This window comes from Duganella sp. P38 (genome assembly GCF_050859475.1).
Taxonomy (GTDB): domain Bacteria; phylum Pseudomonadota; class Gammaproteobacteria; order Burkholderiales; family Burkholderiaceae_D; genus Rugamonas.
Map to the genome: position 1 here is coordinate 3512966 of NZ_CP193936.1, position 57671 is coordinate 3570636.

Here is a 57671-nt window from a genome sequence, read left to right on the forward strand (position 1 = left end):
GACACGCTGCTGGAACAGGCGGCGGAAGGAATTGCTGTCTTCGTAGCCGACCTTGAAGGTGATGCTGTCGAGGCTCATGCGCGTCGATTCCAGCAGCTGCTTGGCTTTCTCCAGGCGCAGCGTTTGCAGATAGGCCAACGGCGTATAGCCCGTCGCCTCCTTGAAGCGGCGCATGAAGTTGCGCACGCCGAAACCAAAGCGCGGCGCCAGTTCCTCGATGCACAGCGGCTGGGCATAGTGATCCTCCAGCCAGTTCTGCACGCGCAGGATATCGGCGTCGCCATGACTCTTGGGCATCGACCACATTACGTACACGGACTGCTCGCTGCCGGCGTTATCGATCAGCAGATAGCGGCTGCACTTCTGCGCCAGTTCCAGCGAGCCGTAACGGCGGATCAGATGCAGCAGCAGGTCCATCGCCGCGCTGGCGCCGCCGCTGGTCATCAGGCGGTTGTCTTCGCACAGGTTCTGGCGCGCGTCCATGCGCACGTCCGGATAGCGCTTTTGGAACAGCTCAGCGAACGCCCAATGCGTGGTGGCGCGAACGCCCGACAGCAAGCCGCTTTCAGCCAGCATGAAGGTCGCGGTGCACATCGTTGCCAGCACTGCACCCTGTGCGTGCTGGCTGCGCAGCCATGCGCCGTATCGGCCGAAGCCCGGCAAGGCTTCGCGCAGCGTGAACAGAAAGCCGGGGATCAGCACCAGGTCCGTGCGCGCGATGTCCGCCAGCGCCGTCTCCGGCTGCAGGGTCTGGCCGCGCAGCGTCACAACCGGCCGGCCGTGGAGCGACGCCGTGACGACGTCGAACAGCGGCTCGCCGGCGAACAGGTTGGCGGCGGTCAGCATCTCCAGCGCGGTCGTGGCGCTGGCGGCCGAGCACTGCTCGGCAAACAGTAAGGTGATGTGCATGGCGGATTTCGCATGAAAAAAGTCGTTTCCGCACCTACCTTAACAGAATCGCATCGTCTATAGTGGTGGCGATCCTCTACTCACCTATACACCATGAATCTCTGGTTCCGACTGATCTGGATGCTGCTCAAGCGTCCGTGGCGCAAGCCCGCCGACCCGTTTTCCACCACGGTGATACGCCTGCGCGTATGGCCGCTGGACCTGGACCTCAACCGCCACGTCACCAATGGCCGCTACTTCACGCTGGCCGACATTGGCCGCATGGATTACGTGCTGCGCACCGGCGCCTTCCGCACGGCGCTGCGTCGCAAGGCCGTGCCCATCGTCGGCGATGCCTGGGGCAAGTTCCGCCGCGAGCTGAAACTGTTTGAGACATTTGAAATCCACACCCGCATGCTGGGCTGGGATGAGAAGTGGAGCTTCCTCGAACACCGTTTCGTCAAGGATGGCCGTGTCGCCGGCACCGTGGTGATGCGCGGCGTGTTCCGCTCGGCCGCCGGCACGGTGCCGCCGGCCGATATCGTGCGCGACCTTGGCCTGCCGGAGCAGTCTCCGGCCATGCCATCATGGCTGACGGCATGGTCGGAGAGCTGCGACGGCATGAGCACGCAGTTGCGTGAAGAGGAAGGTTCTACTTCACGCTGATTTTGCCGGTGCCGGCATTGTTCAGCACCGATGCCTTGACGGCGCCCGCATCCAGCGCCTTCACGGCGTACGGCACGGTCCAGCCGACGGCGTTGCTGAAGCTGCACTTGCCCGCCACGTCCAGCGGCGCACCGTTCAGCAGCGAGCCACTGTCCACGATGGCGCCCTTTTTGCTCGACGAGCCGGGATTGGTGACGATCTGCGTGCAGCTGCTGGCGCCAGCCACATCGAAAGCATTGTTCTGCGAGATGATCTTGGCCAGGTAGCCGACCCCGATGCTGTAATGGTGCGGATACACGGCGTGCGAGCGGCTGCCCTCGAAGTAGTTGTTGTAGATGTGGACCTTGCCGAAGCGGACACGCGGGGCGCGCTCACTGACGTTGAGGAAGTGGTTGCCGACGAAGGTGACGGTCAGATGGCCATCGTCCGTGGTGCGCGAGTCCGAGGAGCCGATCAGGTTATTTTTCTGATGCAGCTCGAAGCGGTTGTTGGAGATGGTGACGTAGTCCGATCCGTTCTTTACATCCAGCGCGCCATCGTGGCATTGCTTCAGGCGGCCGTTCGCGGTTGGCAGTTTGTCGTCGGTCATCGGCGCGTCGGTAAAGGCGTTGTGGTCGATCCAGACGTTCTTTGACGCCAGCACCGTGATGCCGTCGTATTCCGAGTTCCAGTTGCCGGCACTGCCGTCGTCCGGGTCCCATACCGGCGCGATGTCGCATGGCGCCTGAATGTTCAGGTTACGCACGATGACGTTCTCCACGCCGTTGATGACGATGTTGGCGTTGACCAGCTTTGTGTCGCTGCCCATGCCGATCAGCGTGGTGTTGCTGCCCAATTTGATCTGCAAGCGCGCCGCCTGGTCGGTGGTGTTCTTGTATGGGCCGCCGTTGTCGGCTGCCGTCTGGTCGATGGTGCCGTACAGTTTGATGATTTTCGGCTTGTCGCCCTGCGCCTTGATCGCGGCGACCAGTTGTGCGGCGGAGCTGACTTTGTAGATTGCCGTCGACGCAGCCGCCGCGCCGCCGCTGGTGCCGCCGTTCTGCCCCGCCCAGCCGGCCGCCGGCGCGGCTTCGTAGGTGGCGTCGCCGCCCGGCGCAGGCGTCGGCGTCGGCGTCGGCGTCGGCGTTGGCGTTGGCGCCGGTGTCGGTGTCGGTGTCGGGGTCGGTGTCGGGGTCGGTGTCGGGGTAGCGCTCAGCGGCCCGACTGCGCACTTCTTGTCCTTGCCCGGATATGGGTCAGAACCAAAAGCGGCAACCGTGCAGGCGACATCGCCGGACAAGGTCTGAACCACCCATTTATCCTTGATGCCAAACGAAACCTGCCGCGCGCTGGCGCCAACCTTGCAGGTATCACCCTGCGCCGCACACTTGGAAAAGCCGCTCGGCCAATCGGCCGCATGCGCGCCGCCTGCGAACAGCACAGCCAAGGCCGCGCCCATTATCGTTTTATTCATAGTTCCCCTTTAAAAAACCCGCAACAATATCAGAATTGAAATTCAACTCTAACACAATTGCCAATGGGCAACATATGAAAAATGAAACTGCTTATATAACAATCAGATCTAGCTCGCGCATAAAGCCAGCCGCCTGCCCGTGCGAAATAACCGCGCCCTTGAACAAACCGGCCTCACTCAGTTTCACGCCTTCGATATTGGCCGAACGCAGATCGGCTCCCTGGAATTTCGCCAGCTTGAGCACCGCATTCCGCAGGCTGCCGCCCTCGAACACCGCGTCCCGGAAATCGCAGCCGGAGAGATAGGCCTCTGAAAAATCCAGCTCCTTCAGCACCGCCTTGCGGAACGAGAAGCCGCGCATGTCCGCCCCCACCAGCAGGCATTCGTCGAAGTGGATCCCCAGGTGAGCCACCTCTTCGAACGAAGCACCGGTCAGCTTGCAGCCATGGAAAGCGGCTGACGCCAGTTTGGCGCGGCGCCACTTGGCGTTATTCAGGTCGCAGCCATCGAAGCGTGCATCGACGGCATCGACCGATTCCAGATCGGCGCCGCCGGCGCGGCAGCGCAGCCAACGCGAACGCGCCAGCTTGCAGGCGAACAGCGTGGCGCCGGTGAACGTGCAGCGTTCAAAAACCACGCCTTGCAAATCAAGGCGCGACAAGTCCTCATCATCGAAAGCGCAATTCTCGAAACGGCGCACGCCTTGCGCCAGATGGTCTTCCAGTTCGGCGCGCGTCAGCGCCACGCCGGAAACGGCGTCGGTATTCACATCACTCATCACTTCAGATTCATTGTTTGTACAGACAGCAGCTTGCATTGTCCCGCCACACTCACATACGTGCGCATGAACTGATAACGGTTGCTGCGAAAGGTGGCGCCATCGGGATTCCACTGCTCGGTGGTGCTCACGCCGCGCACCACCGAGGTGTCGTCCTGAACATGCACATGCACATCGCTGGTGGCGCGCGATTTATATATCACCGGCCTGGCCAGCCGCGCCAACAAAATGTCGCGCGTTTCGATTTGCGTGCCCAGCGTATGCACCCACACGTAGTCGTCGGCCAGCAGCGAGCGCAGGAAGGCCACATCGCCCACCCGCAACGCCTCCTCATATTGCGTATCAAGTTTGACCAGCGCCTCGGGCGGCAGGCACGGCGCGGCGGACACCAGCAGAGGCAGCGCGGCCAGCACGGAAAGCAGTATTTTCTTCATGGTGCCACGGAGTATAACCGCTACACGGTGCCCTATCCCACAGACTTCGTCACGAATCGCCAGTAACCTTTCACCATGATGAGAAAATACCGCAAGCAGCCCTTTGATGTGGCCAATGTCCGCCGCCTGCTGGAACCTGGGCCGGTGGTGCTGGTCAGTTCTGCGTGGCAGGGCAAGACGAATATCATGACGATGGGATGGCATATGATGATCGGCTTCGAGCCGGCGCTCTTCGGTTGCTATATCGACGAGAGCAACCATAGCTATGACATGGTCGTCAATAGCGGCGAATGCGTCATCAACCTGCCCACCGCAGACCTGCTGGAACAGGTCATCGGCATCGGCAATTGCAGCGGCGCCGACACCGAAAAATTCGCCCTCTTCGGCCTGACTGCCGTAGCGGGCGAGGAAGTGGCGGCGCCGCTGATCGCCGAATGCTACGCCAGCTTCGAGTGCCGGCTGGCCAACGCGCAGCCCAATCCCAACCATCCGCTGTTCGTATGGCAGGTGGTGCGCGCGCATGCCGCCTCGTCGCCCCGGCTGCCCAAGACGCTGCACTATCGCGGCGACGGCGAATTCATGGTGTCCGGCCGCGAGATCGCCACGCTGGACCGCTATCCCAACCAGCGCCGCTAATGCCGCGCCGGCGGCACAGGAGACGCGATGAGTCCCAACCAATGGTTTTTGCTGATTGGCCTGCTGATGCTGGCGCGCGGCCTGGCGGCGACGACGATCTCGCGCTCGCCGTTCACCTCGGCCATCGTCTACCTTGGCGTCGGCCTGCTGCTTGGTCCCAGCTGCCTTAACCTGTTCAACTTCGATCCCGCCAAGGAATCCGAACTGCTGGAGATGCTGGCCGAAGTGGCGCTGCTGATTTCCCTGTTCTCGGCCGGGATCAAGATGCCGGTGCCGTTCAACCTGTCGCGCTGGAACGCGCCGCTGCGGCTGGCATGGGTGTCGATGACGCTGACGGTAGGACTGGTGGCGCTGTTCGGCTACTACGTGCTGCACCTGCCGCCCGGTGCGGCCGTTCTGCTGGGCGGCATACTGGCGCCGACCGACCCGGTGCTGGCCACCGACGTGCAAGTGCGCCATCCGGGCGACAAGGACGAGCTGCGCTTCAACCTCACCTGCGAGGCCGGCATGAACGACGGCAGCGCCTTCCCGTTTGTGCTGCTGGGCCTTGGCATGCTGCACATGGGCGAAGCCGGCGACCATCTGGTGCAATGGCTGCTGGTCGATGTGCTGTGGGCCACCGGCGCCGCCATCGCGGTCGGCATCGCCGCCGGCGCGGGACTGGCGCGCCTGGGCTGGCGCCTGCGCGTGCTGGAGCCGCGCCACGAAATCATGGACGATCTGGTCGGCCTCGGACTGATTGCGATCGTGTTCAGCGTGGCGAGCCTGATCAAGGCCTCCGGCTTCCTGGCCGTGTTCTTCGCCGCCGTGGCGCTGCGCCAGACGGAGCTGAAGCTGGCCGGCGCCCCCAAGGACGACCATGGCCTGCGCGAGCCGGAACTGGCCAAGTCGGAAGTGGCGCAGGCTAGCGAAAACAAGAACGTGCCGCTGGTGGTCAGCGCCGAAGCACTGGTGTTCAAGGAACATCTCGAACGCCTGTCCGAGCTGACGCTGGTGCTGCTGTTGGGCGGCATGATCTCGCTGAGCGACCTGCCCTACGAAACCATCGGCGTCGCCGCCTTCCTTTTCGTGGTGGCGCGGCCGCTGGCGGTGTACATTGGCCTGATGGGCAGCGGCACCGGCAAGCGCATGCGCGCCCTGATCGGCTGGTTCGGCGTGCGCGGCATCGGTTCCATCTTCTACCTGGTCTACGCCATCGAGGCCGGGCTGCCGGCCAACATCTCCAGCCAGCTCACCGGCATTGCCCTGGGCGTAATCATGCTGTCGATCCTGATCCACGGCTTCAGCGTGAAGCCGCTGATCGATACTAAATGAGCGACGCGATCGCGCTGCCCACTTCGGTGGTGCTGGCGCCGCCGCCCATGTCCGGCGTGCGCGGTCCCTCGACCAGGCAGCGCTCGACGGCTGCGACGATGGCGTCGTGCGCATCGCTGTGGCCGAGGAAGTCCAGCATCATCGCGCCGCACCAGATCATGGCGATCGGATTGGCGATATTCCGCCCGTAGATGTCCGGCGCCGAGCCATGCACCGGCTCGAACAACGACGGGAAGGTGCGCTCCGGATTCAGGTTGGCCGAGGGCGCGATGCCGATGGTGCCCGCGCATGCGGGACCAAGGTCGGACAGGATGTCGCCGAACAGGTTGGACGCCACCACCACGTCGAAACGCTCCGGCGACAGCACGAAGCGCGCCGTCAGGATATCGATGTGGTACTTGTCGTGCCTGACGTCCGGGTAGCCGCGGCCCAGCGCATCCACACGCTCGTCCCAGTACGGCATGCTGATCGAGATGCCGTTCGACTTGGTGGCCGAGGTCAGATGCTTCTTCGGCCGCTTTTGCGCCAGTTCAAACGCAAACTTCACCACGCGGTCCACGCCGGTGCGGGTGAAGACGGCTTCCTGCAGCACGAACTCGCGCTCGGTGCCCTCGAACATGCGGCCGCCGACGCTCGAATATTCGCCCTCGGTGTTCTCGCGCACGATGTACATATCGATATCGCCGGGCTGCTTGTTCGCCAGCGGGCAAGGCACGCCGGGCAGCAGGCGCACCGGCCGCAGGTTGACGTACTGGTCGAACTGGCGGCGGAACTTGATCAGCGATCCCCACAGCGACACGTGGTCCGGCACCGTGTCCGGCCAGCCCACCGCGCCGAAGAACAACGCGTCGAAGCCCTTCAGCTGCGCCATCCAGTCGTCCGGCATCATCTTGCCGTGCTTCAGATAGTAGTCGCAGCTCGGCCACTCAAAGCTGGTCCACTCGATGCCGAAATTGAAACGGCGCGCAGCCGCTTCCACCGCGCGCATCCCTTCGGGCATGACTTCCTTGCCGATGCCGTCGCCGGCCAGCACCGCGATTTTGTGTACTTTCATGGATTCCCCCTCATGCAAAGCCACAGCATAAACCCATCCTCGTCGTTTATAATCGCCGGATATGTAAATCCATAGAACACGAATCGTGGTCAAACGCATCGATAACGAAGATCTTCGCGTATTCGCGACCGCCGCGCGCAAGGCCAGCTTTGCGGCGGCCGCCGAGGAACTCGGCATGTCGCCCGCCTATGTCAGCAAGCGTATCGGCGTGCTGGAACGAATGCTGGGCGTGCGCCTGTTCCACCGCACCACGCGCCGGGTCATCATCAGCGAGGATGGCGAAAAGGTCTATGCCCACGCCATGACCATCCTGGAAAACCTCGACAGCCTGCTGCACGAAGTGGCGGAGCGCCGCGAGCTGCCGCGCGGCCAGCTGCGCATTTGCAGCAGCTTCGGTTTCGGCCGCAACGTGGTGGCGCCGGTGGTGGCGCGGCTGGTGGCGGCGCATCCCGCGTTGCAGGTGCGCTTTGAAGTGTTCGACCGGCTGGTCGATATCGTCTCCGAGGGCTTTGACCTCGACGTGCGCATCGGCGACGAGATCGCGCCGAATATGATCGCCCGCAAGCTAATGCCCAATCACCGCATCCTGTGCGCCGCGCCGGCCTATCTGCGCCAGCATGGCGCGCCGCGCAGCTTGCAGGACCTGGCCAGCCATAACTGCCTGCCTATCAAGGAGCGCGACATGCCGTTCGGAGTGTGGTCGTTGCGGAATACCGGCGGGCCGGAGGAAACCGTGAAGGTCACCGGCTCGCTGTCAGCCAACCATGGCGAGATAGCGCTGCAATGGGCGGTTGCCGGCGCGGGTATCGTGCTGCGTTCGCACTGGGACGCCGCGCCGCACCTGCGCAGCGGCGAACTGGTACAGGTACTGCCCCAGTACGCGCAGAGCGCCAACGTGTGGGCGGTCTATCCGCAACGCCTGGCAGGATCGGCCAAGGTGCGGGTATGCGTCGAATTTCTGGAGCAGCAGCTGGCCCGGGACTAGCGCCGCGCAAGCGCGCTTACAGTTTGTACTCGACCTTCAGCGTTACGCGGCGGTCTTCGCCCGGCGCCACCCACGTTTGCTGATACGAGCTTGGGTAGTAGACCTTGTCGAAGAGATTATCGATATCCAGCGAAATGCGCAGCTTCTTCGACGGCGAATACGACGACACCAGCTTGGCCGTGGTATAAGCCGGCAGCTTGAACGTGCTGCTGATGGCGACATCGCCATTGCGCTCGCCGACATAATTGGCGCCGCCGCCGAACGAAGCGCGCGCGCCGCCGCCCAGGCTGAAGTCGCGCACCAGCATTACATTCGCCGCCTGTTTCGGCACGTTCGCCAGGCGGCCGCCGACCGCCAGCACGTTATCGCGCAGTACCTTGGCGTCGGTGTAGGCATACGACAAGGACAATTGCAGCTGGCGGGCGATCTCGCCCGCCACGTCCAGCTCCACGCCCTTGCTGCCGACTTCACCGGCGGCCAGCGAGAAGTTGGTGTCGAGCGGATTCACCGTCAGCACATTGTCCTTCCTGATCGAGTACAGCGCCAGCGTGCTGCTGATTTTCGCATCGGCGGTGTCGAACTTCACGCCCGCCTCGTAGGCGCGACTGGTCTCGGCCGGGAAGGACTCGTTATTGATGCCGATGCCGCTATTCGGCCGGAACGACTTGCCGGCCGACGCGTACAGCGACACCTGCCGGTCCGGCTGGTAGACGATGCCGGCGCGCGGACTGGTGGTTTCCAGCGACTGGTGGTTTTGCAGGCCGGCGCGGTTATGGTTGGTGATGGTCTGGCGATACGAGTCGCGGCGCACGCCGATCAGCGCCTTCCACTGTGTGCTCAGGTCGATCTGGTCCTGCGCGTAAATCGCGGTCTGCCACTGCTGCTCGCGGGTGTTGATCGAAGGTCCGAGCGCGGTCGGCTGCGCGCCGCCGTACACCGGCGCATAAATATCGATGGCGTAAGGCGCGCCGGCGTTGGGGCTCTTGCGCAGTTGCAGGCGGTCGTCGATGAAGCGGTAGCCGTCCACGCCGACCAGCACATGGTGCATGCCTACCTTGCCCAGCAACTCGACGCGCCCCGACCAGTCCTGCGCCGAGAAATCGCGGTAACGGCGCTGGCGCCAGAGCGTGCGGCCGTCCGCCTGCAAGGCCGACGCCTCGCTCGAAAAACCGACCATTTCGCTGCTGCGGTAGGACAGGCCGCTTTGCAGCGACCAGCCGTTATTGAAGTCATGCTGAACGAACAGCTGGTGGCCGGTGGACTTGACGGTCATCGGGCCGTCGGACTTCTCGCCGAGGAAGCGCGAATTCGGGATCAGTCCCAGCACGCCCTTCACCGCCACCACGCCGCGGTCAAAATAGGCCTGCTGTTCAAAGGCCTCAAGCTCATACGACAGCGTGGTGTTGTCGGACAGGCGCCAGATCACCGATGGCGACACCATATGGCGTTTCGACGACAAGGTGTCTCGATAGCTATCGCCCTTTTCGTAGACGCCATTCAGCCGGTACGCCACGCGCTCGCTCAAAGGCCCGGTGAGGTCCACCGCTGTGCGCCAGGTATCGTGCGTGGACAGCGACTGGCTCAAGGTGTAGGACGGCTGAAACAAGGGCTTCTTGGTGGTGATATTGACAATTCCGCCCGGCTCGCCGCGCCCGTACAGCGCCGCTGCCGGGCCTTTCAGGATCTCGATGCTGCTGACATTGGCGCTGTCGCGCATGCCGTTATAGCCCCGGCTGGAGCTGAAGCCGTTCACCAGAAAATCGGAGCCATAGCTTGGATCGCCGGTGAAGCCGCGCACCGCATAGCTGTCCCACACGCCGCCGAAATTGCTCTGGCGTGAAATGCCGCTGCCCAGGTCCAAAGCATCGGCGAAACGGCTAACGCCCGCATCGCGTAGCATGTCGGCGGTCAGCACGCGGGCGCTCTGCGGCAGGTCTTTCAGGTCGGTTTCGGTCTTGGTGGCCCCGGTGGCGGACAGGCTGCGATAGGGCTGGCGCGCGCCGACAATCTCCACAACGTCATCCGCCAGGGCGAAAAATGGATAGGCGGCGGCAAGACACGCCGCCAGGCGCGAGAAACGTACAACCGACATGAAAACTCCGTTAGCAAATGCAAGTCGGCTGCATTATACACAAATGCAATTCTATTGCATTACTTTTTCGGGTGTCATCGGTGTACTGCGGACCCGGCGCCCGGTGGCGTGATAGATGGCATTGCTGATCGCGGCGGAAACGCCCACCAGCCCGATCTCCCCCACTCCCTTGGCGCCGATGCGGCTGACGATGCGGTCGTCCTCCTGCACGAAGATGACATCGATCTCGTGAATGTCCGCGTTCACCGACACGTGATACTCGGCCAGGTTATGATTCATAAAACGTCCGAGTCCGTGATCGCAATGGGTTTCCTCGTGCAGCGCCTGGCCAATGCCCCAAACCACGCCGCCGATGATCTGACTGCGCGCTGTCTTGGCGCTGATGATGCGGCCGGCCGCGATGGCGCTGACAACGCGCGTCACCCGCACCGTGCCGAACTCCGGATCGACACGCACCTCGACGAACACCGCCGAATGGGTGGAGCGCTGGTACTTCATCTGCTTCAGCATATTCGGCAGCATCAGGTACTTTTCCTCGATCTTCGCGGTTTCGCTGGCGGCCATAACGCCTACCAGCGAAATCGCGGTGTCGGGACGCCCCGCCAGCCGTATCTGGCCTGATGCGAACTCGATGTCGGCAAAGCGCGCCTTGGCCAGCGGCGACGACGGCAGCTGCTTCGCCAGCTTGAACAGCGTCTTTTGCAGCTTTTCGCACACGCCCTGCACCGCCGAGCCGACTGTCGCCACGTGCGAAGAGCCGCCCTCGATCGGCGCCACGGGCAGTGTCGAGTCGCCCAGCTGGAAGCGCACCTTCTCCAGCGGCAAACCCATGGCGTCGGCTGCGATGATGCTCATCGCGGTATAGGTGCCGGTGCCGATATCGCTGGCCGCGCTGCTGACCACCAGCGTGCCGTCGGCGTGCAGCACGGCGCTGGCGCGCGCGAACATCTGCATCGCATCCCACACGCCGGTCGCCATGCCCCAGCCGACCAGCTCTCGGCCCTCGCGCATGCTGCCGGGCGCCAGCGGGCGCTTGTCCCAGCCGAAGCGCCGGGCGCCCTGCTCGTAGCAGGCGCGCAGCTCCTTGGTCGAATAAGGCAGGCCGCGCGCGGGATCGATGTCAGCGTAGTTTTTGAGGCGCAGCGCCAGCGGGTCCATATTCAAGGCATAGGACAACTCGTCCATCGCCACCTCCAGCGCGTGCACGCCGTGCGCGGCGCCAGGCGCGCGCATGTCCATCGGGCTGGCGTGATCCAGGTCCACCAGGTGATAGCCAAGCCGCACATGCTCGCACGCGTACAACTCGCCGGACCAGTTGACCACCACCTCCACGTAATCTTCCATGCGCGACGTCTCCGCCACCGCTTCGTGGATAATGGACGTCAGCGTGCCGTCGGCATCGGCCGACAGCTTCACGCGCTGCAGCGTTTCGGGCCGGTGGCCAAAGGTGAACATCTGCTGGCGCGTCAGCACCACGCGCACGGAGCGCTCCAGCTTGAGCGCGGCCATCACCGCCAGCGGCAGCTGGTACTGCGGGCGCAAGCCCGAGCCGAAGGCGCCGCCGACATAGGGATTGCGCACCGTGACCTTGTCCTTGGACAGCCCGAATACATGCGACACATACCAGCGGCTGTTCTGCGAGCTTTGCGTCTTGTCGTAGATGATCAGGTGGCCGTCGGCGTCGCGGATCACGGTGCTGGCGAACATCTCCAGCGGATTGTGGTGTTCGACGCCGCTGTAGTATTCGCCCTCGATGCGGATCGCCGCCTTTTCCCACACTTCGTCCGCATGGCCTTTGGGGTCGGGCGGCGGCGTATAGCCGGCTTTCATGCGTCCGGGCTTGTAAGAGCGCTCACGATTTTCCAGCAGCGAGGTCGCATGCGGATCGCTCTCGTAGTCCACTTCCACCAGGCGCGCGGCGTAGCGCGCCGCCTCGAACGATTCCGCCACCACCAGCGCCACAGGCTGCCCGCTATAGAGAATCTTGTCGTCATACAGGGGGCGGAACGGCGAGCCGCCAGGCGCGGTCATGTCCTTGTAGAAGATGTCGAAGGAGCGGATGCGCGGCCGGTTCAGATGCGTGATTACCTCAACCACGCCGGGCGCCGCCAGCGCCGCCCCGGTATGCATGGCGCGGATGCGCCCGCGAGGAATGGCGCTGCTGACCACCACGCCGTACAGCAGCCCTTCGGCAGCATATTCGGCGGCGTAGTGCGCCTGGCCGGTCACCTTGTCGCGGCCATCCACGCGCGACACCGCCATGCCGATGCTGACGGCGCCCGCGCCCTGGTCCGCCACCGGCGTGCGTAATGCTTCAATCAGATCCGTCACGTTCGCTCCCTGTATTGTCGTAAGTCCCCGCCGCCGCCAGTTCCAGCGCGCGCACCACGGCGCGCCTGGCCAGCGCGATCTTGAAGTCGTTCTGCCCCTGCCCCAGCGCGCCGAACAGCAGCGTGCTGGCGACGTGCGCAAAGCTGTCCGCCGTCGGCGCATGGCCGACCAGCAGCTGCTCGGCGGCCGGCACACGCCACGGTTTATGCGCCACGCCGCCCAGCGCGATGCGCGCCGCGCGCACCTTGCCATTGTGGTCCAGGTCCAGCATGGCGCCGACCGATACCAGCGCGAACGCGTACGAGGCGCGGTCGCGCAGCTTAAGATAGCTGGAATGGCCGGCGAATTGCGCTGCCGGCGGCAGCTCGATATGCGTAATCAGTTCGTCTTCCGCCAGTGTGGTGTCGATATGCGGCTGATCTTCCGGCAGGCGGTGGAAATCCGCAAAGGCAATCTGCCGGGGGCCGCGCGCCGAACGCACGTGCACCACCGCCTCCAGCGCGGCCAGCGCCACGCACATGTCGGACGGATGGACGGCGATGCAATGCCCGCTGGCGCCCAGGATCGCGTGCTGGCGTGTCAGGCCGCCGATGGCGGCGCAGCCGCTGCCGGGCTGCCGCTTGTTACACGGCGTGGCGACGTCATAAAAGTAGTGGCAGCGCGTACGTTGCAGCAGGTTGCCGCCGTTGCTGGCCATATTGCGGATCTGCGGCGAGGCGCCGGCCAGTATGGCCGCCGTCAGCAGCGGATACTGCTCACGCACCAGCGGATGATAGGCGGTATCCGCATTGCGGCCGGTGGCGCCGAGCAGCAGGCCGCCGTTCCCGGTCTGCTCCACGCCGTCCAGCGCCAGTCCGTTGATGTCGACCAGCGCCGCCGGCCGCATCACATCTTCCTTCATCAGATCCAGCAGATTGGTGCCGCCGGCGATAATGCGCGCGCCATCGCCAGCGTGGTGCAGCGCCTGGTCCGCGTCGGCGGCGCGCAGGTAGGTGACCGGATTCATGCCGGCACCGTGCCTGGCTCGTACGGCCGCCGTTCGTCCTGCGCTGCGATTCCCATCACCTCGGTAACGGCGACAACGATGCCGGGATAGGCGCCGCAGCGGCAGATATTGCCGCTCATTAGCTCGCGCACCTGGTCGACGCTGCGGGCCTGTCCCTCGTTCATCAGGCCCACGGCGGAACACAGCTGCCCGGGAGTGCAATAGCCGCACTGGAAGGCGTCGTGCTCGATGAAAGCCTGCTGCAACGGATGCAACTGTTCGCCGTCAGCCAGGCCTTCGACAGTGGTGACCTCCTGGCCGTCCTGCATGACCGCCAGCGTCAGGCAGGAGTTGATGCGGCGCCCGCCGACCAGCACCGTGCAGGCGCCGCACTGGCCATGGTCGCAGCCCTTCTTGGTGCCGGTCAGGCCGGCACGTTCGCGCAGCAGGTCGAGCAGCGTTACCCATGCTTCGACTTCAAACTCGCGCGCTTCGCCATTCAGGCGCAGGCGTATCGGATAGCGTGATTGCATATCACTCCTCGTTTTTCAGGATGCCGCGCACATTGGTCACGATCAGGCAAAGCTGCAAGGCGATCAGCGCCCAGGCGTCGTCGTGCCATCCCCAGGCGATCCACAGTGCGTTACTGAGCAGGAAGGCGAAGAAACCGGTCTTGCGTCGCGGCGCGGACTTGGAGCCGACCAGCAGCCCGGCCAGCACCGTCACCACCATGGCCGGCCATTGCAGCAGATCGATCCAATCGTTCATGAGCTTTCAGCGGGTTGATTCAGATCTTGCAGCATCGCCGATCGACCGGTAACGGTATGTGCGGCAGCACACGGCCATGTGCTCACGGAAGGTTGGGTGCGCCCACTAACAGACAAACGCGACAGTGGAAGCCGATCATGCATCGTATGAAAATCGACCGCCTACCATATGCTTCCGCGCACAGCCTCGGCGAGGCGCTGGCCCGGCTGCCGCCCGCGCAGACGGCTGGCGAACAGCTGGCGCGCTTGATCGCCGCCGGGCAGGACCAGTTGCCGCTGCCGGGGCACGGCGCCACGCTGCAGCGCTGGCAATGCCTGGCGCTGGCGGCGCGTCATGATCTGAGCCTGGCCAAGTTATACGAGAGCCACACCGATGCGCTGGCGATTCTCGATGAACTGCGCGGCCCCGCGCATCCCGGCGCCTCCTGGGGCGTGTGGTGCGCGGAATCGCGCGATGCGGGCGTGGTGCTGCGGCGCGCCGCCGATGGGCAAATCGTGCTTGCGGGACGCAAGCAATGGTGTTCCGGAGCAGCCGTGCTGAGTCACGCGCTGGTCAGCTGCCAGGACGCCGGCGGTCATCGGCAACTGGCGGCGGTGGCCCTGCGCGGGCCGGGCGTGACGATCACGGAAGACGGCTGGCGCGCGGTCGGCATGGCGGATACCGCCAGCGTCGACGTGTTGTTCGACGACGCGCCGGCGGTCGTGGTCGGCGAGCCGGGCGAATATCTTGCCCGGCCGGGTTTCTGGTACGGCGGCGCGGGTATCGCCGCCTGCTGGTATGGCGCCGCCCAGGCGCTGGCCGGATACTTGCACGCCGCCACCCGCGAATCGGCAACGGCGTCGCCGCCGGACCCGCACCGTCTCGCGCATCTCGGCGCGGTGGAGGTTGCGTTGGGCGGGGCCGCCAGCCTGCTGCGGGCCACTGCGCGCGCTATCGATCAGGCGCGCGGCGCCTATGCCGGACGGATGGCGATGCGTGCGCGGCTCGCCGTCGAAGACGCTGCCGCCGATGTGCTGCGCCATGTCACCCGCGCGCTGGGCGCCGGCCCGCTATGCCGCGACGAGCGCTTCGCACGGCTGGCCACGGACCTGCCGGTCTTCCTGCGCCAGAGCCACGCCGAGCGCGATCTCGCCTCGCTCGGCGCGCTGGTCACCCAACTGGAGGAACCGCCATGGGCTTTATGAGTGAACCGCATATCAAGGGCCACGCGCCGGCGGCGCACGACCGTCTTATCGCCGGTCGCGGTACCCCGGACGCCGACTGGCAAGCCTGGCCCGGCCTCGGCTACCTGCCATCCATCTCCGCCGCCGAACTGGTGCCGCCACGCCGCCGCGCCATCATCGTTGCGCCCCATCCGGACGACGAAGTGCTGGCCTGCGGCGGCCTGCTGCAACTGCTGCACGCGCAAGGCACGCACACCATCCTGCTGGCGGTGACCGACGGCGACGCCAGCCATCCCGGTTCGACGCTGCTGACGCCCGCCGAGCTGTCCCGGCTGCGGCCGCAGGAAACCGTCGCCGCCATGCAGGCGCTGGGCGTCGCGCCGCATATCCTGCGCGCCCGGATCGGCGACGGCCAGATAAGCGTGGCCATGGACGAGCTGCATAAGCTGCTGCTGCAGCTGCTGCAACCGGGCGATGTGGTGTTCACCACCTGGCGCAAGGACGGCCACCCGGACCACGAGGCTTGCGGCCTGGCGGCATCGCTGGCGACGCGCAGTTGCCATGCCAGATTGGTCGAAATGCCGGTATGGAGCTGGCACTGGGCGCTGCCGGGCGACCGGCGGCTGCCATGGCGGCACGCGCGCCGGCTGGAGCTCGACGCCGACGTCCTGCAACGCAAACAGCAAGCGGTCGCCTGCTTCCAGACCCAGCTGCATGACGATCCCAGCTCGGGCCAACCAGCCGTTCTGCCGCGGCATGTGCTGGAACGCCTGCTGCATCCTTACGAAATCTATTTCATATGAACGCTCATTTTCAACGACTGTACGAACGCGATGACGATCCATGGCAGGTACGCCAGCGCTGGTATGAGCAGCGCAAGCGCGCGATGCTGCTGGCCTGCCTGCCCGAGCCGCACTATCGCAATGTGTTCGAGCCGGCCTGCGGCAACGGTGAGCTGACCGCGCTGCTGGCGCGGCGCGCCGACCGCGTGACCGCCAGCGACTTGTCGCCGGCCGCGGTACAACTGGCCCGCAAGCGCGTCGGGGCAGCCGCGTTTAACCAGGTTTCGGTGCGCTGCCAGCGCATGCCGATCGACTGGCCGGCGGGAGCGAACTTCGATCTGATCGTGATTAGCGAGATGGCTTACTACCTGACCGAGACCGAGCTGCACCAGCTGCGCTCACATGCCGTGCGCTCGCTGTCCAGCGACGGCGCGCTGGTGCTGTGTCACTGGCGCCGCCCCTTCTCTGACCGCAAGCTGGATACCGACGCCATCCACGGCGCCTTCGATGCCTGCCCCGAATTGCATAACATCGCCCGCCATGACGAAGCCGATTTTCTGCTCGATGTGTGGTCGTGCAGTCCACGCTCTGTGGCGCAGCGCGACGGAGTGGCCGCGTGATCGGCATCGTCATTCCCGCCCACAACGAGGAGCGCTACCTGGACGCCTGCCTGCATTCGGCCCGTATTGCCGCCGCCGATCCCGCGCTGCGTGGCGAAGCGGTACACCTCGCCGTCGCGCTGGACAGCTGTACTGACGGCTCGCGCGCCATCGTCGAGCGCCACGCCGCCATCGACGACGGCCGCTGCCTGGTCGGCTGGCTGGCGCTCCGCGCGCGCAATGTCGGCTTGGCGCGGGCAGCGGGTGCGCGTCATCTGCTGGCGCGCGGAGCGCGCTGGCTGGCGTTCACCGATGCCGACACCGAGGTGTCGGCGCAATGGCTGTCCGCACAGTTGCTGCTCAATGTCGACGTGGTGTGCGGCACCGTCACGGTAGGCGACTGGACACCGCACCGGCACAATGCCGAACTGTTGCGCCAACACTTCCACGGCAGATACACCGACGCCGACGGCCACCAGCACATTCACGGCGCCAACCTGGGCGTGGCCGCCGACGCCTATCTGCGCGCCGGCGGCTTTGCACCGCTGACGTGCAGCGAGGACGTGGCCCTGGTCGCCGCCCTGAAACGCGCCGGCGCGCGTTTCGCCTGGAGCTCGGCGCCGCGCGTGACCACCAGCGCCCGCACCGACGCCAAGGCGCGCGGCGGCTTCGGCGATACCCTGCTACGCTATGCCGAAAGCGCCTGCAGTGCTGCCGGGGTGGCGGCGCACGCTGTTACGCACGTGCCAGGCGATAGCGCCGACACCGCAGCGCCCGTTTGACGCCGGCCGGGCAAAGTATCGTACTATTGCACTTCCGGACGTAGCCAGCCTCCCGCCGCCACGCAGATCACCAGCAGCAGACCGGCCGACGGCGGCCGCAAAGGAGCTTTTCACATGACGCCCCCTGTCATATCCACGCAACTGGAGCAGCCCGGCGCCGGCATGAACGGCCAGCGCAGCGTAGCGGTGCGCCAGCACGGCCTGCGGTGGCGCCGCCTGCTCAGCTTCATCGGTCCCGGCTACCTGGTCGCGGTTGGCTACATGGACCCGGGCAACTGGGCCACCGACCTGGCCGGCGGCGCCGCCTACGGCTACGCGCTGCTATGGATCATCGCCCTGTCCAGCTGCATGGCGATGCTGTTGCAGGTACTGACCGCGCGCCTCGGCATCGTCGCGCAAGCGGACCTGGCGCAACTGAGCCGCCAGCATTCATCGCGCCGCTCGGCGTTTTGCCAGTGGCTGCTGTGCGAAATCGCCATCTGCGCCTGCGACCTGGCCGAGGTGATCGGCACCGCCATCGCGCTCAAGCTGCTGTTCGGCATACCGCTGAGCTACGGCGTGGTGCTGACCGCGCTCGACGTGTTCGCCATCCTGTGGCTGCAACAGCGCGGCTTCCGCTACCTGGAAGCGTTCGTCATCGCGCTGCTGGGCGTGATCTTCATCTGCTTCGCCATCAACCTGGCGCTGGCCCAGCCCGAGTGGCGCGCGGTGGCGGCCGGCTTCATGCCGTCGACCGCAACGGTGACCGATCCCGGCATGTTGTACCTGGCCATCGGCATCATCGGCGCCACCGTCATGCCGCACAATCTGTACCTGCACTCGTCCACCGTGCAGACGCGCCGCTTCGACACCAGCGACGCCGGCAAGCGCAAGGCCATCTCGTTCGCCACGGTCGACATCGTCGTCGCGCTCGGGCTGGCCTGCCTGGTCAACGGCGCCATCCTTGTGACCTCGGCGGCGGTGTTCCACACCACCGGCAACGCCCATGTCGCCGACCTCGAGGAAGCCTACCAGTTGCTCGGCCCGCTGACCGGCGCCGCGCTGGCCAGCATCCTGTTCGGCGTGGCGCTGCTGGCGGCCGGCCTCAGTTCCTCCGTCACCGCCACGCTGGCCGGGCAAATCGTCATGGAGGGCTTCGTGCAGATCCGCATGCCGCCGTGGGCGCGGCGGCTGGTCACGCGCTCGGTGGCGATCGTGCCGGCGCTGGTGGTCACACTGGTGTACGGCGACAGCGGCGTCACCAGCCTGTTGCTGCTCAGTCAGGTCATTCTCAGCCTGCAACTGCCGTTCGCCATGTGGCCGCTGATCCGCTATTCCAGCGACCGCCGCATTATGGGCGGCTTCGCCACGCCGCGCGCGGTGACCTGGCTGGCCTGGACCATGATGGCGGTCATCGTCACCCTCAACGTCATCATGGTGACACGCGCGCTGGCCGGCTAGGCCGCCATTGTCCAGTGTGTCGTATCAATAATTTATCCGGGGAAATTTGATCCAGATCATAAAAATTGTCGATGAGCTTTGATAGCCTGACCACGCTAAATACAAGGAGCTCATCATGACTTACAAAACGATCCTGGTTCATGCCGACCTCTCCCCGCACGCGGCGTCGCGCTACGCGCTGGCCTGCCAGGTTGCCATCGGCCATGAGGCCCACCTGGTTGGCGCGGCCTTCACCGGCCTGACGCAGGAAACCTACCGCAACGCCGCCTTCGCCTACGGCGGCGTGCTGACGCCGTCCGATGTGGAACTGGTCACCAGCCATAGCAAGCAGGCGCTCGACGCCTTCGTCGCCAGGGCCGATGCCGCCGGCGTGGCCTACGAGCGCCGCCTCAGCGATGACGATTCCGAAACCGGCCTGGTGCTGCAGGCGCGCTACGCCGACCTGCTGGTGCTGAGCCAGAGCGATCCCGAACTGAGCGGCCCCGACATCCTCTACAAGCTGCCGGAACACCTGGCCCTGCACGGCGGCCGCCCGGTGCTGCTGGTGCCCTACGCCGGCCGCTACGAGCATATCGACCAGCACGCGCTGGTGGCCTGGGACGGCAGCCGCGCCGCCACCCGCGCCATCACCGACGGGCTGCCGCTGCTGCGCCGCAGCAAACGGGTCACGCTGGCGGTGTTCAACGCCCAGACCCAGTTTGGCACGCACGGCGAGAACCCGGGCGCCGACATCGCCCTGTTCCTGGCGCGCCACGGCGTCAACGTCGAGCTCACGCAGCAGCACGCGCCCGGCGGGCTGGACATCGGCAACGCGCTGCTGTCGCTGGCCGCTGACATCGGCGCCGACCTGCTGGTGATGGGCGCCTACGGCCACCAGCGCTGGCGCGAGATCGTGCTGGGCGGCGTTACCCGCCGCGTGCTGCAGTCGATGACGCTGCCGGTCCTGATGGCACATTGAGCGGGGCGGCATGGGTATCGATTCTTACCGCAGCAATTGCGAGCGCTGCATCCACACGCGCCTGTGTGCGGGCACGGCCGCCAACGACCAGATCGCCGGCCACCGGCTGCGCGTGCGCCGTCACGACAGCCTGTACCGGGTTGGCGAGTCGCCCGGCAACCGCATTTACTGCATCCGTTCCGGCAGCTTCAAGCTGGTGATGCAGCGGCCCGGCGACGAGGAACAGGTGATCGCCTTCGCCATGGCGCCGGACTTTTTGGGCCTCAACACGCTCGGCGCCGCCGGCTACACGGCCAGCGCGGTGGCGCTGGAGGATAGCGAAGTGTGCGTCATCGACTGGGACCGCCAGGCCTTCCGCGGCCGCCGCCAGCCCATGCAGCGCAGCGGCCTGCACGCGCTGCTGGCCGGCGAAATCCGCCGTGCCCAGCAGGCCACGCTGCTGCTGCACCACACGCATTCGCGCCAGCGCATGGCCGACCTGGTGCTGAGCCTGTCGAACGCCTACCGCAGCAACGGCTATTCGGCGCACCGTTTCCGGCTGCCGATGTCGCGCTGCGATATCGCCAGCTACATCGGCGTCAGCGCCGAATGCGTCAGCCGGCTGATCGACCAGTTCCGCCGCAAGGGCGTGCTCGAGCTGCACCGCCGCGACATCACGCTGCTGGACCCGGCCGCGCTGCAACGCACGGCCGCCGGAATGGAGAATTAGATGGGACAACGACTCCGCCTGGTCACCGATAGCGTGGCCGACAGCATCCGCCGCTGCCAGGCCTGTCCGCTCAACATCCTGTGCCTGGACGAGGCCGCGGACGGCAGCCTGCCGGCGCAGCAGCCGTGCCTGGAGCGGCGCTGCGTCCAGCTGCACGGCGGCGACCACCTGTTCCGCGTGTCGGACCAGGTGGACCAGCACCTGCACATCATCCGCAGCGGCGACGTCAAGCTGTACCAGCACGGCCGCGACGGCGGCCAGCACATCATCGAGTTTCTCGGCCCCGGCGCGTGGATCGGCCTGGAGTCGCTGAACGAGGACCAGCGCCACGCCGGCGCGGTGGCGCTGACCGAGTGCGAAATCACCAGCGTGCCGTACGCAATGCTGACCGCGCTGCTGGACCGCCAGCCGCGCAGCGCCGACGCCTTCGGCCAGCTGCTCAGCGGCGCGATCGCGCGCCACCAGCAGCACGCGGCCATGCTGCGCAGCACCTCGGCGGTGCAGCGGGTGGCGCAATTCCTCTTGCAGCGGCTGGAACAGGCGCAGGGCTTCGCCCATGGGCTGGCGCGCGCCACCTTGCCGATGTCGCGCCAGGATATTGCCGATTATCTTGGGCTGACCTCGTCCACTGTCAGCCGCTGCCTCAGCGCCATGCGCCGCCGGGGCTGGCTGAGCATGGGGCAGCGTGCCTACACGCTGCCGGGCCGCGCCGATGTGGAACTGGTGGCGGCCGGCGCCCCGCTGGCCCTGGACGACTAAAGCCGTCGTTCCCGCGCAGGCGGGAACCCAAGGCGCGCCGCATCAGGTCAGATGCGGCGCCACCCGGCGGCGCGAACTCAGCCGAGCCGCCGGCACCGCATCGGCAGCCGCGCCCTGCGCCCGTCCGGCCATCTGCAAAGCAATCGCCAGCGCCGTGTCGGCCGTGGCAAGATGCACCTGAAACCAGGGCAAGATCAAGGCCGCCACCTTGCGCCCGGCCACAATATCACCCGGCGCCAGGCCATGCAGCGTGGCCAGCACGCGCGCGTGCTGCTCGCGGTGGCTGCGCGTGGCAGGGTAATCGATGGCGTCCATCAACTTCTCCTCGACGCGGAAATCATCCTCCAGGCACTCGACCAGCGCGGCCAGGTTGTCTGCAAAATCCGTGTCCGGGCCTTCCAGCAGCACATTGATCTGCTCGGCCAGCGCCTGGTGCGCCTCATCAAACAAGGGAATGCCGAGCACCATGTCGGCGCTCAAAGCGTGGGTATCCATGATTCTCTCCTGGTGGCATTGGGCTACCTCTACTATGCACAAGCGCAACTGGCAAATCCATGATCCAGGTCAAGCCGCGCCGATTTGCCGCACCGCACGATAAACTTCGCCGCCTTAGCCGCATGGCGTATAGTGTGGGCTGCCAGTCATTGTCGAGAACGTATCATGGATCTGCACTACCTCAGCCCGCTGTTTGCGCCCAAGTCGATCGTCGTCTTTGCCGGCCCGCCGGAACGCCAGACCGCCTACGGCCGCAGCATCTGCGCCCAGTTGCGCGACGGCGGCTACGACGGCGCCCTGAGCTTCCTCGACGTCAGCATGACCGGCACCCTGGCCGACCTGGTGCAATCGCGCGCCGACCTGGCGTTGATCGCGCTGCCGCACGAGGAACTGGCCTTCGCGCTGGAGGTGGCCGGCCGCATCCAGTGCAAGTCGGCGCTGGTCGTCTCGTCCAGCGTGTCGCCGGCGCTGGCGGCCGAGCTGCACGCCATCGCCCGCAAACACGATCTGTACCTGCTCGGGCCGAACAGCCTCGGCTTCCAGCGCCCGCGCCTCAAGCTCAACGCCGGCGTCGCCGGCAAGCTGGCGCAAAGCGGCAGCCTGGCGCTGATCTCGCAATCGGGCGCGCTGACCTCGGCCATTCTGGACTGGGCCGGCAGCAACTCGGTCGGCCTGTCGGCGGTGGTGTCGCTTGGCCCCAACACCTCGGTCGACCTGGCGCAAACGCTGGACTTTTTGTCCACCGACCCCGCCACCGAAAGCATCGTCATCTACATGGAAGGCATCACCGACGCGCGCCGCTTCCTGTCGGCGCTGCGCGGCACGGCCAACACCAAGCCGGTGGTCATCATCAAATCCGGCAACGCGGCGGCGTCGTCGCGCGCGGCCGCCACCCACTCCGGCATGCTGATCGGCAGCGACGAGGTGTTCGACGCCGCGCTGCGGCGTACCGGCGCGGTGCGCGTTTCCAACTTCGTGCAGCTGTTCTCGGCCGCCAAATGCCTGGCTTCGCGCTACCGGCCCGTGGGCCCGCGCCTGGCCGTCATCAGCAATGGCGGCGGCCCCGGCGTGCTGGCCGCCGACTGGCTGGGCAAACTCGGGCTGCAACTGGCGCGCGCCGGCGACCAGGCCGTGAAAACGCTGGCCGGCGAACTGCCGCAGCACGCCACGCTGACCGACCTGGTCGACCTGTCCGAGGAGGCCGGCCCGGAGCACTACGCCGCCGCCATCCGCGCCTGCGCCGCAGATCCGCAAGTGGACGGCCTGCTGGCCATCTATTCGCCCAAGCTCGATGGCGACCCGCTGGCCGTGGCGCAAGGCGCCATCGCCGCCGCCAAGGGGCTGGGCAAGCCGCTGCTGGCGTGCTGGATGGGCGACGAGCGCGTGGCGCCGGCGCGCCACCTGATCGCGCAATCGGGGCTGGCCAACTTCCGCACGCCGGAAGCGGCGGTGGACGGCTTCGGCAATATCGCTGCGTTCTACCAGAACCAGCAGCTATTGCAGCAAACGCCGCCGCCGCTGTCGCAGCTGGCCAAGCCCGACCTGGAAGGCGCGCGCCGCCTGGTCGAAAGCGTGCTGGCCGAGCGCCGCAGCGTGCTGACCGAAATGGAATCGAAGGCGCTGCTGGCGGCCTTCCACATTCCCATCACGCCCACCATGCCGGCGCGCAGCGCGGCCGAGGCGCAGCTGATCGCCGCCCAGCTGGGCTACCCGGTCGCGTTGAAAATCGATTCGCCCGACATTCCGCACAAATCCGAGGTGCAAGGCGTGGTGCTGAACCTCGGCGATGCCGCCGCGCTCAGCGCCGCCTATGGCGACATGCTGGCCAATGTGCGCCGTTTGCAGCCGAACGCCAGCATCAACGGCGTCACCGTGCAGCGCATGGCCGGCAAGCGCGATGGCCGCGAACTGTACATCGGCGTCGCCAGCGATCCGCTGTTCGGCCCGGTGATCGGCTTCGGCGCCGGCGGCACCATGGTCGAATTGCTCAACGACCGGGCGGTCGAGCTGCCGCCGCTGAATCCCTTCCTGGCGCAGCGCCTGATCGACCGCGCGCGCGTCGCCGCCACGCTGGGCGAATGGCGCGGCGCGCCGGGCGTGGACCGGCAGGCGATCGAGCACATTCTGCTGCGCGTATCGGAAATGGTGTGCGAACTGCCGCAGTTGCGCGAACTGGACATCAACCCGCTGATCGTCGACCAGTTCGGCGTGCTGGCGGTCGACGCCCGCGTGGTGGTCGGCGTGGCGCCGCCATCGGCGCAGCGCTACGACCAGCTGGCCATCATGCCGTATCCGGCCAATTACGCCAGCGCGTGGCCGATGCGCGGCGGCGGCGAGTACACGCTGCGCCCGGTGCAGCCGACCGACGCCGAAATGCTGCAAGCGCTGGTGCGCGGCCTGTCGGACCAGTCGCGCTACAACCGCTTCGCCTCGTCGCTGCGCGAGCTGTCGGCGCAGATGCTGGCGCGCTACTCGCTGATCGACTACGACCGCGAAATGGCGCTGGTGGCGGTGCTGACCACCCGCACCGCCGACGACGACGGCAGCTTCACCGAAACCGAACAAATCATCGGCGTCTCGCGCTACATCGCCAATCCGGACCGCAGCAGCTGCGAATTCTCGCTGCTGGTGGACGACAAGTTCAGCGGCCAGGGCCTCGGCACGCGCCTGATGCTGGAGATCATGGACGTCGCCCGCGACCGCGGCCTGAGCGAAACAGTCGGCCTGGTGCTGCGCAAGAACCGGCCGATGCTCAAGCTGATGGCCAGCCTGGGCTTCCAGGTCCTGCTCTACGAGGAAGACCCGGACTTCCAGCTGTGCAGCAAGAAGCTCTAGGGTAGCACGCGCGTCAGCACATCATCATGCCGCGCGGTGGGGGAACAGCGCCGCGCGCGAGGCCGGCTGCGGCGGTGAACCGGAATCCCCCCGTTGACATGCGCGGCGCATGTCAAATTTGCACCCTCCACCAAATCTCCACAATTCCCCAACAGAACCTGCAATTGCGACAAGTACGCTCTTGGTTTTGTTCGCTCGTGGGAAAGACTATGGATTTCAAGAACTGGCCTGTGCTGCTGGCCGTGCTGACGCTAGCGGCCTGCTCCAAGGGACCGCAGCAGGCCGAGGAAAAGACGCCGCCGCCGGTGGTGACGGTGCTGTCGGTCAAGCCGTCGGCCGTCACGCTGAACGACGACCTGCCGGGCCGCGTGGCGGCGTACCGCACTGCCGATATCCGTCCCCAGGTCGGCGGCATCGTGCTGCGCCGCCTGTTCGAGCAAGGCACCGAGGTGCAGGCCGGCCAGCCGCTGTTCCAGCTCAATCCGGCGCCGCTAAAGGCGGAGTCCGACACTGCCGCCGCTGCGCTGCAGCACGCGCAAGCCACCCTCGCCCGCGCCAGCCGCCAGGCCGAGCGCCTGCAACCGCTGATCGACGCTGACGCCATCAGCCGCCAGGCTTATGACGATGCCGTCTCCGACCGCGACCTGGCCGCCGCCAATGTGGCGCAGGCCAAGGCCACGCTGGAGCGCAAGCGCCTCGACCTGGCGTTTGCCACGGTGCAGGCGCCGATCAGCGGCCGGATCGGCCAGGAACTGGTGTCGGAGGGCGCGCTGGTCGGCCAGTCGGATGCCAGTCCGATGGCGCGCATTCTGCAAATCGACAAGGTGTATGTGGACGTACGCCAGCCGGCGTCGATGCTCGCCTCGCTGCACGCGATGCGCGGGCCGGGCAAGCAGGCGGCGACCATCCTGTCGGCCGAGGGCCAGCCGTACAAGGTCGACGCCAAGGTGCTGTTCGCCGACCTGAATGTCGATGCCGGCACCGGCGACGCCACCATCCGCATCCTGGTCGAGAACCCGGACCGCGTGCTGTTGCCGGGCATGTTCGTGCGCGCGCGCATCGCCCGCGCCGCGCCGGCCGACGCGCTGCTGGTGCCGCAACAGGCGGTGCAACGCGGCGCCGACGGTCACGCCACGGTGTGGACGCTGGATAAAACCGGCAAGGCCAGCCAGCGCGCCGTCACCGTGGGTGACGTCATCAACCATCAATACCTGGTGCGCACCGGCCTGGCCGCCGGCGACACGCTGGTGGTCGAAGGCCAGGAGCGCTTGCAGGAAGGCGTGCACGCCAGGCCGCACGCATGGAAGGCGCCGGCGCAGTTGTCGGCCGCGCCAGCACCTGCCGCAAAATGATAAGGACCGAGTAGATGTCTCAATTTTTCATACGCCGCCCCGTGTTCGCGTGGGTGGTGGCGATCTTCATCATCCTGTTTGGACTGATCGCCTTGCCCAATCTGCCGATTGCGCGCTTCCCGTCGGTGGCGCCGCCGAGCGTGTCGATTTACGCCAGCTATCCGGGCGCTTCGCCGCAAACGATGAACGATGCGGTGGTCAGCCTGATCGAGCGCGAACTGTCTGGCGTGAAGAACCTGCTGTACTTCGAGTCGTCGACCGACACCTCCGGTTCGGCCTCGGTCAGCATCACCTTCAAGCCCGGCACCGATCCGGAAATGGCGCAGGTGGACGTGCAGAACCGCCTGAAGGCGATCGAGCCGCGTCTGCCGCAGACGGTGCGCCAGAGCGGTGTGACGGTGGAGTCGTCGTCGTCCAGCTTCCTGATGATTATCAGCGTGAACTCGACCAAGGGCCACAACGAGGAGGAGCTGGGCGATTACCTGGCGCGCAACGTGGTGGAGGAATTGCGCCGCGTGCCGGGCGTCGGCCGCGTGCAGCTGTTCGGCGCCGAGCGGGCGATGCGCGTGTGGGTCGATCCGGCCAAGCTGGTCGCGTATAACGTCTCGATGAGCGACGTCACCAATGCCATCGCGCAGCAGAACGCGCAGATCGCGCCTGGCCGCGTGGGCGATACGCCGTCCATCGCCGGCCAGCGCGTGACCACGCCGCTGACGGTGCAAGGCCAGTTGCGCACGCCGGAGGAATTCGCCGCCATCGTGCTGCGCGCGGAGCGCGACGGCTCCAGCGTGACGCTGGGCGATGTCGCCCGCGTGGAGCTGGGCGCGCGCGATTACACCTTCAAGGCGCGCGAGAACGGCAAGACCACATCGGGCGCATCGATCGCCATGTCGCCGGGCGCCAACGCCGTGCAGACTGCAAAGCTGATCCGCGAGCGCATGGACGAACTGTCGAAATCCATGCCGGCCGGGATGGAGTACACCATTCCCTTCGATACGGCGCCGTTCGTGAAGATCTCCATCGAGAAGGTGGTCAGCACGCTGGTGGAGGCGATGGTGCTGGTATTCCTGGTGATGTACCTGTTCCTGCAAAAGGTACGCTACACAGTGATTCCCGCCATCGTGGCGCCGATCGCGCTGCTGGGCACTTTTGCGGTAATGGCGGTGGCCGGCTATTCGGTCAATGTACTGACGATGTTCGGCATGGTGCTGGCCATCGGCATTATCGTCGATGACGCCATCGTGGTGGTCGAGGCGGTGGAGCGCCTGATGGCGACCGAAGGCCTGTCGCCGAAGGAGGCAACCAAGCGCGCCATGCGCGAGATCAGCGGCGCGGTGGTCGGCATCACCGTGGTGCTGACGGCGGTGTTCATCCCGATGGCGCTGGCCTCCGGCTCTGTGGGCGTGATCTACCGCCAGTTCACGGTGGCCATGGCGGTGTCGATTCTGTTCTCAGCCTTCCTGGCGTTGACGCTGACGCCCGCGCTATGCGCGACGCTGCTCAAGCCTGTGGGCCCGGATGACCATGAGAAGAAAGGCTTCTTCCGCTGGTTCGACCGCAAGTTCGACGCCCTGACCGCGCGCTATACGGCGCGCACCACCGCCCTGCTCAAGCGCGGCGGCCGCATGCTGGCCTTGTACGCGGTGATCGTGGCCGGTGTGGTGTGGGGCTTTGCGCAGTTGCCGTCGTCCTTCCTGCCGGAAGAGGATCAGGGCTACATTATGACCTCCTTCCAGCTGCCGTCTGATGCAACCATGGACCGCACGCTCGACGTCATCAAGCAATATGAGCAGCATGTGGCCAGCCGGCCGGGCATTGACGTGAACCAGTCGCTGATCGGCTTCAGTTTCTCGGGTTCCGGCCCGAACGCCGGCATGGCATTCACCATGCTGAAGGACTGGGACCAGCGCAATGGCGCCACTGCGCAGGAGGAAGTGGTCAAGGCGACGGAAGCCATGACCAACGCCAAGGAGGGCATGATCATGACGGTGATGCCGCCGGCCATCGATGAACTGGGCAATTCGTCCGGCTTCTCGCTGCGCTTGCAGGATCGCGCCGGCCATGGCGTCGCTGCCTTGCAGGCGGCGCAGAACAAGCTGCTGGAACTGGCCGCGCAAAGCAAATTGCTGGAAAGCGTGTACCCGGACGCGCTGCCGCCGGGGAACAGCATCAGGCTGGAGATCGACCGTCGCAAGGCGGAAGCGCTGGGCGTGTCGTTTGCGGCGGTGAGCGATATGCTGGTTGGCGCCACCGGTTCGAGCTACGTCAACGACTTCCCGAACAAGGGGCGCATGCAGCAGGTGATCGTGCAGGCCGAGGCTTCGGCGCGCATGCAGCTGGACGATGTGCTGGCACTGCGCATCCGCAATAACGCGGGCGGCATGGTGGCGCTGGGCGAGATCGTGCATCCGGTGTGGGAGCAGACGCCGTTGCAGCTGGTGCGCTATGACGGTTATCTGTCGGCGCGGATCAGCGGCAGCGCGGCTGAAGGCGTGTCCAGCGGCGCGGCGATGCAGGAGATGGAGCGCCTGGTGGCGCAGCTTCCGGCCGGCTTCGGCGTGGCCTGGACTGGCCAGTCCTTGCAGGAGCGCGAATCGGCCGCGCAGGCGCCGATGCTGATGGCGTTGTCGATGCTGGTGGTGTTCCTGGTGCTGGCGGCACTGTACGAGAGCTGGTCGATTCCGCTGTCGGTGATGCTGGTGGTGCCGCTTGGCCTGCTCGGGGCGCTGCTGGCGGTGATGGTGCGCGGCATGCCGAATGATGTGTTCTTCAAGGTCGGCATGATCACGATTATCGGCTTGTCGGCCAAGAATGCGATTCTGATCGTCGAGTATGCGAGGCAGCTGCATGCCGAGGGCAAGGGGCTGGTGGAGTCGGCCATCGAAGCAGCGCGGCTGCGCCTGCGGCCGATTCTGATGACGTCCCTGGCGTTCACGCTGGGCGTGGTGCCGCTGATGCTGGCGTCGGGCGCCAGCGCCGAGACGCAGCACGCGATTGGCACCGGCGTGTTCGGCGGCATGGTCGCGGCGACGGTGTTGGCGATTTTCTTTGTGCCGGTGTTCTTCGTGGTCGTCGTTGGCGGCGCGGAGCGGATTGGCAAAATGCGTAAAGGAGTAAAAACATGCGAGCAATAATGGCGATATCGGCGGCGCTGCTGTCCGGGTGCTCGCTCAACCCACCGCTGACGAAACCGGCGATGCCGGTGCCGTCAGCCTACCACGGCACGACCAGCGCGCCGACCGGGCCCGCATCCGCAACCCAGCGTTCAACCGGCGACAAGTCGGCGCCCGCAAGCGCGCGCAGCACAGTGGCGACGCCCGTGAGCGACGACGCCGCCAACGTTGCTGGCGGGCCCGGCGCCGGCGGCGGGGCGATGCCGGATTGGCGGCAGATGTTGGCTGATCCGGCGTTGCAGCGGCTGGTGGAGCTGGCACTGGAGAATAACCGCGATCTGCGCGAGGCGGCGCTGAATGTCGCTGCCGTGCAGGCGCAGTATCAGATCCAGGACGCGAATCGCCTGCCCGCGCTGGACGCCACCGGCGGCGGCACGCGCCAACGGGCTTCGTCGCCCGAGGCGCCGAGTGGCGCGGTCACGCGGCAAACCAGCGCCGCACTGGCCATCAACGCCTTCGAGCTGGATTTCTTCGGCCGCCTGCGTTCCCAATCCGAGGCAGCCTTCGCCCGCTTTCTGGCTTCGGTCGAAGGCCAGCGCGCCGCGCGCCTGACGCTGATCGCCGCCGTCGCCGACGCCTACCTCGAACTGCGCCTGGCCGAAGAACAAGCGGAGCTGACCGCGCGCACGCTGACCGACTGGCGCCTGGCCCTGTCGCTGACCGAACGACTGCACGGCGCGCAGCAGCGCAGCGGCCTCGATGTCGCCCAGGCAGCCGGACAGGTGGCCACCGCCGAAGCGGACATGCACGCCCGCGACCGCACAGTGCGCCTCGCCCGCAACAACCTCGAACTGCTGCTGGGCGCCCCGCTGCCCGCCGACCTGCCGGCCGGCAGCCCGCTGGCGCAACAGCCGGTGATGACCACCCTGCCCGCCGGCCTGCCATCCGAGCTGCTGACCCGCCGCCCGGACGTCATGCAGGCGGAGCAAGCGCTGGTGGCCGCCAACGCCGAAATTGGCGCCGCCCGCGCCGCCTTCTTCCCGCGCGTCTCGCTGACCGCGCAACTGGGCTTCGGCAGCGCCGATATGGGTAATCTGTTCAAGGGCAGCAACCGCAGCTGGTCGTTCGCGCCGCAAATCACGCAGCCGATCTTCCACGGCGGCCAGCTGCGCGCAGAACTCAAGCTGGCCGAAGTCCGCAACAACATCGCCGTGGTGCAGTATGAGCGCGTCATCCAGAGCGCCTTCCGCGAAGTCAGCGACGCCCTGGCCAGCAACGAAACCTATCAGCGCCAGATCGTCGCCCAACAGCGCGTGGTGGACGCTGCGGCGCTGCGCGAGCGCCTGTCCAACCTGCGCTACGGCGCCGGCCAGGACAGCCGCCTCGAACTGCTGGACGCCCAGCGCCAGGCCTACGCCGCGCAAAGCACGCTGCTGGAACTGCGCCGAGACCACTTCAAATCGGCCATCGCGCTGTACAAGGCGCTCGGCGGCGGCATCGGCTGATGCAGTATCATGACGGCATGAGCATGCACACAGAACTCCCCGCCGGCGTCAGCGAACAGGCATTGGTGCTGGTCGCCGAGGACGAATCGGAAATCGCGCAAATCCTGATGGCCTACCTGTCGCGCGCGGGCCTGCGCGTCGCCCACGCGCCGGACGGCCGCCGCGCGCTGGAAATGCAGCAGATGCTCAAGCCCGACCTGGTGCTGCTGGACGTGCAGATGCCGCAGCTCGACGGCTGGACGGTGCTGTCGCAGATCCGCCAGCGCGGCAACACGGCAGTCATCATGCTCACCGCCATGGACCAGGACATCGACAAGCTCACCGGCCTGCGCATCGGCGCCGACGACTACGTGGTCAAGCCGTTCAATCCGGCCGAGGTGGTGGCGCGCGTGCTGGCGGTACTGCGCCGCACGGCCGGCCAGGCCGGCGCGCAAGCGGCCAGGCTGCTGCGCGCCGAGGGCCTGGAAGTCGATCTCGAACACTATGAAGCGGCAGTCTGCATCGACGGCGCCGCGCGCGAGGTGCTGGCGCTGACGCTGACCGAATTTCGGCTGCTGGCGCACATGCTGCGCGCGCCCAAGCGCGTGTTCAGCCGCGCCGAACTGCTGGCCAACTGCCTGCCGGAGGGCGAAACGCTGGAACGCACGGTCGACAGCCACCTGAGCAAACTGCGCAAGAAAGTCGAGGCGGCCGGCCTCACCGGCCTGCTCGAAAGCGTGCGCGGCGTCGGCTACCGGCTGGGGAGCGCGGCGTGAAGCTCAATTCCGGCATCAGCCGGCAGATTTCGCTATCGATGGCGCTGGTCGCGCTAGGCATCATCCTGCTGGTGCAAATCAGCTCTTACGCGCTCTACACCTACCTGATCCGCCACTCGCCCGAATTCATGAACAGCGACCCGCTCGACATGACGCCCACCAGCGAGGAAGTCATCTGGCTGGTGGTGACCACCTTCATCTCGGTGGTGATCGCCGTGACGGCGGCCGGCAAGCTGTCGCGGCGCATCCTGGCGCCACTGAACTCGGTGGCCGAGAGCCTGCGCCGCGTGGCCCAGGGCGACCTGACCGCGCGCGCCACCAACTACGACCACGCCATGGGCGAAGCAGCGCAACTGGTGTCCGACTTCAACCGCATGGCCGAGCGCCTGCAGCACATGGAACAGGAACGCGTGTTCTGGAACGCCGCCATCGCCCACGAGCTGCGCACGCCGGTCACGATCCTGCGCGGTCGCCTGCAAGGCATCACCGACGGCGTCTTCGTGCCGGATCAGGCGCAGTTCCAGAACCTGCTCACGCACGTCGAGGGACTGGGCCGGCTGATCGAGGACTTGCGCATGGTGGCGCTGGCGGAAAGCGGCCACCTGGCGCTGCAAAAGGTGCGCGCCAGCCTGTCGAGCGAAATCGAAACCGTGTTGCAGCTGGCCGACCCGCTGTTGCAGGCGGCCGGCTTCCGGCTGGAGCTGGACCTGACGCCGCAGGCGGTGCTGTGCGATCCGATGCGCATCCGCCAGGCGCTGCTGGCGTTGCTGGAGAACGTGCGCAAGCACGCCACGCCGGGCGTGGTGCGCATCAGCAGCCTGGCGTCGGGCAGCACCTGCCGGCTGCGCGTGGAAGATGAAGGTCCGGGCATCGACCCGGCCCTGGCGCTGCACGTGTTCGACGCCTTCCAGCGCGGCGACCAGACGCAGCAGCGCGGCGGCAGCGGCAGTGGATTGGGGCTTGCGGTAGTAAAAGCCATCGCCATCGGCCACGGCGGCCAGGCGATATGCCGCCCGTCCAAGCTGGGCGGCACCCTGTTCGAATTAAACTGGCCGCTGGCGTAAGGCATCCCCGCCGGCTGGCGCCGGCGGGGATGCTCAGGCTCGATTACATGAACGAGTACTTCGCGGTGACACGGAAGTTGCGGCCCATACCGTTATGCAGCTGGGTATTGAAACCTTCGGTCGGATAACGCGGATCGTAAGGGGCTGCCTTGTCCAGCACGTTTTTCACGTTGAAGGACAGCGTCAGGTTCTTGATACCGGTGTACGCGTAGTTCAGGGTCAGCGTAGTCCAGCTAGCCACTTTGCAGTTGGCGTTGCTGTACTTCGCCAGCCCGCCCAGCTGATAGGCGGTCGACGGTTGGCCGGTGCCGTAATGGCAGTACGCTGCAGGATACACATCGGCGTTGTCGTAACGACGCAGCAGCGACACATGGTCAACGAAGTCGACTATCCCGGTAACGCTGTGTGAGCCATTGCTCCAGTTGCTGGAGAACGAAGCGCGGTTGCGCGGGTTGTCGCCCGCAGTGATCGCCCAGTCGGACAGCCCGCCGTTCGAGCCGGCCGTGTTGTGGGCGACGTCACCCGGCTGCATCGCGCGCTTGAAGCTGTTCAGATAGCTCCAGTTCAGCGAATTGGTCAGCTGACCATAGTTCCCCAGCGAGGTACGCAGCGCAACTTCCAGATCCACGCCGCTCACCTTGGTGAGGCCCTGGTTGATGTAGGAACGATTCACTTGCAGCAGCGGACCCGAGTTCGGGACCACCGTGCCGTCGGCCAGCGTCAGCTGGTTGGCCGGGTTGGTGTCGCGCAGTACCTCGGCGCCAGGATACTGGTTAGGATGGTCGATGACAGTCTGCGCCCCCAGCAGTGCGGTTTCATCACGCAGCTCGATGTTGTAGAAGTCGAGCAAAATATCCAAGTCCTTGGTCGGCTGCAGGATCAGGCCCAGCGACGCCGACTTGGATTTTTCCGGCCGCAGTTCAGGATTGGCTTTCGACAGGCTGGAAATGCTCTTCGCACAATCGCTGGAGGTGGCATTGCCGAGCGGGACCACGCCATCCGGACAACGCACAGAATCGGTCACGGTCTGGAACGACTGCACGCCGCCCGGCGACACCTGGGTCAGCGCCGGCGCGCGGAAGCCACGGGCGAAGGTGCCGCGCACGGCCACCTTGTCGCTGACGGTCCATTTGGCGCCGGCTTTCGGCACGAAGCTCGATTCGGTCGGGTACTTGTCGTAGCGGCCGGCGAAGTCCATCTCAAAATTGTTAAGGAACGGCGTGCGCAGCTCGATGAAGGCCGATTTCACGTTACGCCGACCATCCGCGATCGAGTTCGCCAGGCCGATGATATTGCCGGCCCGGGTTTCCGTATCGGGCGTCAGGCCGATTTTCTCCTGACGCGCTTCGCCGCCGAAGGCCAGGCCGATATCGCCGCCCGGCAGTTTGCCCAGCGTGGTCGACGCTTTGGCATCGATCTGCAGCACTTGCGAGAAGCCGCGGTTTTCCAGGTCCCGGGTCGAGTTCGGATCGGCGATGGTGGCGGCGATCGTGCGGTTTTCCGTCATGATGCGCTCGACGACAGGACGGTACAGCATGCCGAAATAGTGTTCGGTGCGCTCACTGCGATTCCACAGCACACCGGTTTCCCAGTCGAAGGCGCCGCTCGTGCCTTTCAGGCCAGCCAGCACGCGGAACGATTCATTGATGTTGTCGCTGCCGCCAGGGTGGCCGACGAAACGGAAGCCGACCGCCGCGCGCGAGCCTGCGGCGGCCGTGGTTGGCGTGTTGTTGAATGGATTATCGGGGTGGCCCACTGGCAGAATCAGCTGGAATTGCGAGGTTGGCCTGCCGTCGGCGGCGAACACCGTGCTTGACGAAGTGCTCGAAATGGTGCGCGGCGCGCCCAGATAGGTGCGCTCGGAGCGCGAATACGACGCTTCCGAAAAAGCGGTGATCGATTCGCTGACCTTGAAGTTGCCGCGCGCCAGCAGGTTGGCGTCCTTGCCAGCGCTCTGCACCTCGCTGTAATCGTTCAAATTGAAGTTACAGAAGGTGCGGCCGACCAGCGTGCTGGTCGCGGTCAGGTTATGCGCCGCGATGCTGCCCACCAGTTGTTGGGATGGATCGCAACCGGTACGGTTGATGACGTCGGCGCGCAGTGCGTACGTAGTAGCGAAATTGCGGCCATTGGTGGTGCGCTCGCGGTAGAAGAACGGCTGGTCGGTCAGGCTGCTGGAATACGGGTTCAGGCGCGCCTGGATGTAGCTGTATGAGGCCTGGTCGACGCCGCCGGTGGCGTCGCCGATGACGGTGCTGTCACGTTTGGAGAAGTCGAACGACAGGAAGCCGTTGTAGCGGTCTTTTTCCAGGTTGCCAAAACCAATCACGCCGCTGACATTCTTGCGGCCGAATTCGCCGTCGCCGTTGGCGCCGGCACTGGCCGACAGGTCGAAACCGGTGTAGTCGGTTTTGGTGATGAAGTTAATCACGCCGGCGATAGCGTCGGAGCCATACACGGCCGATGCGCCATCCTTAAAGATCTCGACGCGCTCGATGGCCGACAGCGGAATCGAGTTCAGGTCGTAGACTGCCGATTTGCCCTGATTCGGGTCGGCATATGCGGACGAGGCGATACGGCGGCCGTTCAGCAGAACCAGCGTGGATGACGAACCAAGGCCACGCAGCGAGGCGGTTGCCGCACCGCGCGAGAAGCCGCCATCGACGATATCGACCGAGGCGCCCGAGCCGAAGGCCGGGATCGAGTGCAGGAGCTCGGCCACGGTATTGGCGCCCGTGGCGGCAATCTGCTTGGCTGTGACGGTTTGTACCGGCGACGAGCCTTCTTTGTCGGAACGTTTGATATTGGAACCGGTCACGAAGACTTTCGCCACCGGCGCTTCCGCCGCTTCCTGAGCGATGGCGAACTGGGACGAACCCAACGCCACCGCGATTGTAATCACGCCTTGTTTCAAGACTAATTTGTTATTCAAAGTTCTCTCCGCTGTATGGTGGGTGTGTTATCCGGCATTGCCGGTGGCCGTCTGTACCGACGACTCTGTTTAGAAAACATTACGTCTCCTAATAACGATTTCACCATTCGAGTTACCTAGTGTCAATGAAGCCACCCGGGCCCAATTTAGCAGAGATAAAGCTGATCACGTCGATCTTCGAAATTAGATTTCCCCAATTCGAAAACAACAGAATATTTTTCCGCTGTTACAACTTGAAACATTTAAAGTTTCGTTACTGCAAATTTTGCATAATGTTATGACTTTTTTTATAAAACTAACGCACTACTAAAAAACAACAGATCAACCGTATCGACGGCAGACAAACCGGTTGGGTCACTGTGCAGTACGCGGCCGCGAGGCGCTCCATGCGGCCAGCACGACGCCGCCGACCAGCAGCGACAGCGCCAGCGGCTTGCCGCGTGTGGTCAGGTAGGTATAGGCCGAGCGTTCGTGCACTTTGTGGTCGTGGCCGCCCTGCCGCTCCTGCAACTCCATGCCGTTGGGCGCGTACAGCGCGTCGCTGCGATCGGGCGCCGTGGGCTGTGCTTTCCGCTGCTAACTGAACATGATCAGATTCATGAAACGGTCGAGCAGGCCCGGCATGGTGCGCGCCTCCAGCGACACCAGCTTCGAGGCGCCGCCAACAAAGATGTCGCGCTGCGGATGCTCGGCGGCGTACAGGATGGCGTCGGCCACCACTTCCGGCGCGTATAGCGGCGCCGGCAACTCCGGTTCGTGCGGCATGTAATTGCGCGCGTGCGGGATGAACATGGTGTCGATGCCGGCCGGCTTGATGAGCGTGACCGATAGCGGCAGCGCGTCCTTTTCGATTTCCATGCGCAGCGCATCGGTGTAGCCCTTGACCGCATGCTTGGAGGCCGAATACATGCCTTGCAGCGGCACCGCGCGGTCGGACAGTTCGCTGCCGAGGTTGATGATGGCGCCGCCGCCGTCCTTCATCAGCTGCAGCGCCACCAGCGAGCCGTGCACCACGCCCCAGAAGTTGGTTTGAAATAGTTGTTGCTGGTCTTCCAGCGGGACGTCGGCGTTGCGGCCGAAAATCGAGATGCCGGCGTTGTTGATCCAGCTGTCGATGCGGCCGAAGCGCCCGACCGCCGCGCGCCCCAGCGCCGCCACTTCGTCATGCCTGCCGACATCGGTCGGCACGGCCAGCGCCTCGGCGCCGCCGGCGCGCAACTCCTCGACCAGCCGGTCCAGCGCGGCGCTATCGCGCGCAGCCAACACCAGCCGCGCGCCCTTGCGCGCCGCCATGCGCGCCGTGCTTAAACCTATGCCGCTGGTGGCGCCGGTGATGACCAGCACCTGCTCATCCAGACTTTTCAATCGTGTCGCCATGACGTCCCCCTTGCTCCGGATCGATCAGTCTCGCCCCGGAGGCAAGGGGACTCTGTGCGGCGGCTAATGTCTAGCGCGGCGCCGGCGGCACTTGTAGCGCTGCTCGCGGTACAGGATCGACGGCAGCACCACGTGCGACATCGCCTTGTCCACCTGCGCGGCGCTGGGCGGCGCGGCGCCGATGCTCAGCTCGCCCTGCGCGGCGTCGTAGCGGCCCAGCAGCGGCGGCTGGTTCGGCCGCAGGATGGTTGCCGACGAGCCTTCCAGCCAGGCAAAGTAGTTGTCGAACTGAATCAGCGCGCGGCCCGGCGTTTCGCTGTCGCGCGCCAGGTCGCGACCGATCATCGGATGTTCGCTAGCAATGCCCATCAGCGACAGCAACGTCGGCCCCAGGTCGACCTGGCTGGCGATGGTCTTGATGCGCTTCGGTTCGATATCGGCGCCGAGGATCAGGCCGGGGATGTGGAACTTCTTGATCGGCACCAGGCTGTCGCCGTACACGCGGTTGTCGTGGTCGGCCACGATCAGGAACACCGTGTCCTTCCAGTAAGCCTGCCTTTTGGCCTCGGCGATGAAACGGCCCAGCGCATAGTCGGCATACTTGACGGCGTTGTTGACGGTTTGTTTTTCGGCGTCGTGCAGTTCGATGCGGCCATCGGGGAACTGGAACGGTTCATGATTGGACGACGAGAAAATCAGGCTGAAGAACGGCTTGCCCGAGTCGTGCAGCGTTTTCAGGCGCTCCAGCGATTTGTCGAACAAGTCCTCGTCCGACGCGCCCCAGCTGCCGACGAACTTCGGGTTCTTCATGTCGCGCCGGTCCACCACCTTCTGGAAACCATTGCCGGTGAAAAAGCCGCGCATATTGTCGAAGTGCGCCTCGCCACCGTAGACGAATTCCGTGTGATACCCCTGCCGGCCCAGTCCTGCCGCCAGCGTGTAGAAATTCTGCTGCGACAGCGACAGCTTGACCACGCTGCGCGCCGGCGTCGGCGGATAACCGGCCACCACCGCCTCGATGCCGCGCACCGAGCGCGTGCCGGTGGCGTACAGCTGCTCGAACCACCAGCCTTCGGCTTTCAGCTTTTCCAGTTCCGGCGTCACCGGCAGGCCGCCCAGCGATTTGACGAACGTGGCGCCGAGGCTCTCCTCCAGCACGATCACCAGGTTCAGCGGACGCTCGCGCTGCATCACCGGCACTTGCGCGTGCAGCGTCGGCAACTCGGCCGAGGTGAACTGCTGATCGCGCAGCCACGGCGCGCTTTTCACGACCTGGAACACTTTCTCGCGCGGATACTCGCCGTAGATCTCGGACGAATTGGCCTCGTGGCTCATGGCCGCCCAGGCGTCCAGCACCGACCACGGCGAATTGATGATCAGCGAGTTGACCATGGCGTCGCCGGTCAGCGCGAACAGCGCCGGGTTGGCCGGCCGGTGCGCCAGCGTCGAACGGATCTGGAACGCCACCAGCAGCACCAGCAAGGGCCACAGCAACAGCAGCTTGACGGCGCCGATCGGACGGATATCGACCGCCGCCGCCTTCAGCAGCCTGTAGATGCCCATGCCCAGCGCCACGGTCGCCACGATGCCCAGCACCAGCGCAATGCGGAAGCCGTTCCACAGCGTCGAGATCACCTCTTCCGGATACGACAGGTACTCGATGAACAGGCGGTTCGGACGCACGTCGTACTGCATGATGAACTGCGGCGTCGACACTTCCATGAAGACGATGAAGATCAGCGCCAGTGTGCCCCACGCCACCGTGAAGCCGCGCCACAGCGACAGGGTTCTGGCGTGCGCCAGCAACGGCGCCAGCAGCAGCGGCACGGCGATCAGGTAGCCCAGCAGGATCAGGTCGGCGCGCACGCCCTGCACCATGATCCGCAGTGGAATGCCGGTGGCAGCCACGCGTTCCCACTGCCACAGCACCAGCCCGGCGCGCGACAGCGAAAAGATTACCACCCCAAGCAACAGCAATTGCAGCAGTCCCGCGAACGGACCGGCCCACAGGGTCAGGCGGGCCAGCCGGCCCGCAGTCCTGTGCAACACGCTTTCAGGGCGGCGGAACATTATTCAGCGCCGAAGCCTGGGTGGCTGGCGATGTAGGCGCCGGCGCCCGCGCCCGCGCTCAACATCCAGCCGATCAACAGCAGGAACACCAGCATCATGCAGAACAGCGTCGACACGCGGCGCGCGTCGGCCTGGTTCTGGAATACCGGCTGCTTGCCGTAGCCGATGCCGAAGAAGTACGCGGCCACTACCGTCACCAGGTAGTGCACGGCGCCGAAGGTTTCGCCCAGCTCGCCCTTGCGCGGATGGTCGACCAGCAGGTGCGACAGCGCCACCAGCACGATGTAGATGACCGAGGCCGACAGTGGCGGCAGGTACAGGCCGAACTTCTCGACCAGGTTGCGCACGCCGATATTCTTCTTGGCCAGCAGCGGCAGGATGATGTTGTGGGTCAGGCCGACAATGGCGATGATCTTCAGCAGCACCGCCTTGTGCAGGCTGCTGCTGCCCATGGCCAGGTTGTGCAGGTTGGTTTCGCCCTGGCGGTTGTTCTGCGCGAAGAATTCCGGCGGAATGATGTGCAGCACGCGCTGGAACCAGCTGATCTCTTCCATGGCGGCCAGGCCCACCAGCGCGCTCAGGCCGACGAAGGCCAACAGTTGCAGGTTGATCTTCGGCTCGCGCTGCCATTGCTCCACGGCCAGGAAGCCCAGCACGCCGGACAGGAAGGTAAAGCACAGGAACTGCATCCACTCGACGATGCCGTCTTCCACCAGCAGGCGCCACAGCGCCGCCTGGTCGTGCGAGAACGCAATCGCCAGGCCCAGCACGAAGATGTTGATCAGCACGCCGACCGCGATCACCGGATGGATGTACCACTTCTTATCAACCATGTATCACTCCCTTGTTGTGTGTGTTTTATAGCGTTAATCTTATTCGATGCCGGCGCGGCTGCGCGCCAGTTCCGGCTCGGCCTCCGTCACGCGGCCATGGGCCAGGCTGGCGCCGGCGCGGTAGGCCAGGTAATGGCGGCGGCCGGCAAAAATGGCCGATCCCAGCGCCCAGGCCCACAGCAACGGGTCCAGCAGCGCATCCCACAAGTTGCCGGTCGGCAGGCGCAGCAGCGAAAACAGCAGCACGGCCGTCAGCAGCGCCGCGCCGCCGGCGCCAAAGCGCAGCCAGATCGCCGCCACGCCGGCCAGCGCCGCCACCATCGCCAGCACGGCGGCGGCGTCGGCGTCGAAGCCGCGGTAATACAGGCCCAGCGCCAGCACGCCGAACGCATCGAGGTACAGCACCGTGCCCAGCACCGTCAGCAACAGCGCGAACGCCGGATGCAGCAGGAAATCGACCGGCCGCCCGTTCCAGCGCGCGCACAGCGCCACCAGCGCGTAGCCGGTCAGCAGGCCGCTCGGGTACTGGAACACCAGCGTCAGCCAGTAGGCCGGCGACGCTTCGCCCGGCAGCGCCATCACCAGCGCCACCGTGACGGCGACGATCAGCTTGGCGCGCCGGGCCAGCACCGGGAACCAGCGCGGCAGCAGGCCGGGCAGCACCGACAGCAGCATCGAGGCGGCCACCAGCGCCCAGGCCAGGCGCGCGTATATGATCTGCAGGGAGAGATCGGGCAAACTCATGCTAGTCCTTCGCCAGATGGATTTTCAAACGGTGGTGCGCGATCGCGCGCCGCTGATAGGTGTACGTGATATGCAGCTCGTCGCCCAGCTGGTACATGGCCGGGTACGAGAACTCGTCGCCCGGCTGGCCGCTGACGATATCGGTCAGCTCCTGCCAGCGGTGGCCGTCGAGCGACTGCGACAGCGTCAGCGTGCTGCGCGCGGTGTCGCGGTTGGTGCCGTCGTTGCGCAGCATCAGCAAGCTGCCGCTGTCGAGCCGCAGCACCGCCAGCGAGGTGCCGAGGTTCTTGATCGAGGTCGGCCCCATGTCTGCCCAGGTGACGCCGCCGTCGTGGCTGATCGCCTGCTGCACCACCGAATCGTCCTTGGCGGCGTCGCGCATCCAGGCGCGCACCTCGTTGTTATTGACCGGCACCAGCGTCGGCTGCAGCGAGCGGGTGCGCTCGCCGATGCGCGTCAGGCGCTGCGGATCGCCGTTGGCGTCGAACGACACCAGCATCGGGTACTTGTGGCCGATTTCGAAATACACCGGCAGCCACCAGCCGCCGCCGGCCAGGCCGACCGGCGACGAGCGCACCAGCACGCTGGTATTGAACACCGGCGACATCGGCAGCACGCGGCGCACGGTGAACGTGGCGCCCTCGTCGGTCGATTGCAGCTGCACCACGCGCGACGCCGCCCAGCCGCCGAGACCGGTGGCCACCACGTACAAGTGGACGGTGCCGTCGGCGCCGGTCCAGGCGACCGGGTTGCCGATGCGCCGCACGCCATGGCCCAGCGCGGCGCCGAGCGAGTCGCGGCTGGCCACCACCCAGTTGTCGCTCCAGCGGCCGTTGCTCCAGCGCGAGGCGTAGACCTGCACGTCGGGGCCGCTTTCGCGGCTGCCGGCCCACCAGAACGAAATCAGGTCGCCATGCGGCAATTGCGCCAGCGCGCTGGCGTGGGCGGAAGGCACGCCCTTGGGCATGGGAATGATGGCGCGCGACAGTTCGGTCAGCGTCACCGGCGCCGGCGTGACGGCGGCCAGCGGCGCCGGCTTGACGTGGTGCTGATCCGAGCGCAGCCAGCGCCCGGCCTCGGTGGCCATGACTGTGATAACTACAGCAATACATGCCAGCACGACCAGTGTGCCTGGGCGCTGTGCAGTTGGGCGAAAAACTCCCATTCCGTCTCCAGAGATCGGGACATGGAAGCCTGCTCGGTGATTCCCCTGCCCAAAAATAAAGTACTTCCTTGCCAGCGAACAGCTTGTGGCTGCCGCCGGGCACGGACGAAGTCGGTATCGTACAGGAAAACCGGGGCCAGATGTAGATGACCAGGCGGTCAGATGCGCACCGCCCGCCCCTTCATGCGCTGAATTTTCGATAACAAAACGCTGGAAAACTTGATTTTTAGCATTTTTTTGCATTGTTTGCAAGCTAGACTAATTGCCGCGCACGGCGCGCCCTCGCGCGCCGGCCCCGATAGGATGCCCGCATGCTTGCAGACCCCAGCGATTTGGACCGTAGCGCCACCACCATGATGCCCTCCGACGCCGACATCCAGCAGCGCCTGCTGTTTCTGGAGGTGACGGCCGAAGACGTGAAGCTGCTGCGCGCAATCCATCCGCTACTGCAAGCACGGCTGCCGGCCGTCATCGCCGGCTTTTACCGCCATCTGCAATCGGTGCCGGTGCTGCGCACGATGCTGGCCGATCCCGTGGTGCTGGACCGCCTGCACCAACTGCAAGGTAAATACTTCGCCACCCTGACCGCCGGCGATTACGGCGCCGACTATGTGCGCCACCGCCTGCGCGTGGGCCTGGCGCACCAGCGTATCGGCCTGGCGCCGGAATGGTATATCGGCGCCTACCGCAAATACCTCGGCGACCTCGGCCCCGTGCTGCAAGACCTGCTGCGCGAGCGCCCCGCCCTGCTGCTGCCGACCTATAACGCGCTGATGAAGGTCGCCAGTTTCGACATGGGCCTGGCGCTGGATACCTATATCCAGGCCGGCCGCCAGCAGCTGCGCGATAGCGAGGCGCGCTTCCGGGCCGCGTTCGGGCAGGCGGCGGTCGGGCTGGCCCAGTTGTCGGCCGAGGGCCGCTGGCTGCGCGTCAACCGCAAGTTGCAGGACATCGTCGGCTACAGCGAGGAGGAGCTGCGCCGGATGCACCTGTCGGACCTGGTCTCGCCCGAGGACTGGCAGCTCGACGCGCCGCTGCTGCACGCGCTGGCCCACGGCGAGCTGGAAACCTCGGCCCGCGAGAAACGCTACCTGTGCAAGGGCGGCCGCCAGGTCTGGGTCAAGGCCACGGTCACGGCGATGCGGCCGGACGGCAGCGCCGCCGCGCTGGTGGCGGTGATCGAGGATATCTCCCAGCGCAAGCAGTTCGAGGAGGAACTGATGCACCTGGCCCGCCACGACGCCCTCACCGGCCTGGCCAACCGCACGCTGCTGCTGGACCGCGTGTCGCAAGCGATCGCCCAGGCGCGCCGCAGCGGCAACCAGGTGGCCATGCTATTCCTCGACCTGGACCGCTTCAAGACCATCAACGACAGCCTCGGCCACGACGCCGGCGACCGCGTGGTGGTCGAGGTCGGCCGCCGCCTGAAGCAGGCGGTGCGCGACGCCGACACCGTAGCCCGCTTCGGCGGCGACGAGTTCGTCGTGCTGCTGCCCGAGCTGCCGAACGAGGATATCGCGGCCGCGCTGGCGCAGAAAATCCTCAACGCGCTGTTCGAGCCGATGCTGATTCAGGGCCACGAGCTGGCGCCGGCGTGCAGCCTCGGCATCAGCCTGTATCCGCGCGACGGCGCCGACGGCAAGACGCTGCTGAAAAACGCCGACGCCGCGCTCTACCAGGCCAAAGCCATGGGACGCGGCAATTACCAGTTCTACTCGGAGGAGATGAACGCCCGCACGCTGGACCGGCTGACGCTCGAAAGCGGCCTGCGCCACGCGGTCGAGCGCGGCGAGTTGCAGCTTAAATATCAGCCGCAGATCGATCTGGCCAGCGGCGCCATCGTCGGCGCCGAGGCGCTGCTGCGCTGGCATCCGGCCGGCCAGCACCTGGTGATGCCGGACGCCTTCATCAGCATCGCCGAGGAAACCGGGCTGATCGTCCATATCGGCGAATGGGTGCTGCGCACGGCCTGCGCGCAGCAGGTCGCGTGGCGGCGCGCCGGCTTGCCGGCGCTGCGCATGGCGGTCAACCTGTCGGCGCGGCAGTTCCGCCAGGCCGGCCTCGACGCGATGGTGGCGCAGGTGCTGCAGGACACCGGCTGCGCGCCGGACGCGCTGGAACTGGAAATCACCGAATCGGTGTTGATGGACCGCGCCGACAGCGCCGCGCTGACGCTGCAACGGCTGAGCGACATGGGCGTGCAACTGGCCATCGACGACTTCGGCACCGGCTACTCCAGCCTGTCCTACCTGAAGCGCTTCCCGATCAATGCGCTGAAAATCGACCGTTCCTTCGTCAGCGATATCTCGGCCGGCGCCGACGATGGCGCCATCGCCGGCGCCGTCATCGCGCTGGCGCACTCCATGGGCCTGACCGTGGTGGCCGAAGGGGTCGAAACGTCGCGCCAGCGCGACTTCCTGCGCGCGCTCAAATGCGACCAGGCGCAGGGCTTTTACTTCAGCGAGCCGATGCCTGCGGCGGCGCTGGAACAGATTCTTATCCAAGGAGGAAACCCACCATGATGTTGCACATACCGGGCGTGCTGACGCCCGAACAAGTGGCCCATATGCGGCAGCAACTGCACGCCGCCGAATGGGTCGACGGCCGCGGCACCGTCGGCGACCAGGGCGTCAAGGTCAAGAGCAACCGACAGCTGGCCGAGCAGTCGCCGCTGGCCAGGGAACTGGGCCAGATCGTGCTGGACGCGCTGGCGCGCAATCCGCTGTTCTTCTCGGCGGCCCTGCCGCTGCGCACCTGCCCGCCGATGTTCAACCACTACGCCGGCGGCGGCGCCTACGGCAACCACGTCGACGGCGCAATGCGCCGCATGGCGCCCAACGGCCAGTGGCTGCGCACCGACGTCTCGTCGACGCTGTTTCTGACCGATCCCGACGACTACGACGGCGGCGAACTGGTGGTCGAGGACAACTACGGCACGCACGAGGTCAAGCTGCCGGCGGGCGACCTAATCGTCTATCCCTCGACCAGCATCCACCGCGTCGAACCGGTCACGCGCGGCGCCCGCATCAGTTGCTTCTTCTGGACCCAGAGCATGGTGCGCGACGACCTGCAGCGCTGCCTGCTGCTCGAGCTCGACCGCAATATCCAGGCGCTGCGCGCGCGCCTCGGCGATTGCGACGAGCTGGTCGGCCTGACCGCCCACTATCACAACCTGCTGCGCCAGTGGAGCATGGCCTGAGCGCCTAAAACTCTGCTACAATCGCCTCTTTAAACGATAATAATTCTCATTTATCGAAGAGGGATGGGCAGTGGACGTAAGTGTTGAAAGTCTGTATCGCGAGCACAATTCGTGGCTGACCGGCTGGCTGCGGGCGCGGCTCGGCCATTGCTCGGACCGCGCCGCCGATTTCGCCCAGGACACCTTCGTCCGCATCCTGCAGGCGCGGCCGGCGGTGGCCGACATCGCCCAGCCCAAGTCCTACCGGCCACCATCGCGCGCGGCCTGATGATCGACCATTTCCGCCGCAACGATATCGAACAGGCCTATCTGGCGGAACTGGCGCTGGTGCCGGAGGCGATGCAGCCCTCGCCCGAGGAACGCGCCGTGCTGCTGGAAACGCTGTGGGCCATCGACCGCATGCTGACCGGCCTCGGCCCGAAAGTGCGGCAAGCCTTCCTGCTGGCGCAGATCGACGGCCTCGATTACGAAACCATCGCCGCCGAGCTGGACGTGTCCGTCAGCAGCGTCAAGAAATACATGCGCAAGGCCGTCACGGAGTGCCTGAAATGCTTGTGACGCCATTGACCGAACAGCACCTGGAAGCGGCAGCCGACTGGTTCCTGCTGCTGGCCGAGGACGACACGCCGGCCACCCGCGCCCGCTGGCAGAGCTGGCTCAACGCCGCCAGCGCCCACCAGCTGGCGTGGCAGAAGGTGGAAAAGCTGCAAAGCCTGCTGGCAGCCGCGCCGCGCCAGGCGCGCCAGGCGCTGCAAGCACCGCGCAAGCCGCGCCGCCAGCTGATGGCCGCGCTGGGCGTGGCGCTGGCTGCCGGCGTCATCTACGCGCTGCTGCCGCAACGCCATGCACCACCGCAGATCGCCTGGAGCAGCACCGCGCGCGGCCAGCGCCGTGCCATCCGCTTGCCGGACGGCGGCCAGTTGTGGCTCGGTTCGGACACGCGCGTCGGCGTCGCCTACCATGCCGGCGCGCGCGATATCTATCTGTCGCACGGCGCGATCCAGTTGAGCAGCGGCAGCGACCCGCAGGCGCGGCCGCTGCGCATCCTGGCGCGCGACGGCGTCGTGCGGCCGCTCGGCACGCGGCTGACCGTCAGCGTCTACCCGTCGCACACCACGCTGGCCGTGCAGCAGCACGCGGTCGAGGTGCAGCCGCTGCAGGGGCCGGCGGTGCGGGTCGAGGCCGGCGAGCGCATCACGTTCAGCGCCGACGGCGGCAGCCGGCCGCAACCGGCTCCAGTGGCCGAGGACGCCTGGACCAGGGGCCTGCTCATGGCCCTGAATATGCCGCTGGCCGAATTTGCCGAGCAATTCACGCTGTACTCCGGCCAGCCGGTGTCGGTGGCGCCGGGCGTGGCCGGGCGCCGCGTCTCCGGCACCTTCCAGCTCGACGCGCCGCAGCGTTCGCTGCAAACGCTGGCCGAGGTGCTGGCCGTGCGCCTCGACCAGCGCGCCGAAGGCTGGCAATTCCGTCCCCGTTAAAATATTTTGCCTGGCCGTTGTCCTTTTTCGAAACTCGTTCGGCTTACCAGCAAGTAGATAACTTTTGAGCCGACAATATGAAACTGGTCCCCAAGACTGCCCTGCTCGCGGCATTGCTGAGCGCGGGCGTGATTGCGCCGTCGCATGCCGCCGACGCCGCCGCTAAAACCTACACCATCGCCGCCGCTCCGCTGGCCGAGGCGCTGAACCGCTTTGCCGCCGATGCCGGCGTGATCCTGGTGTTCGACGCCAACCTGCTGCGCGGCCTGCAATCCAAGGGCTTGCAGGGCAAGTATGACTTGCCGTCCGGCTTCCAGGCGCTGCTGGCGGGCACCCGCTACGAAGTGGTGCCGGCGCGCTCCGGCGCCTACATCCTGCGCGAACGGTCCGTGCCGCCGCCGGCGCGCGAGCCGGCCAGCGAGACCAAGCCGGACGCCAATATGGGCGAAATCACGGTGACGGCGTCGACGCTGCCGACCGTGGACCGGCTGGACCGCGAAATGATCGTGCACATGGCCGCCATCAACGGCGACATCACCAGCCAGCTCAAGCTCAACCCCAATGTGCAGTACGATGAATCGCAGCTGTCCTCGCTCACCGGCGGCGAAATCGCCCCGGCCGAGATCAGCATCCACGGCGCCAAGCCCTACCAGAACGAGATGCTGCTGGACGGCGTGTCGATCGCCAACGACCTCGATCCCGGCGCCAAGATCATGGCCGGCACCGCCGACCTGATTCCGGGCACGGCGCAATCGCTGGCCATCGACAGCAGCATCCTGTGCGACATCGAAGTCAAGGATTCGAATATCTCGGCCGAATACGGCCGCTTCACGGGCGGCGTGGTCAGCTCGAAAATCTGCTCGGCGCGCAAGAAGCTCGGCGGCAGCGTCGCGGTCGGCTACACCTCGTCGGCGTGGAGCAAGCTGTTCATCGATCCCAACCGCGAACGCGACTTCGAGCAGTCGTCGAGCGAAAACGAGCAGCCGCGCTTCAAAAAGTGGACTTACAAAACCACGGTCGAGGCCCGCCCGACCAGCGAATGGGGCGTACTGATCAGCGCCGTCCGCAAGACCTCGGATATTCCGCTGCGCCGCTTCTCGACCAGCAACGAAGGCACGACCGAAAGCAAGGAAGTGACGCAAAAGCGCAAGCAGGACACGCTGATCGTCAAGACCGACTACGCGCCGGCCGGCAGCCCGCACAAGGGCGAGCTGACGCTGGTGTACGCGCCGTCCGCCAACACCTATTTTCTGGAAGACTTCCGCGACAGCGATTACACCATCGAAGGAGGCGGCCTGAACCTGAGCGGCAAGCTGGAATCGCGCTACGCGCCGGTGCTGCTGACCAATCAGCTGTCCTACTCGCAAAACAAGCAGTCGCGCCGTGGCGACGCCGATTACTACCGCCGCTGGCGCTGGTCCACCGACAAAAACTGGGGCGACCCGACCGGCGCCACCAACGCCACCAGCGGCGAAGGCGCCTGGGGCGATATCGACCAGGAACTGAAATCGCTCGAATACAAGCTGCGCGCGACATTCCAGCCGCAAACGCTGGGGCCGACCAGGCACCGCGTCGCGGCCGGCGTCGACCTGCGCCGCCAGCAGGCCGAGTACGCGCGCCTGAAAGACCAGTACAACTACTACACGGTGGCCGACTTGCCGAACGCCATCCGCACTTGCCGCCTGACCGACGGCACGCTGGACACCGAGGCGTGCTCGGCGACACCGTCGCTGAAAGGCGTGGGCCAGTATTTCCGCAACCTGATGATCTACCACGCCGGCAGCTTCGACCTGAGCAGCCATTCCGGCGCCGCCTTCATCGAGGACGACGCCAGCTGGGGCGACTTTTCGCTGCGCGTCGGCGTGCGCGCCGACCATGACAGCATGGCCGGCGGCAGCAATGTCGCGCCGCGCGTCAAGCTGGGCTGGCAGGCCGCCGATCCGCTGTTTCTGGACGTGGGCGTGAACCGCTACTACGGCCGCAATCTGTTCGCCTATGCGCTGCAGGAAAAAATCAACACGCTGAAAACCACCCAGGGACGCAACGGCACGCTGGCGTGGAGCGAGCCGGTCGTGGCCAAGCCGCTGAACCGGCTGGAAGACCTGCGCTCGCCGTATGACGACGAGCTGACGCTCGGCGCCAGCTATGACAGCGAACTGCTGGCCGGTCCGCTGGCCCTGCGCGTCACCCGCCGCAACGGCCACGACCAGATCGTCAAGCTGCTGAAGACCCGCCAGACCGAATGCAATTCCAATCAATGCTATGTGTACACCAATAATGGCAGCAGCAAGACCAAGGACATCACGCTGAGCTGGTCCAACGCGCGCGCCTTCAAGACCGGCGGCGTGGCGACCCGCATGTGGGTGGCGATCAACAAAAGCGACGTCGAGTCCAACTACGCCACTTATGACGACGTCTACAGCACCGCCATGCTGACCGACGAGTTGATCCGCTACGACGGCAAAATCATCCGTTATTCGGAAAAGCCGGCCGACAACTATAACCGGCCATGGACGCTGCGCGTGGGCGCAATGAGCACGGCGGTGGCGCAGCAGCTGACCGTGAGCAACATCCTGCGCGTGCGCGGCGGCTACCAGCAGATCGTCCAGAACGGCACGATCGTGCATGAGGGCGCCAATATCCGCAATTTCGAGCAGACCAATATGCCACGCTCGGCCGCCATCGACACGGTGCTGCACTGGACGCCGCGGGTCCACCGCGACCAGAAGCTGGACGTCAAGCTGACCATCGAGAACCTGACCAACAAGAAGAACAAGATGACCGTCAGCGACAATTATGTGTCCTACGAGCGCGGCCGCACCATTGCACTGGAGATCGGCTATGCGTTCTAAGCTGGCACTACTCGCGCTGGGCGTTGCGCTGTCGCTGTGCGCGCGCGCCGAAGACTTCCGCTGGGACAGCCGCGTGCAGCGCGGCCAGCTGGACAACGGCTTCAGCTATTACATCGTCAAGGACAAGGGCAGCCAGGTGTCGATGCAGCTGCTGGTGCGCGTTGGCTCGCTGGACGAGCGGGACGACCAGTCCGGCGTGGCCCACATGGTCGAGCACATGGTGTTCCACACCACCGGCGCTCATCCGGAGGGCTTGCGGACCTATATGGAAAGCCAGGGCTGGCGCATCGGCAAGCATTACAACGCCCAGACCAATTTCGAGCGCACGCTGTACCAGCTGGCGCTCGACAAGCGGCCGGAACGCATCAACGCCGGCCTTAACGCGCTGTCGGAAATCGCCGGCGGCGCGCTGATCCCGGCCGAGGGACTGGAGCGCGAGCGCCAGATCATTCTGGAAGAGTGGCGCACCAAGCTCGGCGTGCGTGAACGGATGGACAAGCAGCGCCGCGCCATGCTGCGCGAAGGCTCGCTGTACCCGGAACGGCCGACCATCGGCACCGAGCGCAGCATCCGCGAGCAGCCTGCGGCGTCGCTGCGCCAGTTCTATACCGATTGGTACAGGCCGGGCAATATGGCGCTGATGGTGGTCGGCAATGTCGACGTGCCCGCGCTGGAAGCCGGCATCCGCGCCCGTTTCGGCGGCCTGAAGGCGGCCGCCCTGCCCGCCCGCAACCCGGCCGATCCGCAATTGCGCGACCAGTTGCGCGTTGTCCGCTTGCAGGACGCGGAAAGCGGCAGCAGCCAGGTGGGCTACGTGAACCGCTTCGCCGTCAACAAGCAGCAGGACGATGCCGGCCTGCGCGAGCGTATCATCGACCGCATCGCCGAACGCAGCCTACGGACGCTGGTGCGGCGCGCGGCCGGGTCATTGCCGGGCGGCGTAGAGTCGCTGACCAGTTCCAAGGGCGAGCTGGGCGAGTCGACCGCGTCGCTGGGCTTTGCTTCCAGCGTGGCCGTCGACGGCCATCAGGCCGGCCTGCGCGAGATCATGCAACTGCGCCAGCGTGTGCTGTCGGAAGGCCTGCGCGAGGAAGATATCCGCGCCGAGATTGAAGAGGTCCGCCGCCTCAATGAAAAAGGCCCGGCGCAGCAAGAGGCGCGCGATTTTGCCGGCTGGGTGCAGATGCTGGGCGAAGCGGTTCAGGGCGAACGCGTGTTGCAGGACCCGCTGCAAAAGCAGGCGCATATTCGTACGATTCTGGCCAGCCTGAAGCCCGCGGAGATCAACGCCCGCGTGCGCAGCTGGATCAACGCACCAGACCGCATTGTGTTCATGATGGCGCCGGGCCTGAGTCCGCTGACGCTGCCCACGGTCGCAGAGGTGCGCGGCATGCAGGCGGAGCTGGCGGCCAGGCCGCTGCCGGCACTGGCCGAGGCCAAGGCAGACGCGCCGGCGCCACCGGCGGCCGTCATGCCGCAAGTTGCCACCAGCGGGACCATCACGCGGCAGGACGAGCTGGGCGAAGGCGTGCAGCGTTGGACGCTTTCCAACGGCGACGTCCTGGTCTGGAAACCTGCGCCGGAAGACAAGCAAACCCGCTTCGTCGCGCAAAGTGGCGCCGGCTATCGCCTGCCCGGTGCGCCATCCTGGCAACGCCAGCTGGCGGCGCAACTGGGGCAGAACGCTGACCTCAACGGCCAGGCGGAGGGCGAATTGCGCCGCTGGATGGCCGGGCGCAAGCTCAATCTGTCGCAGCAGCACAGCGAAACGCAGCTGAGCTACAGCGCGCAGGTGACGCCGGAGCAGTTGCAGGATCTGCTGCACCTGTACGCTGCCCGCCAGACGCAAAGCGAGATTCAGCTCGACGCGCTTACCGGCGCCAGCCGGCAGTTGCAACGGCAGTCGGCGCGCCGCCCGGACAGCGTTAGCGAGCGCATGTCGGCCGAGATGAGCAAGCTGCGCTACGGCGAACTGCCGCAGGACGGCTATCCCGACGCGGAAGCGCTGCGCGCGCTGATGTCGCCGGCAGGCTTGCAATCCGTGCGCGAGCAATGGCAGCAACTCAGCCGCCAGCCGGTGACCTACTTCATCAGCGGCCCGTCGGACGCGGCGCACGTCCGCGACCTGGCCAGCCGCTACCTGGCCGGCATCCCGCGCCAGTCCGCCGCGCCAAGTGCGCAGGTCGCGCAGTCGGGGCAGCCGGGCCAGTCGCCGCAGGCGGTGCCGTCCGCGCAGGCGGTGCAGTCGGCGCAGCCAGCGCCGGCGATGCAGACGGTGCCGGCGTCGTCGTCGGGACAGTCGGCGCACGCGGTGCAGGCGATGCAGGCAGCGCAGCCGCTGTTGCAGCGCGCGGGGTATCATGAAAGCCGGCTTGCCATCGGCATCGAGCCGCAAGGCAGCTTGCGCGCCATGGGCAGCCAGCCGCTGGAATGGTCGCCGGAACGGGCGATGCGTACGGCCATCCTGTCGCGAATTGTCTATCGCCAGCTGCGCCAGGAACTGCGCGAGAAGGAAGCCGGCATCTACCGTCTCAACTACAAGCTGACGCTGGAGCCGGGCCGCAACCGCCTGGCCAGCGAGCTGTCATTCACCGCCGCGCCCGAACGCCTGGACGCCTTATGGTCCGCCGCCCGCCGCGTATTGGAACGTCTGCCGGATCAGCTGGACAACGCCATGCTGAACGAAGAAATCCAGCAAATGCGCAGCGACGAAAGCAAACGCACCAGCGACGGCACGGCGCAATTCAACCGGCTGCAACTGAGCTACACGCAGTTTGGCGACGCCCGCTATCTGGCCGACAGCAAGCACCTCACCGCAACGCTGACGCCGGACAGCATCCGCCAACTGGCGCGCGAGTTCAGGCTGGCCGACGACCTGGCGGTGGTCAAAGTGCTGCCACGGCCGGCGGCCCGCTAGCTGCCGCTAAGGCATATAGCTATCGAGATTGGATGGAGTGATGTACACCGCGTCCAGCATGACGGTACGCCTCGCGGGAAGCTTCTTCTCGATGGCGGCCGCCGCCATGTGGACAGCGTGATACCCGATCGCGTGCGGCGCCTGAGCGATCAGGCCCGCCACCGCGCCGGTGCGTACGCCTTCAAGTAGCTGGTCGGTGACATCCACTGCGATATACGTGACCGGCCCGACCAGCCCATGCTCGCGCAGCGCGGTCAGCACACCCATGCTGGTAGCCTCATTGGGCGCAAACACTCCCTGGAAACGGCCGGCATAACGCGTAAGCGCCGCAGAGCTGCGGATGAAAGCCTCGCCGTACACCGCGCCGATAGGACCGGCGTCGATAACCGTCAGGCCACCGCGCCGGGCGGCATCGGCAAAGCCGCGTTCGCGCTCGCCGGTGGTCTGCCAGCCGAGCTTCATGCGGAACAGCAGCACCGCCCCTTTGCCATGCAGGCTAGCCGCCATGGACTCGCCAGCCAATTGTCCCGCCTTGTAATTATCGGTGCCAACCATGCCGGCGGCCGCAGGCGCGCCCAGGCTGCGGTCAACGTAGATCCAGGGGATGCCGGATTGCTTCAGCTTAGCCACCGCCGGCGCCACCTCCAGCGAACCGGGCGCGATGACGACGGCCAGGCAGCGCCGCTGGCGCACGACTTCGAGCACGATATTCTGGATGTCGGCTTGGTCCTCGGCCTGCGGGCCGCGAAAGTAAATCTCGTAGCCCAGGGCGTTTCCGGCCTCGGTCGCGCCGCTGTGGACGGCGCGCCAGAAGCTGCCGCCACCGCCGCTCGGTATGAAGCCGATGCAGCCCGCCGCATGCGCCGCGATGGGCGCGAGCAGCAACACAGCGATGGCGGCAAGGCGCGTTTTCGTTTTCATGTGACCGAGCTTACCAGAACCCGGCCACTTGCCCTGCCTAGTACAACACCACCGAACGGATCGACTCGCCGCTCTTCATCAGGTCGAAGCCCTGGTTGATGTCTTCGAGCTTGAGGCGATGGGTGATCAGGTCATCGATATTCAGCTTGCCTTCCATGTACCAGTCGACGATCTTCGGCACGTCGGTACGGCCACGGGCGCCACCAAAGGCCGAACCTTTCCATTCGCGGCCGGTCACCAGCTGGAACGGCCGGGTCGAAATTTCCTGCCCCGCCGCCGCCACGCCGATGATGAAGGACTGGCCCCAGCCCTTGTGGGTGCACTCCAGCGCCTGGCGCATCAGCGTGGTGTTGCCGACGCACTCGAAGCTGTAATCGGCGCCGCCGTCGGTCAGCTGGACGATGGCGTCCACCACGTTTTCCGCATCCTTCGGATTGATGAAGTGGGTCATGCCGAACTTGCGGCCCATTTCTTCACGCGCCGGGTTGATGTCGATGCCGATGATCTTGTCGGCGCCGACCATCTTGGCCGCCTGGATCACGTTCAGGCCAATGCCGCCCAGGCCGAATACCACCACGTTGGCGCCCGCCTCCACCTTTGCCGAGAACAGCACCGCGCCGACGCCGGTGGTCACACCGCAACCGATGTAGCACACCTTGTCGAACGGCGCGTCGGAGCGGATCTTGGCCAGCGCGATCTCCGGCACCACGATGTAGTTGGAGAAGGTCGAGGTGCCCATATAGTGGAACAGCGGCTTGCCGTCCAGCGAGAAGCGGCTGGTCGCATCCGGCATCAGGCCGCGCCCCTGCGTCGAGCGGATCGCCTGGCACAGGTTGGTCTTCTGCGACAGGCAGAATTTGCACTGCCGGCATTCCGGCGTGTACAGCGGAATGACGTGATCGTCCTTTTTCAGCGTGGTGACGCCGGGGCCGACGTCCACCACCACGCCCGCGCCCTCGTGGCCCAGAATCGCCGGGAACAGTCCTTCCGGATCGGCGCCGGACAAGGTGTAGTAATCGGTATGGCAAATGCCGGTGGCTTTCAGCTCGACCAGCACCTCGCCGGCGCGCGGGCCGGCCAGGTCGACTTCCTCGATGGTCAGCGGCGCGCCGGCGCGCCATGCAACTGCTGCTTTGGTTTTCATGCATGCTCCCGTTAAAAGATGCCGGCATTGTGAGGCCTGCACCCGCGCGCGTGGGGACGGCCGGTCAAGAATGGCAGGAATTGATACAATAATGACCGGATTTTGCTGGCTGCCTTATGAACTCTCCAATTACTGTCGATATCGTGGTCTACCCCGGCTTTAAAGCGATGGAGGCCATCGGCCCGATGTCGGTGTTTGAATACGCCAACCTGCACTTGCAGCGGCGCGGCAAGGGCCCCGGCTACGATGTCCGCATCGCTTCCCACAAGACCGGCATGGTCCGCTCCGATACGCTGATGGCGCTGGAGGCGACCAAGGCGCTCAATCCCCTGGCGCTGCCGGACAACGCCATCATCGTCGGCGCGCGCCACATCCGCCAGGCCATGGAGGAAAGCGCGGCGATTACCGAGTGGGTGGCGGCGGTGGCGCCGCGCATCAAGCTGCTGACGGCGCTGTGCTCGGGCGCCTTCTTCCTTGCCGCCGCCGGGGTGTTGAACGGCAAGCGCGCCACCACCCACTGGAGCGTGGCCGACCGCTTGCAGGCCGAGTATCCGGCGATCGAGGTTGATGCCGACGCCATCTTCATCCGCTCGGACAATGTGTGGACCTCGGCCGGCGTCACCGCCGGCATCGACCTGGCGCTGGCGCTGGTGGAGGACGATTACGGCCGCGACCTGGCGCTGGAAGTGGCCACCGAAATGGTGGTGTACCTGAAGCGCCCGGGCGGCCAGTCGCAATTCAGCACGCACTTGCGTAGCGAGCGCACCACGCGGCCGAATATCCGCCAGCTGCAAAACTGGATACTCGATCATTTGCACGAGCGCCTGTCGGTGTCGCAGCTGGCGCAAAAGGCCATGATGAGCGAGCGTCACTTCGCCCGCGTGTTCCAGCAGGAGGTCGGACAGAGCGTGCAGGAATTTATCGAGATGTGCCGCTTTGAGCGCGGCACGCAGCTGCTGGCCGACCTGGCGCTGCCGCTGAAGACCGTTGCGGCGCGCGCCTGCTTCAGCGACGAGGCGCACATGCGCCGCGTCTTCATGAAAAAGCTGGGCATCACGCCAAAAGTCTACCGCGAGCGTTTCGCCACCACCGGCGCTTAAGCCTCCAGTGAGGCCAGCAGCTGGTTGAAATCGACCGGCTTGGTCAGGTGCTGGTCGAAGCCGGCGGCGCTGGAGCGCTGCTTGTCGGACGGCGTGCCCCATCCGGTCAGCGCGATGATCCTGGCGCCGGCCATGCCGTCGATGCCGCGCAGCGCCAGCGCGGCATCGTAGCCGCTGATGTCGGGCAGGCCGATGTCCATGAATACCACCTGCGGCAGATGCTCTCTTGCGGAGCTGATCGCACCCGCGCCGTTATGCGCCACCCGCACCTGATGGCCGCTGTACTCCAGCAGCGCACCCAGCGTCTCTGCCGCATCGACGTTATCGTCCACCACCAGTACCCGCAAGCCGGCCGCCTGCTGTGCGGCGGCCGCCATGGATGCCGAGGTGGGTGAAGAAGTTGCTGCGTCGTCGCTGATCTGCGCGCGCCCGGGCGCCGCCATGGCCGGCGCTTCGTGCACCGGCAGCGGCAACGGCAGGTGCACAGTGAAACGGCTGCCTTTGCCGGCGCCGTCGCTCTCGGCGCTCACGCGGCCGTCGTGCAGCAGCACCACCTGGCGCACCAGATTCAAGCCCACACCCAGTCCGCCCTGCGCCATCTGCTGTCCGCTCTCCACCTGCGCGTACATGTCGAATACCGACGACAGCATATGCGCGTCGATGCCAATCCCGTTATCCGCGACCACCAGCGCCAGCTCGCCGTCGGCGATGCTGGCGGACAGCATAATCCGCCCGCCATGCGGCGTGTACTTGGCCGCGTTATTCAGCAGATTGCTCAGTACCTGCGCGATGCGATGACGATCGATATCGAGCGTCAGCGGCCCATCCGGCAACTGCAAAGACAACTGGTGGCCGCCCTTGCGCACCAGCGGCGAACTGATTTCCACGGCGTCGCTGACCACATCTTCCAGCAGCACATGTTCGCGCCGCAGCGTCACCTTGCCCTCGGCCAGGCGGGCGATATCGAGCAAATCATCCACCAGGTGCACCATATGGTCGACCTGACGCTGCATCATCCCCTGCAAATCGCCGGACACCGTGCCTGCCGGACTGGCCGCCATCAGCTCCAGCCCCGCGCGGATCGGCGCCAGCGGATTGCGCAACTCGTGCGCCAGCGTGAACAGGAACTCGCTCTGGCGGCGATTCTTCTCGGTCAACTCGCCGGCCAGGCGTTGCAGTTCCAGTTCAGCGTTCTTGTGAATGCTGATATCGAGGCTGATGCCGTCGAAGCGCGTAGGCTGCCCCTGGTCGTCCACATCGCACCAGCCGACCGCGCGCAGCCAACGGGGCGCGGCCCCGCCTTCCACGCGGAATTCCACGTCCAGCGGCACGCCGTCGCGCAGCGAGCGGCTGATGCCGGAAGAAATACGCCCACGATCATCCTCGCCCACCACGGCCAGCACCTGCTGCACGGTGACGCTATGCAGGCCGTCCAGGCCCAGGTGCGCCGCCATCTGCGGATTGATGCGCAACTCGCCGAACGGCGCATCGGCATGCCATACGCCGATATCGCCAGCGCCGGCAACGCGCTCGAAACGCTCCTGCAACACCTTGCGCGCATGGATATCGATCACCGTGCCGACGAAACCAACCGCCTGGCCGTCGTCGCCGATGCGCGGCATGCCGGCGTCGATGCACCAGCAATAGCTGCCGTCGGCGCGGCGCAGGCGGAAGTCCACCGAATACGGCGCGCCGGCCGCGCGGGCGGCGCCGAAGCTGGCTTCCACGTAATCGCGGTCGTCGGGATGGATGTTATCGAGCCAGCCATTGCCCAGATCCTGCTGCGGCGTGCGGCCGGTGTAGTCGTACCAGCGCTGGCTCAGATACGTGGTGTGGCCATGCGGATCCGTGGTCCACAGCATCACCGGCGAGGCGTCAATCAGCGCGTGGAAGTAAGCCTCGCGCAGCAAGGCATCCTGGCGCTGCTGATCGCGCTCGCGCGCCAGCGTCACCTGCCGCAGCACTCGCGCCAGCAGCTCGTTGGTCGAAAACGGCTTGACCAGATAGTCGTCCGCCCCCGCCTGCAAGCCTTCGATCTTGGCTTCCTCGCCGGCGCGGGCCGACAACAGGATCACCGGCAGATGGCGCAAGCCCTCGTCGGCGCGAATGCGGGCGATCAGGCCGAAGCCGTCCAGCCTTGGCATCATCACATCGCTGAGCAGCAGATCGCACGGCTCGCGTTGCAGGCGCTCGAACGCCGCTTCGCCGTCCGCGCTCACCGCCACATCGGCATGCGGATCG

General features: G+C 65.9%; 47 protein-coding genes (2 of these 47 running past the window's edge). 26 read left to right on the forward strand and 21 right to left on the reverse strand.

The window, feature by feature from the left end:
* On the reverse strand, positions 1-909 hold the 5' portion of the coding sequence (locus ACRQ5J_RS16275) for a GlxA family transcriptional regulator (RefSeq protein ID WP_432378031.1). 45 nt of this gene lie to the left of the window's left edge; 909 of the gene's 954 nt are visible here — the first part of the coding sequence; it begins with the start codon at positions 907-909; the stop codon falls past the left edge of the window.
* Between the two features lie 93 nt (positions 910-1002).
* Between ACRQ5J_RS16275 and ACRQ5J_RS16280 the strand changes: the two genes are divergently transcribed.
* The gene (locus tag ACRQ5J_RS16280; protein ID WP_432378033.1) at positions 1003-1554 is read left to right on the forward strand and encodes a thioesterase family protein; all 552 of its coding nucleotides are present in this window, start codon (positions 1003-1005) and stop codon (positions 1552-1554) included.
* Here ACRQ5J_RS16280 and ACRQ5J_RS16285 read toward each other — a convergent pair.
* The 3 genes from ACRQ5J_RS16285 to ACRQ5J_RS16295 all read right to left on the reverse strand — a co-directional run bounded on the left by ACRQ5J_RS16285 (position 1541) and on the right by ACRQ5J_RS16295 (position 4219).
* Complete coding sequence (locus tag ACRQ5J_RS16285) at positions 1541-3007, reverse strand: pectate lyase family protein (protein ID WP_432378035.1); 1467 nt, start codon at positions 3005-3007, stop codon at positions 1541-1543. The genes ACRQ5J_RS16280 and ACRQ5J_RS16285 overlap by 14 nt on opposite strands.
* Positions 3008-3098: 91 nt before the next feature.
* On the reverse strand, positions 3099-3824 hold the full coding sequence (locus ACRQ5J_RS16290; protein ID WP_432378037.1) for a pentapeptide repeat-containing protein: 726 nt from the start codon (positions 3822-3824) through the stop codon (positions 3099-3101).
* The gene (locus ACRQ5J_RS16295) at positions 3785-4219 is read right to left on the reverse strand and encodes a nuclear transport factor 2 family protein (protein WP_432378039.1); all 435 of its coding nucleotides are present in this window, start codon (positions 4217-4219) and stop codon (positions 3785-3787) included. The genes ACRQ5J_RS16290 and ACRQ5J_RS16295 overlap by 40 nt, the downstream gene beginning before the upstream one ends.
* Positions 4220-4297: 78 nt before the next feature.
* Here ACRQ5J_RS16295 and ACRQ5J_RS16300 point away from each other — a divergent pair, with 78 nt between their 5' ends.
* The gene (locus ACRQ5J_RS16300; protein WP_432378041.1) at positions 4298-4855 is read left to right on the forward strand and encodes a flavin reductase family protein; all 558 of its coding nucleotides are present in this window, start codon (positions 4298-4300) and stop codon (positions 4853-4855) included.
* Between the two features lie 27 nt (positions 4856-4882).
* Positions 4883-6169 carry a cation:proton antiporter gene (locus ACRQ5J_RS16305; protein WP_432378043.1) on the forward strand — a complete coding sequence of 429 codons (1287 nt, stop codon included), beginning with the start codon at positions 4883-4885 and terminating at the stop codon, positions 6167-6169.
* Here ACRQ5J_RS16305 and ACRQ5J_RS16310 read toward each other — a convergent pair.
* Positions 6162-7223 carry a tartrate dehydrogenase gene (locus ACRQ5J_RS16310; RefSeq protein WP_432378044.1) on the reverse strand — a complete coding sequence of 354 codons (1062 nt, stop codon included), beginning with the start codon at positions 7221-7223 and terminating at the stop codon, positions 6162-6164. The genes ACRQ5J_RS16305 and ACRQ5J_RS16310 overlap by 8 nt on opposite strands.
* Before the next feature lie 85 nt (positions 7224-7308).
* On the opposite strand from ACRQ5J_RS16310, the gene ACRQ5J_RS16315 reads away from it, so the two are divergent.
* Positions 7309-8208 (forward strand): LysR family transcriptional regulator, encoded by a 900-nt coding sequence (locus ACRQ5J_RS16315; RefSeq protein WP_432378046.1) that lies wholly within the window; start codon positions 7309-7311, stop codon positions 8206-8208.
* 16 nt (positions 8209-8224) lie between these two features.
* Here the strand turns inward: ACRQ5J_RS16315 and ACRQ5J_RS16320 are convergent, their stop codons facing one another.
* Genes ACRQ5J_RS16320 through ACRQ5J_RS16340 form a run of 5 tightly spaced genes read right to left on the reverse strand, consistent with a single transcriptional unit; the run spans position 8225 to position 14384 of the window.
* Positions 8225-10300, reverse strand: a complete 2076-nt coding sequence (locus tag ACRQ5J_RS16320; RefSeq protein ID WP_432378048.1) for a TonB-dependent siderophore receptor — start codon at positions 10298-10300, stop codon at positions 8225-8227.
* A gap of 51 nt (positions 10301-10351) precedes the next feature.
* Positions 10352-12631 carry a xanthine dehydrogenase family protein molybdopterin-binding subunit gene (locus ACRQ5J_RS16325; RefSeq protein ID WP_432378050.1) on the reverse strand — a complete coding sequence of 760 codons (2280 nt, stop codon included), beginning with the start codon at positions 12629-12631 and terminating at the stop codon, positions 10352-10354.
* The gene (locus ACRQ5J_RS16330; RefSeq protein WP_432378052.1) at positions 12615-13637 is read right to left on the reverse strand and encodes an FAD binding domain-containing protein; all 1023 of its coding nucleotides are present in this window, start codon (positions 13635-13637) and stop codon (positions 12615-12617) included. Before ACRQ5J_RS16330 ends, ACRQ5J_RS16325 begins: the two co-directional genes overlap by 17 nt.
* Positions 13634-14149 carry a (2Fe-2S)-binding protein gene (locus ACRQ5J_RS16335; RefSeq protein WP_432378054.1) on the reverse strand — a complete coding sequence of 172 codons (516 nt, stop codon included), beginning with the start codon at positions 14147-14149 and terminating at the stop codon, positions 13634-13636. Before ACRQ5J_RS16335 ends, ACRQ5J_RS16330 begins: the two co-directional genes overlap by 4 nt.
* A gap of 1 nt (position 14150) precedes the next feature.
* Positions 14151-14384, reverse strand: coding sequence for a hypothetical protein (locus tag ACRQ5J_RS16340; protein ID WP_432378056.1), 234 nt, complete (start codon positions 14382-14384; stop codon positions 14151-14153).
* 146 nt (positions 14385-14530) lie between these two features.
* On the opposite strand from ACRQ5J_RS16340, the gene ACRQ5J_RS16345 reads away from it, so the two are divergent.
* The 8 genes from ACRQ5J_RS16345 (at position 14531) to ACRQ5J_RS16380 (ending at position 21576) form a co-directional block, all read left to right on the forward strand.
* Entirely contained in the window at positions 14531-15568 is a 1038-nt protein-coding gene (locus tag ACRQ5J_RS16345; protein ID WP_432383669.1) for an acyl-CoA dehydrogenase family protein, read from the forward strand.
* Positions 15556-16350, forward strand: coding sequence for a PIG-L deacetylase family protein (locus ACRQ5J_RS16350; RefSeq protein ID WP_432378058.1), 795 nt, complete (start codon positions 15556-15558; stop codon positions 16348-16350). Before ACRQ5J_RS16345 ends, ACRQ5J_RS16350 begins: the two co-directional genes overlap by 13 nt.
* Positions 16347-16949 carry a class I SAM-dependent methyltransferase gene (locus ACRQ5J_RS16355; RefSeq protein ID WP_432378060.1) on the forward strand — a complete coding sequence of 201 codons (603 nt, stop codon included), beginning with the start codon at positions 16347-16349 and terminating at the stop codon, positions 16947-16949. The genes ACRQ5J_RS16350 and ACRQ5J_RS16355 overlap by 4 nt, the downstream gene beginning before the upstream one ends.
* Positions 16946-17710 carry a glycosyltransferase gene (locus tag ACRQ5J_RS16360; RefSeq protein ID WP_432378062.1) on the forward strand — a complete coding sequence of 255 codons (765 nt, stop codon included), beginning with the start codon at positions 16946-16948 and terminating at the stop codon, positions 17708-17710. Before ACRQ5J_RS16355 ends, ACRQ5J_RS16360 begins: the two co-directional genes overlap by 4 nt.
* A 114-nt stretch (positions 17711-17824) precedes the next feature.
* Positions 17825-19150 carry an Nramp family divalent metal transporter gene (locus ACRQ5J_RS16365; RefSeq protein ID WP_432378064.1) on the forward strand — a complete coding sequence of 442 codons (1326 nt, stop codon included), beginning with the start codon at positions 17825-17827 and terminating at the stop codon, positions 19148-19150.
* A gap of 115 nt (positions 19151-19265) precedes the next feature.
* Complete coding sequence (locus ACRQ5J_RS16370; protein ID WP_432378066.1) at positions 19266-20108, forward strand: universal stress protein; 843 nt, start codon at positions 19266-19268, stop codon at positions 20106-20108.
* 10 nt (positions 20109-20118) lie between these two features.
* Positions 20119-20817 (forward strand): Crp/Fnr family transcriptional regulator, encoded by a 699-nt coding sequence (locus ACRQ5J_RS16375; RefSeq protein WP_432378067.1) that lies wholly within the window; start codon positions 20119-20121, stop codon positions 20815-20817.
* Complete coding sequence (locus ACRQ5J_RS16380) at positions 20818-21576, forward strand: Crp/Fnr family transcriptional regulator (protein WP_432378069.1); 759 nt, start codon at positions 20818-20820, stop codon at positions 21574-21576. It begins immediately after the preceding gene.
* Between the two features lie 42 nt (positions 21577-21618).
* Here ACRQ5J_RS16380 and ACRQ5J_RS16385 read toward each other — a convergent pair whose 3' ends face one another.
* Positions 21619-22071 (reverse strand): bacteriohemerythrin, encoded by a 453-nt coding sequence (locus ACRQ5J_RS16385; RefSeq protein ID WP_432378071.1) that lies wholly within the window; start codon positions 22069-22071, stop codon positions 21619-21621.
* 165 nt (positions 22072-22236) lie between these two features.
* Between ACRQ5J_RS16385 and ACRQ5J_RS16390 the strand changes: the two genes are divergently transcribed.
* From ACRQ5J_RS16390 to ACRQ5J_RS16415, 6 genes are all read left to right on the forward strand, one after another.
* Positions 22237-24906, forward strand: a complete 2670-nt coding sequence (locus ACRQ5J_RS16390) for a GNAT family N-acetyltransferase (protein ID WP_432378073.1) — start codon at positions 22237-22239, stop codon at positions 24904-24906.
* A 209-nt stretch (positions 24907-25115) separates the two neighbouring features.
* Positions 25116-26258, forward strand: a complete 1143-nt coding sequence (locus ACRQ5J_RS16395) for an efflux RND transporter periplasmic adaptor subunit (RefSeq protein ID WP_432378075.1) — start codon at positions 25116-25118, stop codon at positions 26256-26258.
* Positions 26259-26272: 14 nt separating this feature from the next.
* Complete coding sequence (locus ACRQ5J_RS16400; protein ID WP_432378076.1) at positions 26273-29392, forward strand: multidrug efflux RND transporter permease subunit; 3120 nt, start codon at positions 26273-26275, stop codon at positions 29390-29392.
* The gene (locus ACRQ5J_RS16405) at positions 29380-30876 is read left to right on the forward strand and encodes an efflux transporter outer membrane subunit (RefSeq protein ID WP_432378077.1); all 1497 of its coding nucleotides are present in this window, start codon (positions 29380-29382) and stop codon (positions 30874-30876) included. The genes ACRQ5J_RS16400 and ACRQ5J_RS16405 overlap by 13 nt, the downstream gene beginning before the upstream one ends.
* Positions 30877-30893: 17 nt before the next feature.
* Complete coding sequence (locus ACRQ5J_RS16410; RefSeq protein WP_432378079.1) at positions 30894-31631, forward strand: response regulator; 738 nt, start codon at positions 30894-30896, stop codon at positions 31629-31631.
* Entirely contained in the window at positions 31628-32695 is a 1068-nt protein-coding gene (locus tag ACRQ5J_RS16415) for an ATP-binding protein (protein ID WP_432378081.1), read from the forward strand. The genes ACRQ5J_RS16410 and ACRQ5J_RS16415 overlap by 4 nt, the downstream gene beginning before the upstream one ends.
* 43 nt (positions 32696-32738) lie before the next feature.
* On the opposite strand, the gene ACRQ5J_RS16420 is transcribed toward ACRQ5J_RS16415, so the two are convergent.
* The 7 genes from ACRQ5J_RS16420 to ACRQ5J_RS16450 form a co-directional block, all read right to left on the reverse strand.
* Positions 32739-35627 carry a TonB-dependent receptor domain-containing protein gene (locus ACRQ5J_RS16420; RefSeq protein WP_432378083.1) on the reverse strand — a complete coding sequence of 963 codons (2889 nt, stop codon included), beginning with the start codon at positions 35625-35627 and terminating at the stop codon, positions 32739-32741.
* 354 nt (positions 35628-35981) lie between these two features.
* Positions 35982-36143, reverse strand: a complete 162-nt coding sequence (locus ACRQ5J_RS16425; protein ID WP_432378085.1) for a hypothetical protein — start codon at positions 36141-36143, stop codon at positions 35982-35984.
* A 60-nt stretch (positions 36144-36203) separates the two neighbouring features.
* A complete protein-coding gene (locus tag ACRQ5J_RS16430; protein ID WP_432378087.1) occupies positions 36204-36992 on the reverse strand; it encodes an SDR family oxidoreductase in 789 nt (262 codons plus the stop codon).
* A gap of 75 nt (positions 36993-37067) precedes the next feature.
* Positions 37068-39053 (reverse strand): LTA synthase family protein, encoded by a 1986-nt coding sequence (locus ACRQ5J_RS16435; RefSeq protein ID WP_432378088.1) that lies wholly within the window; start codon positions 39051-39053, stop codon positions 37068-37070.
* A 20-nt stretch (positions 39054-39073) separates the two neighbouring features.
* Positions 39074-39907, reverse strand: coding sequence for a hypothetical protein (locus tag ACRQ5J_RS16440; protein ID WP_432378090.1), 834 nt, complete (start codon positions 39905-39907; stop codon positions 39074-39076).
* Positions 39908-39946: 39 nt separating this feature from the next.
* Positions 39947-40651: a hypothetical protein gene (locus tag ACRQ5J_RS16445; RefSeq protein ID WP_432378092.1), complete on the reverse strand. Its 705-nt coding sequence runs from the start codon at positions 40649-40651 to the stop codon at positions 39947-39949.
* 1 nt (position 40652) lies between these two features.
* Entirely contained in the window at positions 40653-41738 is a 1086-nt protein-coding gene (locus tag ACRQ5J_RS16450; RefSeq protein WP_432378094.1) for an exo-alpha-sialidase, read from the reverse strand.
* Between the two features lie 389 nt (positions 41739-42127).
* On the opposite strand from ACRQ5J_RS16450, the gene ACRQ5J_RS16455 reads away from it, so the two are divergent.
* From ACRQ5J_RS16455 to ACRQ5J_RS16485, 7 genes are all read left to right on the forward strand, one after another.
* Positions 42128-44338, forward strand: coding sequence for a putative bifunctional diguanylate cyclase/phosphodiesterase (locus tag ACRQ5J_RS16455; protein ID WP_432378096.1), 2211 nt, complete (start codon positions 42128-42130; stop codon positions 44336-44338).
* Positions 44335-45015 (forward strand): Fe2+-dependent dioxygenase, encoded by a 681-nt coding sequence (locus ACRQ5J_RS16460; RefSeq protein WP_432378098.1) that lies wholly within the window; start codon positions 44335-44337, stop codon positions 45013-45015. The genes ACRQ5J_RS16455 and ACRQ5J_RS16460 overlap by 4 nt, the downstream gene beginning before the upstream one ends.
* A 70-nt stretch (positions 45016-45085) precedes the next feature.
* Positions 45086-45283 (forward strand): sigma factor, encoded by a 198-nt coding sequence (locus tag ACRQ5J_RS16465; protein WP_432378100.1) that lies wholly within the window; start codon positions 45086-45088, stop codon positions 45281-45283.
* Positions 45283-45573, forward strand: coding sequence for a sigma factor-like helix-turn-helix DNA-binding protein (locus tag ACRQ5J_RS16470; protein ID WP_432378102.1), 291 nt, complete (start codon positions 45283-45285; stop codon positions 45571-45573). The genes ACRQ5J_RS16465 and ACRQ5J_RS16470 overlap by 1 nt, the downstream gene beginning before the upstream one ends.
* Complete coding sequence (locus ACRQ5J_RS16475) at positions 45564-46496, forward strand: FecR domain-containing protein (protein WP_432378104.1); 933 nt, start codon at positions 45564-45566, stop codon at positions 46494-46496. Before ACRQ5J_RS16470 ends, ACRQ5J_RS16475 begins: the two co-directional genes overlap by 10 nt.
* Positions 46497-46573: 77 nt before the next feature.
* Complete coding sequence (locus tag ACRQ5J_RS16480) at positions 46574-49348, forward strand: hypothetical protein (protein WP_432378106.1); 2775 nt, start codon at positions 46574-46576, stop codon at positions 49346-49348.
* Positions 49338-52265 (forward strand): insulinase family protein, encoded by a 2928-nt coding sequence (locus ACRQ5J_RS16485; RefSeq protein WP_432378108.1) that lies wholly within the window; start codon positions 49338-49340, stop codon positions 52263-52265. Before ACRQ5J_RS16480 ends, ACRQ5J_RS16485 begins: the two co-directional genes overlap by 11 nt.
* A 6-nt stretch (positions 52266-52271) precedes the next feature.
* On the opposite strand, the gene ACRQ5J_RS16490 is transcribed toward ACRQ5J_RS16485, so the two are convergent.
* Together ACRQ5J_RS16490 and ACRQ5J_RS16495 are read right to left on the reverse strand one after the other, a co-directional pair.
* Positions 52272-53186 carry a substrate-binding domain-containing protein gene (locus tag ACRQ5J_RS16490; protein ID WP_432378110.1) on the reverse strand — a complete coding sequence of 305 codons (915 nt, stop codon included), beginning with the start codon at positions 53184-53186 and terminating at the stop codon, positions 52272-52274.
* A 37-nt stretch (positions 53187-53223) separates the two neighbouring features.
* Positions 53224-54330, reverse strand: coding sequence for an S-(hydroxymethyl)glutathione dehydrogenase/class III alcohol dehydrogenase (locus ACRQ5J_RS16495; RefSeq protein WP_432378111.1), 1107 nt, complete (start codon positions 54328-54330; stop codon positions 53224-53226).
* A gap of 116 nt (positions 54331-54446) precedes the next feature.
* On the opposite strand from ACRQ5J_RS16495, the gene ACRQ5J_RS16500 reads away from it, so the two are divergent.
* A complete protein-coding gene (locus ACRQ5J_RS16500) occupies positions 54447-55430 on the forward strand; it encodes a GlxA family transcriptional regulator (RefSeq protein WP_432378112.1) in 984 nt (327 codons plus the stop codon).
* Here the strand turns inward: ACRQ5J_RS16500 and ACRQ5J_RS16505 are convergent.
* Positions 55427-57671: the 3' portion of an ATP-binding protein gene (locus ACRQ5J_RS16505; RefSeq protein ID WP_432378114.1), read on the reverse strand. It continues 1964 nt past the right edge of the window; the window shows 2245 of its 4209 coding nt (coding positions 1965-4209); its start codon lies off the right edge, out of view; it ends in the stop codon at positions 55427-55429. The two genes, ACRQ5J_RS16500 and ACRQ5J_RS16505, sit on opposite strands and share 4 nt — an antisense overlap.

Coding starts and splice junctions, on each gene's coding strand:
- ACRQ5J_RS16280 (WP_432378033.1), top strand. CDS start 1,003: ATGAATCTCTGGTTCCGACTGATCTGGATGCTGCTCAAGCGTCCGTGG.
- ACRQ5J_RS16285 (WP_432378035.1), bottom strand. CDS start 3,007: ATGAATAAAACGATAATGGGCGCGGCCTTGGCTGTGCTGTTCGCAGGC.
- ACRQ5J_RS16290 (WP_432378037.1), bottom strand. CDS start 3,824: ATGCAAGCTGCTGTCTGTACAAACAATGAATCTGAAGTGATGAGTGAT.
- ACRQ5J_RS16295 (WP_432378039.1), bottom strand. CDS start 4,219: ATGAAGAAAATACTGCTTTCCGTGCTGGCCGCGCTGCCTCTGCTGGTG.
- ACRQ5J_RS16300 (WP_432378041.1), top strand. CDS start 4,298: ATGAGAAAATACCGCAAGCAGCCCTTTGATGTGGCCAATGTCCGCCGC.
- ACRQ5J_RS16305 (WP_432378043.1), top strand. CDS start 4,883: ATGAGTCCCAACCAATGGTTTTTGCTGATTGGCCTGCTGATGCTGGCG.
- ACRQ5J_RS16310 (WP_432378044.1), bottom strand. CDS start 7,223: ATGAAAGTACACAAAATCGCGGTGCTGGCCGGCGACGGCATCGGCAAG.
- ACRQ5J_RS16320 (WP_432378048.1), bottom strand. CDS start 10,300: ATGTCGGTTGTACGTTTCTCGCGCCTGGCGGCGTGTCTTGCCGCCGCC.
- ACRQ5J_RS16330 (WP_432378052.1), bottom strand. CDS start 13,637: ATGAATCCGGTCACCTACCTGCGCGCCGCCGACGCGGACCAGGCGCTG.
- ACRQ5J_RS16335 (WP_432378054.1), bottom strand. CDS start 14,149: ATGCAATCACGCTATCCGATACGCCTGCGCCTGAATGGCGAAGCGCGC.
- ACRQ5J_RS16340 (WP_432378056.1), bottom strand. CDS start 14,384: ATGAACGATTGGATCGATCTGCTGCAATGGCCGGCCATGGTGGTGACG.
- ACRQ5J_RS16345 (WP_432383669.1), top strand. CDS start 14,531: ATGAAAATCGACCGCCTACCATATGCTTCCGCGCACAGCCTCGGCGAG.
- ACRQ5J_RS16350 (WP_432378058.1), top strand. CDS start 15,556: ATGGGCTTTATGAGTGAACCGCATATCAAGGGCCACGCGCCGGCGGCG.
- ACRQ5J_RS16355 (WP_432378060.1), top strand. CDS start 16,347: ATGAACGCTCATTTTCAACGACTGTACGAACGCGATGACGATCCATGG.
- ACRQ5J_RS16365 (WP_432378064.1), top strand. CDS start 17,825: ATGACGCCCCCTGTCATATCCACGCAACTGGAGCAGCCCGGCGCCGGC.
- ACRQ5J_RS16370 (WP_432378066.1), top strand. CDS start 19,266: ATGACTTACAAAACGATCCTGGTTCATGCCGACCTCTCCCCGCACGCG.
- ACRQ5J_RS16375 (WP_432378067.1), top strand. CDS start 20,119: ATGGGTATCGATTCTTACCGCAGCAATTGCGAGCGCTGCATCCACACG.
- ACRQ5J_RS16380 (WP_432378069.1), top strand. CDS start 20,818: ATGGGACAACGACTCCGCCTGGTCACCGATAGCGTGGCCGACAGCATC.
- ACRQ5J_RS16385 (WP_432378071.1), bottom strand. CDS start 22,071: ATGGATACCCACGCTTTGAGCGCCGACATGGTGCTCGGCATTCCCTTG.
- ACRQ5J_RS16390 (WP_432378073.1), top strand. CDS start 22,237: ATGGATCTGCACTACCTCAGCCCGCTGTTTGCGCCCAAGTCGATCGTC.
- ACRQ5J_RS16395 (WP_432378075.1), top strand. CDS start 25,116: ATGGATTTCAAGAACTGGCCTGTGCTGCTGGCCGTGCTGACGCTAGCG.
- ACRQ5J_RS16400 (WP_432378076.1), top strand. CDS start 26,273: ATGTCTCAATTTTTCATACGCCGCCCCGTGTTCGCGTGGGTGGTGGCG.
- ACRQ5J_RS16405 (WP_432378077.1), top strand. CDS start 29,380: ATGCGAGCAATAATGGCGATATCGGCGGCGCTGCTGTCCGGGTGCTCG.
- ACRQ5J_RS16410 (WP_432378079.1), top strand. CDS start 30,894: ATGAGCATGCACACAGAACTCCCCGCCGGCGTCAGCGAACAGGCATTG.
- ACRQ5J_RS16425 (WP_432378085.1), bottom strand. CDS start 36,143: ATGGAGTTGCAGGAGCGGCAGGGCGGCCACGACCACAAAGTGCACGAA.
- ACRQ5J_RS16440 (WP_432378090.1), bottom strand. CDS start 39,907: ATGGTTGATAAGAAGTGGTACATCCATCCGGTGATCGCGGTCGGCGTG.
- ACRQ5J_RS16445 (WP_432378092.1), bottom strand. CDS start 40,651: ATGAGTTTGCCCGATCTCTCCCTGCAGATCATATACGCGCGCCTGGCC.
- ACRQ5J_RS16450 (WP_432378094.1), bottom strand. CDS start 41,738: ATGGCCACCGAGGCCGGGCGCTGGCTGCGCTCGGATCAGCACCACGTC.
- ACRQ5J_RS16455 (WP_432378096.1), top strand. CDS start 42,128: ATGCTTGCAGACCCCAGCGATTTGGACCGTAGCGCCACCACCATGATG.
- ACRQ5J_RS16460 (WP_432378098.1), top strand. CDS start 44,335: ATGATGTTGCACATACCGGGCGTGCTGACGCCCGAACAAGTGGCCCAT.
- ACRQ5J_RS16470 (WP_432378102.1), top strand. CDS start 45,283: ATGATCGACCATTTCCGCCGCAACGATATCGAACAGGCCTATCTGGCG.
- ACRQ5J_RS16475 (WP_432378104.1), top strand. CDS start 45,564: ATGCTTGTGACGCCATTGACCGAACAGCACCTGGAAGCGGCAGCCGAC.
- ACRQ5J_RS16480 (WP_432378106.1), top strand. CDS start 46,574: ATGAAACTGGTCCCCAAGACTGCCCTGCTCGCGGCATTGCTGAGCGCG.
- ACRQ5J_RS16485 (WP_432378108.1), top strand. CDS start 49,338: ATGCGTTCTAAGCTGGCACTACTCGCGCTGGGCGTTGCGCTGTCGCTG.
- ACRQ5J_RS16490 (WP_432378110.1), bottom strand. CDS start 53,186: ATGAAAACGAAAACGCGCCTTGCCGCCATCGCTGTGTTGCTGCTCGCG.
- ACRQ5J_RS16495 (WP_432378111.1), bottom strand. CDS start 54,330: ATGAAAACCAAAGCAGCAGTTGCATGGCGCGCCGGCGCGCCGCTGACC.
- ACRQ5J_RS16500 (WP_432378112.1), top strand. CDS start 54,447: ATGAACTCTCCAATTACTGTCGATATCGTGGTCTACCCCGGCTTTAAA.